Origin of the sequence: Kineococcus rugosus (genome assembly GCF_050871975.1) — a bacterium.
In the GTDB taxonomy this organism is placed as follows: Bacteria; Actinomycetota; Actinomycetes; order Actinomycetales; family Kineococcaceae; genus Kineococcus.
The window spans coordinates 56,980-114,650 of record NZ_JBJLSJ010000012.1 but is presented as its reverse complement, the minus strand read 5'-3'; the positions used below and the strand labels follow the sequence as shown (position 1 = coordinate 114,650).

Below are 57,671 nucleotides of genomic sequence, written 5' to 3'. Positions count from 1 at the left end.
GCGCGCCCGGCGATGGAGGACACCAGCAGGTACCCCTGCCCGAACTCGGTGATGACCTGGCTCAGGGGGCCCTTGTGCAGCAGCCGCGAGGCGGACACGGCCAGGGTGGTCAGGCCCGAGACGGTCGCGGCGAGCTTGTCCGCGTCGGCGCGCTCGAGGTCGGCGCGCATGGTCATCAGGAGCCCGTCGGAGGAGACCCCGATGGCCTGCTCCACCCCGGGGGTCTGGGCGACGAAGCGCTCGAGCAGGAAGTTGACGTCCTGCGCGTTCTGGCTGACGGTGCTGACGCTCACGGTCACTCGCTCTCGGGGGTGGAGGGGCTGGTGCTGTCGCGGCGGGCGCGCGCCACGCCGTTCTGGAGGCCGGACAGGCCGCGGCGGACCTGCTCGGCGCTGCGGGACGTGGACGCGGTGTCCGCGGACCCGTCGCCGGTGTCGGGCAGCTGCGCGCCGCGGACCCGGGTGGGGACGGCGGGCAGGTCCGCGGGGACCGCGGCGACCTGCGGGCCGGTGCCGGCCTCGGCGGTGCGGCCCAGGTCGCGACCCAGGTCGGCGAGCTGGGCGCCGCGGACGCGGGGGGCGCCGGCGGGACGGGCGGCCGGCACCTGCGGGGCCAGCGGGGCCACGGCCTGGACCGGGACCACGGGGGCCGCGGGGGCCACCGGCTCGGCGACCGGGGCCACCGGGGCGACCGGGGCGACCGGCGCCGCGGGGGCCGGCTCGGCGACCGCCTCCGCGGGGGCCGGGGCGCCGACGAGGGCGAGCTCGGGAGCGGACTGCACCGGCACGACCGGGGCGGCGACCGGCGCCGCCGCGGGGGCGGCCGCCGGGCGGGCGCCGAGGACGACCATCGAGGCGGGCAGCACGACGGAGGCGACGACCCCGACGGGGGCGGCGGCCGAGCCACCGCGGCTCAGCGCGACCGACAGGGACCAGCGCGACGCGAGCAGACCCACGACGTGGTGCCCGAGCAGGCGGGAGTCGGGGCGGGAGTCGGCCGCACCGGCGATGCGGCCGTTGGCCAGCGCGATCTCGGCCTCGTCCATGCCGACGCCGAAGTCGGTGACGGTCAGGGCGTAGCCGCCGTCGACGGTCGGCGCGCCGGTGACGACGACGCGGGTGGTGCTGGGCGAGAACGCGGTCGCGTTCTCCAGCAGCTCGGCCAGCAGGTGGGTGACGTCGGCCGCGGCGCTGCCGTGCAGGGTGGCGTCGACGAGCTCGGTCAGGTCGACGCGCGGGTAGTCCTCGATCTCGGCGAGGGCGGCGCGCACGACACCGGCGACGGGCACCGGGCGGGACTTGGTGCGGGTCTGCTCCGCGCCGGCCAGGACGAGCATCGACTCGGCGTTGCGGCGCACGCGGGTGGACAGGTGGTCCAGGCGGAACAGCTTCTCCAGGACCTGCGGGTCGCGCTCGGAGCGCTCCAGCTCGGCGAGGAAGGCCAGGGTGCGGGTGAGCAGGTTCTGGTTGCGGCGGCCGAGGTTGACGAGCATCTCGGCGGCGGCGATCTCGTTGCGGCGCTGCTCGACGGCGAGGTCGAGGGCGCTGTCCTGGACGTGGTTGAACGCGACCGCGAGGGCGGCGAGCTCGTCCTTCGTCTGGACCTCGAAGGCCGGCAGCGTCGGCGGGGTGGCGTCGGCGGCCATGTCGCGGATCTCGCCGATGGCCGCGGGCAGGCGCTCGGCGGCGACCTCCTCGGCGCGGGCGGTCAGGGCCCGCAGCGGCAGCAGCACGGTGCGGACGAGGGCCACGACCATGAGGGCCACGAGCACGACGGCCAGGACCGAGAAGACGACGATGAACAGCTGCGCGGTCTCGGCGACGCGGGTCGCGCGGGCCTGGGCGGCCTCGCTGCGGGTGGTGACCGACTCCTCCAGGCCGTCCATCAGGGTCAGGATCTGCTGGTAGACGGGGAACCCGCCCTCGTCCAGGTGGACCTGGGCGTCGGCGGCGCGGCCGTCGCGGAAGGCGATGACGGCGCGGTTGTCGAAGTCGATGAACTGGTCCCACAGGCCGATGAGCTCTTCGTTGACGGCCTTCTCCCGCTCGGTCATCAGCGCGGTGGGCGCGCTCTTGAGGGAGGCGACGAGCGCGGCGCGGGTGCTGGTGTACCCGACGCGGTTGACGTTGTCGTCGGCCAGGGCCGCCTCGACGCCGATGCGGTAGGTGTCCAGCGCGTAGCCGGTCTGCCAGCCGATGATGTCGGCGTCGAAGTACTTCTGCTCGTCGACGTAGTGGACGAGCTCGGTGGCGTCCTGGGACTGCTGCAGGGCCGAGGCCTGCGCGCGGTTCCCGATGAACGCGACGGCGCCCATGACGAGCGTGAGCGCCAGGATCACCCCGAAGGCGATGGCGAAGCGTGCGCCCACTCGGACGCGACGCAACAGGAAGGTCATGCGGACTCCTCTTCCGACGTGCGCACCCGGTGCGAGTCGCACGGGGCAGTCAGCGGTGACGTGCTGCCGGAGGTGTCCGGCGTCGGTAGAGGTGTCGTCGGGTCGTGCGGTGGCCGTGAGCGGCCGAAAGCGTGGTCCTCGGTACCGGAAAGAGCCCGAGGGGGTCCGGAGGGGTCGCGGGAGGGCTCAGCGGTCCCAGAGCAGCGCGGCGAGCTCGGAGGCGACGGCCCGCGGGGCGGGCTCGCCGGTCGTCATGGTCACGACCGACAGCGTCACGTGGCCGTTCTCGTCGGCCTGCACGCGCACGCCGTGCCCGACCGCGCCGAGCACGAGGTTGAAGCCGGGCCGGCCCGCGGCGACCTGCGCGACGGCGGCCACCGACGCCCGCAGGCACCCGCGCGGGTCGACGTCCTCCAGCGGCACCGACGCGGCGGTGAACGTCGTGGTCAGCTCGGTCAGGACGTCGCGCTCGTGCTGGGCGTGACCCTCGAGCCGAGAGGCGACGGCCTGCCGGCGCTCCCAGATCGACTGGCTCATCGGTACCCCTCCCCGGGTTCGGCGGGGTGACCGGTCGTCCCCCCGTCCTGACTCTCGGCACGCGGGGGGCGTTCCTTCAGCCGGTTCGGCCGATCGGGTGGCCTCAGCCGATGGCGCGCTTGAGGCGGCGGCGCTCGCGCTCGGACAGCCCGCCCCAGATGCCGAACCGCTCGTCGTTGCCGAGGGCGTACTCCAGGCACTCCTGGCGGACCTCGCAGGACTGGCAGACGCGCTTGGCCTCGCGGGTGGAGCCGCCCTTCTCGGGGAAGAACGCCTCGGGGTCGGTCTGCGCGCACAGCGCGAGCTCCTGCCAGCCCGGGTCCTCGGGGGTGAGGCCGGACAGCCCGGTCGGGACCTCGGCCGGCCCACCGGTCAGGTCGACGAGCGCGAGCTCGGGCCGGTCCCCGGGCGAGGGGGTGCCGGCGGGGTCGTCGAGCTGGTCGAGCTGGTCGAGCTGGTCGAGCTGGTCGAACTGGTCGAACTGGACGATCCGGACGATCTGGTCGACGTCGTCACGCATGGTGGCCCCCACAGCCTCGATCCCGTCACTCCTCGTATCGTGCCAGTCACCGTGCGACCACCACTGGTGGAATTACACGCGTGTCGTCCCCCAGAGTCAAGCCCAGCGTGGTATTCGCGCTGCTCACGCGGTGACTCCGACCACATCCGTCACACGGACCTCACGGCCGCCACCCCCGCACCCGGGGGGACACCCCCGGAGACAGGGGATGATGAGGCGCGTGAACGACGTGAGCAGACCCCTGCAGATCACCGCCCTCGCCGGCGGTGTGGGCGGCGCACGGTTCCTGCGCGGCCTGCTGGCGCACCTGGCCGCCTCCCCCGACCCCGCCCGGCGCGAGGCCGCCGTCACCGTCGTGGTCAACACCGCCGACGACGTGACGATGCACGGCCTGCGCATCTGCCCCGACCTCGACTCGGTCATGTACACCCTCGGCGGCGGGATCGACGAGACCCGCGGCTGGGGCCGGGAGCGGGAGACCTCCGGGGTCGCCGACGAGCTGGCCGCCTACGGCGCCGAGCCGTCCTGGTTCACCCTCGGCGACAAGGACATCGCCACCCACCTCGTGCGCACCCGCATGCTCGCCGAGGGCGCCACCCTCTCGGAGGTCACCGCCCACCTGTGCGAGCGCTGGCGGCCCGGGGCGCGGCTGCTGCCCATGACCGACGACGTCGTGGAGACCCACGTCGACCTCGCCGGGGACGACGGCGCCGTCCGCCGCGTGCACTTCCAGGAGTGGTGGGTCCGGCTGCACGCCGCGGTCCCCGCCCTGGCCATCGAGCCCGTCGGGGCCGCCGCGGCCCGCCCCGCGCCCGGGGTGCTGGAGGCCGTCCGCGACGCCGACGTCGTCGTCCTGCCCCCCAGCAACCCCGTCGTGTCCATCGGCACGATCCTGCGGGTGCCGGGCCTGCGCGAGGCCCTGGTCTCCACCGCCGCCCCCGTCGTGGGAGTCTCCCCCGTCATCGGCGGCGCCCCCGTGCGCGGCATGGCCGACGCCTGCCTGGCCGCCCTCGGCGTCCCCACCACCGCCGCGGCCGTCGCCGGGCTCTACGCCGACTTCCTCGACGGCTGGCTCGTCGCGGCCGAGGACGAACCGCCCGTCCGGGCCGGGCTGACCGTCCGCGGGCGGCCGCTGCTCATGAGCTCCCCGCAGGCCACCGCCGACCTCGCCGGGGCCGCGCTGGACCTGGCCCTGGACCTCACCGGTGAGGACCGCGCCGCGTGAACGCCGCCCACAACGCCCCGCCCCTGCAGATCGTCGGCCTCGGCGGGGTCGGGGAGGTCCGCGCCGGCGACGACGTCGCCGGCGCCGTCGTCGACGCCCTGCACGCCCAGCGCGCCACCCTCAACGACGGCGACGTCATCGCCGTCTCCAGCAAGGTCGTCTCCAAGGCCGCTGGGCTCACCGCGCCCGCCGCCGACCGCGAGGAGGTCGTGCTGCGGCAGTCCCGCCGGCTCGTCGCCGCCCGCCGCACCCCCACCGGCGCCACCACCCGCATCGTCGAGGCGGCCGCCGGGCCCGTCATGGCCGCCGCGGGCGTCGACGCCTCCAACGTCGAGGGCGACGTCGTCCTCACGCTGCCCGCCGACCCCGACGCCGCCGCCCGCGACCTGCGCGAGCGGCTGCACGAGCTCACCGGCGCCGTGGTCGGGGTCGTGCTGACCGACACCGCGGGCCGCGCCTGGCGGACGGGCCAGACCGACTTCGCCCTCGGCGTCGCCGGCCTCGACGCGCTCGACGACCTGCGCGGCACCGTCGACGCCCAGGGCCGCGACCTGTCCGTCACCGCCCGCGCCGTCGCCGACGAGATCGCCGCCGCCGCCGACCTGGTCAAGGGCAAGACCAACGGCGTGCCCGCCGCCCTGTTCCGCGGCCTCACCGACCTCGTGCTGCCCCGCGACCAGGACGGCCCCGGGGCGCGCTCGCTGGTCCGCGACGCCGCCGGCGACTGGTTCCGCCTCGGGCACGTCGAGGCCGTGCGCGCCGCCCTCGGCGCCGGCGGGGTCGAACCGCCGCCGCTGCTGCCGGGCACCCTGACCGACCGGCTGGGACGGGCCGCCGAGGTCGCCCTCGCCGCGGGCCCCGTGCTCGACGGGCGGGTCAGCGCCCGGGGCCCGGAGCTGCACCTGGGGGCCGGGGACGACTTCTCCCTCGGGGTGCTGACGCAGCGGGTCCTGGCGGCGCTGTGGACCGAGGACCTCGTGGGCCTGGCGCAGCGGGGCCCCGACGGCGTCGTGGTGCGGGTCGTCGAACGGCCCCGCTGATGTGGGTCGACCTGTCCCGCCCCGTGCACGAGGGGATGGCGGTCTTCCCCGGCGACCCGGGGTTCAGCGCGCAGGAACTGCCCGGGGACGGGTTCCGCGTCACGCGGCTGACGCTGGGCAGCCACACCGGCACCCACGTCGACGCCCCCGCCCACGTCGACCCGGCCGGGCCCACCCTCGACGAGCTGCCCCTGCACCTGTTCGCCGGGCCCGCCGTCGTCCTCGACGTGCGGGCGGCGCGCGCGGTCGGGCCCGACCTGCTGGGCGGGGACCTCGCACCCGTCGTGCTGCTGCGCACCGGGTCCGGCGACGCGCACCTCACCGTCGAGGGCGCCCGGGCGCTGCGCGCGGCCGGGGTCCGCACCGTCGGCATCGACACCGCGAGCGTCGACGCCCCCGGCACCCTCGCCGCGCACCGGGTCCTGCTGGGCCCGCGCGAGGACCCCGGGGTCGTCGTGGAGAACCTCACCGGGCTGGGCGCGCTGCCGCCCCGGGTGGAGTTCTTCGCGTTCGGGTGGGCGCTGACCGGCGGCGACGGGTCGCCGGTGCGGGCGGTCGCGCGGGTCTGACCCCGTCCCGCTCACGGCGGTCGCGGGCGCCGCCCGCGATCAGGCGGCGGGCCCCCGCAGCCGGGCGCGCAGCTCGTCGTCCGACGGCTCGACCAGGTGCGACCCGTCGGGCCAGACGATGGTGGGGATGCGCCGGGCGCCGCCCTGCAGCCGGCGCACCAGCTCGGTGGCCGCCGGGTCGGTCTCGACGTCCACGTAGCGGTGGGCCGTGCCCTCCGCCTCCAGCAGCGCCCGGCTGCGCCGCACGTCCGGGCACCAGTCCGCGCCGTACACCACCAGCTCGGCCCCGGTCCCCGCACCGTCCGCCGCGGGTCCAGCATCGACGGGTTCCACGACAGCTCCTCGGGTCGGCTCGGCCGGTGGACGTCCACGCCACCGCCGGCCCCAGTCTCCTCCACGCCCCCGGCGGAGCGCGGGCACCGCCGCCGGGTCGCGCGCGGCCGGCCGGCCGGTAGCGTCCGGGCGCGTGCACTCCTACCGCCCCCGCGACGGCCACCGCCTCGCGCACGACCCGCTGAACTCCATCGTGGCCCCGCGCCCCATCGGCTGGGTCTCGACCGTGGCGGCCGACGGGACGCGGAACCTGGCGCCGTACAGCTTCTTCAACCTGTTCAACTACCGCCCGCCCGTCGTCGGGTTCTCCAGCACCGGCCGCAAGGACAGCGTGCGCAACGCCGAGGCGACCGGGGAGTTCGTCTGGAACCTCGCGACCCGCTCCCTGGCCGCGCCGATGAACGAGACGTCGGCGCCGGTGGGACCGGAGGTCGACGAGTTCGCCCTCGCCGGTCTGACGCCGGAACCCTCGACCCTCGTGCGGCCGCCGCGCGTGGCCCAGAGCCCCGTCGCCTTCGAGTGCCGGGTGACGGGCGTCCAGGAGCTCACCGACGTCAAGGGGCGGGGCGTCGGCGCGTGGCTCGTGCTCGGTGAGGTCGTCCAGGTCCACCTCGAGGAGTCCCTCGTCGTGGACGGCGTCTTCGACACCCTCGCCGCCGACCCGCTCCTGCGCGGGGGCGGGCCCGCCGACTACTTCACGATCAGCGAGGAGCAGCGGCTGCGGATGGCGCGGCCGGAGGCGCGGTAGGCCGGTCCCGGCCGCGGGAGCCGGTGAGCCCCGTCAGCGGGCGACCCGGCGTCCCCGGGCGGCGGGGACGGCCACGTTCGGCGTGTGCGTCGGCAGCGTCATCCGCGGGCCCCGGCGCGGCCGCGTCGCCCCGGCGAGGGCCAGCAGCTGCTGGACCCGGAACCGGTGCCCGCGGTAGCACTCGACGACCTCGGCGCAGCCGGCGTCGTCGAGGACCTCCCCCGTCAGGGCGTGGGAGACGTTCTTCGCGACGTGGTAGTCGCCGAAGCTGAAGGCGTCGGCGTGGCCGTGGGCGCGCTGGCGGACCTCCGCCGACGTCCACACCCCGACGCCGGGCAGGGACCGCAGCGCCCGGTCGGCGTCGGCCTCGGGCAGCGTCAGGGTCCGTTCCAGCCCGGCGGCGCGGGGCGCGGCGAGGATCGTCACCCTGCGGCGGCGCAGCTCCACCCCGGCCTGCAGCCACTCCCAGGACGGGATGCGGGTCCACTGCTGCGGTGTCGGCGGCAGCAGCAGACCGGCCGGGCCGGGGGCCGGTTCGCCGAAGCGCCGCACCAGCCGGCGCCACGCCGCGAACGCCTCGACGGCGGTGACGACCTGCTCCAGCGCCGAGGCGGACAGCGCCTCGAACACGGCCCGGTTGCGGCCGACGCGCCAGTGGGGGTGGGCGCGCCAGGCGTCGACGAGCGCGGGGTGCTCGGGCCGGGGCGCGAAGTCGGCCCAGGTGTCGTCGGCCGCGCCGAGGAGGTCGGGCACCCCGTCCAGCGCCCAGGCCGCGCCCGGCCCCCACGCCTGCGCGTGCACGCACGCGTCCGCCGGCCGGGCCCGCACCCGCAGCGTCACCGGGCCCAGGGGGGTGCGGGTGGCGCGCCACACGGACCCGTCCTCGTCCTGGCGCCAGGTGGGGTCGCCCGCGCCGCGCCGCAGCGACCGCAGCATCGTGGTGACGGGGACGGGGCGGCCGGGGGCCCAGCGCAGCTCCCCGTCGGGTCGGTGCGGGTCCCCTCCGGTCACGCGTCCACGGTAAGGGCGGGCGCGGCCTGCTCGGGCCGGTTCGCCGGGCGCCGGGTGGCGAGGTAGGACCCGGCCAGGACGAGGGCGAACCCGCCGAGGGTGGCCGCGGTGATCCGCTCGCCGAGGACGAGCGCGCCGGCGACGACCGCGACGACCGGGTTGACGTAGACGATCGCGGTGGCCCGCACCGGGCCGAGCTCGCCGACGAGGGCGAACAGCAGCAGGAACGCCCCGGCGGTGCAGACGACGGCGAGGGTGGCCACGGCGGCGAGCACGGGCGCGGAGGGTGCCGCGGCGGGCAGCCCGGGCCCGAGCAGGACGATCGGCACGTAGACCAGCGCGGACAGGACGAGGCTGGCCAGCACGACGGCGGGGCCGGGCAGGTCGGACAGGTGCCGGACGAGGACGGCGGGACCGACGGCGTAGCCGACGACGACGACGGCGAGCTCGGCGACCGCGCCGGCCTGCCCGGGCCCGAGGTCGAACCCGACGAGGGCGGCGACCCCGAGGGTCCCCAGCCCCAGGCCGGCCCACCCGGCGGCGCCGAGGCGCTCGGCGCGGCCGGCGAGGAGGGCGACGAGGACGCCGACGGCGGGGACGGCGCTGATGACGACGGCGGTGGTGGAGCTGTCCAGCTCCTGCTCGGCGCGGGCCAGGAACAGCCAGGGGGCGACGATCTCGAAGCCGGTGTAGGCGGCCAGCGCCGGCCAGCGGCGCAGCAGGGCGGGCAGCGCGGCCCGGACCTCCCGGCGCGCGAGCGCGACCGGGGCGAGGACGAGGGCGGCGAGCGCGGTGCGGGCCAGGACGAGCGTGGAGGGCGCGAGCTCCTCCCCGGCGACCTTGATGAGCAGGTAGGGGATGCCCCACGCGAGGCTGAGGGCGGCGAAGAGCAGGGTGGCGCGGCGGGTCACGCCCCGATGGTGCCTGGCCCGCGACCGTTCAGTCCATCTAGAGTTCTCTGATGACTCTCGACAGCGGGGACTTCACGATCGACCTGCGGCGGCTCCGCCTGCTGCGGGAGGTCGAGCGCCGCGGCACGGTCGCGGCCACCGCCTCCGCGCTGCACCTGACGCCCTCGGCGGTCTCGCAGCAGCTGGCCGGGCTGGCCCGCGACCTGGGCGTCCCGCTGCTGGAGCGGCAGGGCCGGGGGGTGCGGCTCACCGGGCAGGCCCGGGTGCTGCTCACCCACGCCGACGCCGTCGCGGCCCAGCTGGAGGAGGCGCGCGCCGACCTGCTCGCCTTCGACGCCGGGGTGGTCGGCGAGGTGCGGATCGGGACCCTGGCCAGCGCGGTGTTCGCCGTCGTCGCCCCGGCGCTGCGCCGGTTGCGGGCCGAGCGGCCCGGGTTGCGGCTGCTCGTGCGCGAGCGCGAGCCGGTGGTGGCGGTCGCGGGACTGGACAGCGGCGAGCTCGACGTCGTCGTCACCGTCGACCACCCGGCGGGTCCGCGCCGCGACGACGCCCGCTACCACCGGGTGGAGCTGCTGACCGACGTCATGGACGTGCTGCTGCCCGCCGACCACCCGCTCGCCGGCCGGGCGGAGGTGGAGCTGGGCGAGCTGGCCCGCGAGGTGTGGGTGGCCGCGGCGGCCGACGACGCCTGCACCCAGATCACCACGGGGGCCTGCGCGGCGGCGGGCTTCGCCCCGGACGTCCGCCACCACACCGCGGAGCACGACGCCCTGGCCGCGCTCGTCGCGGCCGGGGCGGGGGTGGCGCTGGTCCCCCGGCTGGCGCACCCGCTGCGGCCCGGCGGGCTGAGCGTCGTCCCCCTGGCGGGCCGACCCCCGGCGCGGTCGATCTACGCGGCGACCCGCGCCGGGCGCGGGACGGACGCGCCGACCGCGGCGGTGCTGGAGGAGCTGCGGCGGGTGGCCGCCGAGCGGCCCGACGGCACCCCCTGACAGCCCGTGACGGCCCGCCCGCGCTCAGCCCGCGAGGGGCTCGGCGCGGACCCCGAGGCCGGACAGGACACCGGTCCCGTCCTCCACGGCCAGCAGCGCGAGCAGGACGTGCACGGTGTCGACGTGGTCGTCGCCGCGGGCGGTGGCCTGGGCGAAGGTGGCCTCGAGCACCGCCCGGGCGTGGGCGTCGAACGGGATGAGGGCCGGGACGTCGGGCGAGGCCGGCGGCAGCGAGGCGCGGGCGATCCGGCGGGCCTCCCCCGGGTCGACGCCCTGGTCGGCGACCGCGCGCGCCGCGGCGCCCTCGTCGTCGGCCAGCAGGGCCAGCAGCAGGTGCGGGACGCCGATCGCGGCGTGCGAGTGCTGCCGGGCGACCTCCTGGGAGCCCACGACGACGGCGCGCGCGGCGTCGGTGAACCGGCTGAAGCCCTGGCTGGGGTCGAGGGGCCCGGGGGCGGCGGGGGTGTCGGGGTCCCGGGTGACGAACCGCTTCTGCGCGGCCTGCCGGGTCACGCCCATGCTGGCGCCGATCCGGGTCCAGGAGGCGCCGGAGCGGCGGGCCTGGTCGACGAAGTGGCCGATGAGCGCGTCGGCCACCTCCCCGAGGTGGTCGCCGAGGACGACGGCGTCGCTGAGACGGTCCAGCGGGGCGTCGTGGCGCTCGGCGATCGAGCGGATGAGGTCGTCGAGGCGGACGAGCTGGGTCGAGTCGGTCATGTGTCAACCATGCGTTGACACTGGCTCGGCGTCAACCGGTGGTTGACATCAGGTGGGCGGCGGGTCAGCGGCCGACCGGGACCACCCCGTGCAGGTGGCACGCCGCCCGGTGCGGGCCGCTGGGGACCTCCTGGAGCGCGGGGTCCACGGTCGGGCAGGGCTCGAACGCCTGCGGGCAGCGCGTGCGGAACCGGCACCCCGACGGCACCCGCGCGGCCGACGGGACGTCCCCGGTCAGCACGATCCGCTCCCGGGTGCGCTCGCGCGCCGGGTCCGGCACCGGCACCGCCGACAGCAGCGCCCGCGTGTAGGGGTGCTGCGGGTCCGCGGTGAGCTCGGCCGCCGGGGCCACCTCCACGACCCGCCCCAGGTACATGACGGCGATCCGGTCGGACAGGTGCCGGACGGCGGCCAGGTCGTGCGAGACGAACAGCAGCGTCAGCCCCAGCTCGCGCTGCAGCGACCGCAGCAGGTTCAGCACCTGCGCCTGGACGCTGACGTCCAGGGAGGCGATGGCCTCGTCGCACACGACGAAGTCGGGTTCACCGGCCAGCGCCCGCGCGATCCCGGCGCGCTGGCGCTGGCCGCCGGAGAACTCGTGCGGGTACCGGGAGGCGACCGAGGGGTCCAGCCCGACGAGCTCGAGCAGCTCGGCGACCCGCTGCGGTCGCGACCCGGCGCGCAGCCCGTGGACCTGCAGCGGTTCGGCGACGGTCTGCCCGATCGTCATCCGCGGGTCCAGGCTCGCGTAGGGGTCCTGGAACACCACGACCGCGCGCCGCCGCAGCGCCCGCAGCGCCCGCGACGACATGGCGGTCACGTCGGCGCCGTCGAACTCCACGGTGCCGCCGGTGGGTTCCACCAGCCGCAGCAGGGCGTTGCCCAGCGTCGACTTCCCGCAGCCGGACTCCCCCACCAGCCCCAGCGTCTCCCCGCGCAACACGTCGAGGTCGACGCCGTCGACGGCGCGCACGGCGCCGGCCGGTCCGCGGCGCAGCCCCTTCGAGCGGACCGGGAAGTGCACCTGCAGGTCGCGGGCCCGCACCAGCACGTCGCTCACCGCGCACCCCCCGCGCAGAACGTCGCGGCCCGGTGGGTCCCGCCCACGGCCACCAGCGGCGGCTGCTCGGTCGCGCACCGGGCGTCCCGGACGGGGCAGCGCGGGTGGAACACGCACCCCGGCGGCAGGTCCGTCGGCGGCGGCGGCGTCCCGGCGATCGCCACCAGGTCGGACCCGGGTTCGTGCAGCGACGGCAGCGACCCCAGCAGCCCCCGCGTGTACGGGTGGGTGGGGGCCTGGAACACCTCGTCGACGGAACCGTCCTCCACGCAGCGGCCGCCGTACACGACCAGGACCCGGTCGGCGGTCCCGGCGACGACACCGAGGTCGTGGGTGATCCACACGACCCCGGTGCCGTGCTCGGCCTGCAACCGGGCGACGAGGTCGAGGATCTGCGCCTGGACGGTGACGTCGAGCGCGGTCGTCGCCTCGTCGGCGATGAGCAGCTGCGGCGACCCGGCGAGCGCGATGGCGATGACGACGCGCTGGCGCATCCCCCCGGACAGCTCGTGCGGGTACTTCGACAGCACCCCGCGCGGGTCGGGCAGCCCGACGTCGGCGAGCAGTTCGGCGGCCCGTTCCCGCGCCGCCCGCTTCGAGCCGACCGCGCGGTGCGCGAGCAGCCCCTCGGTGACCTGCCGGCCGATCGTCAGGACCGGGTTCAGCGACGTCATGGGGTCCTGGAACACCGTGCCGATCCCGTTGCCGCGCACCGTGCGCAGTTCGGCCTCCGACATCGCGACGAGGTCGCGGCCGGCGAAGCGGGCGGTCCCCCTGACGCGGGCGTGCCCGGGCAGCAACCCCAGCAGCGCCAGGGCGGACACGCTCTTGCCGCTGCCGGACTCCCCCACGACGGCGACGGTCTCCCCCGCGGCCACCGTGTAGCTCAGCCCGTTGACGATGTGCGCGGTCCCCCGGGCGGTGTCCATCGACACCCGCAGGTCGTCGACCTCCAGCACGTTCACGGTTTCCTCCTCCGTCCGGCCGGGTTCCGCTTCCCCGCCTGCAGCGCGCTGCGCTGCTGCGGGTCCAGCACGTCGCGCAGCCCGTCGCCGAGCAGGTTGAACGCCAGCACGAGCAGGACGATCGCCAGGCCGGGGAACACCGCGATCCACCAGGCGAGGTCGATGTAGCCGCGTCCCTCGGACAGCATCCGGCCCCAGCTGGGGTCCGGCGGCTGGGTCCCCAGCCCGATGAACGACAGCGCGGCCTCGGCGAGGACCGCGAACGCCAGGCTCACCGACGTCTGCACGATGATCGGCGGCGCCGCGTTCGGCAGGACGTGCCGGAACAGCAGCCGCCGGTTCGAGGCGCCGATGGACCGCGAGGCCCGGACGTACACGGTCTCGCGCACCCCCAGCACGGCCGAGCGGGTGACCCGGGCGAACACCGGCGTGTACGTGATGCCGATCGCGATCATCGCGTTCGTGGTGCCCGGCCCGAGGATCGCGATGACCGCGATCGCCAGCAGCATCGCCGGGAACGCGAACAGCACGTCCATCAGCCGCATGAGGACGGTGTCGACCCAGCGGCCGTAGAACCCGGCGAACAACCCGACGAGGACCCCGGCGACCAGGGAGAAACCCACCGCGACCGCCCCGACCTGCAGCGACACCTTCGCGCCCAGCACCACCCGGGACAGGACGTCGCGGCCGAGGTCGTCGGTGCCGAACCAGTGCCCGGGGCCGGGGGCCTGCAACCGGGCCTGCACGTCGACCTCGTTGGCCCCGGTGGGGGCGAGCTGGTCGTCGAGCAGCGCGACGACGACCACGACGAGCAGCACGACCGCGCCGAACAGCGCCGGCGGGGACGACAGCAGCAGCTTCAGGCCGTCGAGGAACCCGTTGCTGCGCGGGCGCACGGACACGCCGCCGGCCGCCGCGGCCGGGGCGCTCACGAGCCGATCCTCGGGTCGAGCTTGGAGTACAGGAGGTCCACCACCAGGTTCAGGACGAGGAACACGAACGCGAACAGCAGCACCGCGCCCTGCAGGACCGGGTAGTCCCGCGCCTGCACCGCCTGCAGGGCCAGCTGCCCCAGCCCCGGCCAGGCGAACACGATCTCCACGACGACGACCCCGGACAGCAGGTACGCCAGCTGCACGCCCGTCACCGTCACCAGCGGCAGCAGCGCGTTGCGCAGGACGTGCCAGTTCAGCACGGCCCGCGGCCCGAGCCCCTTGGCCCGCGCGGTGCGGACGTGCTCGGCCGACAGCGCCTCCAGGACGCTGGAGCGGGTGAACCGGGTGAGGACGCTCCCGGACACCAGCCCGGTCGTGACGGCGGGCAGCACCAGGGACCGGGCCCACCCCGCCGGGTCCTCGCCGAACGGGACGTACCCGCTGGCCGGGAACCAGCCGAGGGTCCCGGCGAAGACGAGGATGAGCATGATGCCCATCCAGAACTCCGGGACGGAGATCCCGATCTGGGACAGGACCGTGCCGGCCCCGTCGAGGAACGAGCGGGGCCGCAGCGCCGACGCGGTGCCCAGCGGCACCGCGATGAGCAGCGCCACCAGGATCGAGGCCGCGGCCAGCGACGCGGTCGCGGGCAGCCGTTCCAGGATGAGCACCGTCACCGGGTCCCCCGAGCGGAAGCTCACCCCCAGGTCACCGGTGACCGCGTTCCCGATCCAGGAGAGGAACTGCGTCACGACGGGCTGGTCGAGCCCGGCGCGCTCGCGCAGCGCGTCGTACGTCGACTGGTCGAACCGGGTGCCCAGCGCGAGCCGGATCGGGTCCCCCGGGACCAGGTGCACCAGGGCGAACGTCGCGACGGCGACCCCGAGCAGGACGACGACGGCCTGCAGGGTGCGGCGCACCGCCACGCCCGTCACGACGGCAGCGCCACGGTGTCGAAGTTCACCGCCCTGTCGGCCCGCACCTCGTACCCGGTGATCCCGGGTTCCCAGACCTGCACGACGTCGGGGTTGTAGAGGTACAGGTACGAGACGTCGTCGACGATCTGCTTCGCCGCCTGGTCGTACAGCGACTTGCGGGTGGCCCGGTCGGGCTCCACGGCGGCGCGGTCGAGCAGGTCGTCGGTGACGAGGCTGGAGTACCCCTGGTAGTTGTTCGGGCCGCCGGTGCGGTGCTGCTCCTCGTAGAAGTCGGCGGGGTCGAGGTTCGCGAGCCACCCGAGCATGAACGCGTCGAAGTCGCCGCGGCCCTGCCGGTCCAGCCACGTCGCGAGGTCCTCGGTCTGGATCTCGACCTGCACCCCGATCGCCTCGAGCTGGCTGGCGATGACCTGCGCGGCCGTGACCGTCTCGGGGTACTCGGAGGTGACCATGAGGCCCATCGTGAGCGGGGTGGTGACCCCGGCCTGCTGCAGCAGCTGCTTCGCCTGGTCGACGTCGGTCTCGAAGGGCGCGTACTCGTAGTACCACTCGCTGTCCTGCGGGATCGCCGTCTGGTTCACCCGGGCGGTGTCGAACCGCGCGGCCTCGGTGATGGCCTCGCGGTCCAGGGCGAACGCGATCGCCCGCCGGACCTCCACCCGGTCGAACGGCGCCTTCGCGCAGTTCATCGCCAGGTACCAGTAGTCGACGCTGGCGACCTGCCCGAGTTCCACGGCGTCGTCCTCGGCGAGCGCGGCGACCCGCTGCGGCGGGACGTTGTCGGTCCACTGCACCTGGTCGGTCGTCAGCCCGGTCAGCGCGGCGGCCGGTTCGGTGATGAACCGGAACGTCACCCCCTCCAGCGCGGGCGCCTGCCCCCAGTAGCCGTCGAAGCGCTCCAGGGAGATCTCGCTGGGCGAGGACCCCTGGAGGGTGAACGGCCCGGTGCCCACGGCCTTCGTCGCCAGGGACGCCTCGTCGACGCCCTCGGGGACGATCGCCACCCCCTTGAACCCGCCGAGGCGGGACAGCAGGTTCGGCGTCGGCCTGGACAGCGTCAAGACGACGTGCGTGTCGTCGGGGGCGCTGACGCCGGTGACGGTGGCGAACTTCGCGGAGTTCGCGAGCTCCTGGTCGATGATGCGGCGGTAGGAGAACACGACGTCGGCGGCCGTGAACGGCTTGCCGTCGTGGAACGTGACGCCCTCGGCGAGGGTGAACGTCCACGTCAGGCCGTCGGGGCTGGTCTCCCAGGACGTCGCCAGCGAGGGCTGCATCGACAGGTCGTCGGCGGAGGGGACGACGAGGGTGTCGTAGACGTTCTCCAGCACCTGGAAGCTCGCGTACGCGGTCGTCTTGTGCGGGTCGAGCTGGTCGGGCACGGCGCTGATCGCGGCGACGAACGCGCCGCCGCCCCCGGCCGAGCCCTCGTCCCCGGTGCCGGTGTCGACCCCCTCCCCGGCGCTGCACCCGGCCGCCACGACGAGCGGGGAGGCGGCGAGGGACGTGAGGACAGCTCTGCGGCGCATGGCGATCAGCTCCGGTCGGTCGAGGTCGAGGACGCGTGCCGACGGCTCACCCTGCCGAGAACGGCCCGGCGGCGCCATCCCCTCCGTCGGCGCGTCGCGCTTCGTGACCAGTTCGACACCTGACGGCGATCGAGGGACCGGAGGGTCTCAGCGGGTGCGGCGGACCTCGGCGCGGTGCCCGGCGAGGGCCGCGAACGCCAGCACGAGGTCCGAGACCGTCAGCAGCACGCGCGACCCCAGCACCACGACCGCCGCCGCCCCCGAACCGGTCGCGAGGGCGACCACCGCGCCCAGGACGAGCTCGCGGGCCCCGGCGCCCGCGGGGGCCAGGACGACCAGGAACCCCACCAGCCACGCCACGGCGTACCCGCCGACGGCCAGGGCCAGGGTCGGGCCCGCCGACCAGTCCGACCCGACGGCGCGGGTGAGCACGAAGACCTGCAGGCCCACGGCCACCCACGACGCCATCGCCCAGCCCGCCGAGGCGAGCAGCCCGGCGACCGTGACGCGGTGCTCCAGGGGTTCCTGCCGGGCCAGCCGCAGCAGCACCCGCAGCAGCGGGTTGAGGACCCGCGGGACGAGCAGCACCAGCAGCAGCGGCGCGAGCCAGCGCAACCAGCTCGTCCACTCCCACCCGGTGATCCGCTGCCCCTGCAGGGCCAGCGGCAGGACGCCGGTGACCAGCAGCCCGGCCGTCGTCATCGACACCAGCAGCGCCACGGCCAGCGCCGACCCCGTCCGGCGGCGGGGGACGCCGTGGTCCTTGGCCAGCTCGGCCTGCGCGACGAACTGGAACACCGTGCCGGGGATGTACCGGCCGAGCTGGCCGACGAAGAACACCCGGGCCGCCGCGCCCGCCGGCAGCGGCGACCCGAGGTCGGCGAGCACCGCCCGCCACGACGCCCCGGACAGCGCGACGTTGGCCAGGGACAGCAGCAGCGCCAGCAGCACCGCGCCCGCGTCGAGCCGGGACCAGGCGTCGGCGATGGCGGCGCGGTCGCGCACGACGTAGGCGACCGCCAGCGCGAGCGCCACGAGGAGGAAACCGGCCCGCAGGACGGGCGAGCGCAGGACGGCGAGGACCCGGGAGAGCACTCAGCGCCGCACGAACGTCAGCAGGACGAACGTGTAGTCCAGCCCGGTCCGCTTCCAGTGCACCGGCCGCTCGGGGTGGGCCAGCACCTCGTCGGTGAGCTCCCCCACGAGGTCGAGGCCGACCCGGGCGGCCAGCGCGACGAGGTCGCGCAGGTCGGCGGGCGAGAAGATCTTCACCGGGGCGCCGTAGGCGGTGACGCCCGTCGTGTCCGGCGGGTCCTGGTCGTAGTCGGTGGACAGCGCCAGCACCCCGCCGGGCCGCAGGACCCGGGCGGTCTCGGTGAGGAACCCCGCGATCGGCACCCCGTGCTCGATGACGGACATGCACGTCACGGCGTCCAGCGAGCCGTCGGGCAGGCCGGTGTCGGTGACGTCCCCGCGGCGGAACTCCACCCCGTCGCGGTGCACCGTGGAGCCGAACTCCAGGTTGATGCCTGCCAGCGAGCCCCTCTGGCGGCCCAGGCCGTACAGCCGCAGCCAGGGCAGGACCGGGGAGTACCGCGCGGACCCGGCGTCCAGGACGCGGGCGGTGCGCGACCCGTCGTCGGCCAGCGTCAGGACGGCGGCGACGGCGCCGAGGGCGTCCCAGTTCTTCGGGGCGTCCGGGTGCGCGGGCAGCCGCAGCCGCGCGGTCTGCGCGACGGCGTCGGCGACCTCGGCGGCGTCGTGCAGGACACCGGTGCGGGGCACGCCGGAGGGGACGGGGCGGGCGGCGGGGGCGGCCCCCAGCCGCCGCTGCGCGAGCTGCTCACCGACGCGGCGCTGCACGCCGACCCGGGCCCACAGGGCGTGCTCGGCACCGCGCTTGGCGACGGCCAGCAGCCGGCCACCGGGTGGGGCGGCGGCCGTCCCGCCGGCCGCGGCCTCGTCGACGGCCGCGAGGTAGGCGTCCCAGGGCGCCTCCAGGTCGGGGGCCTCGACGTTGTCCCGCAACGTCTTCAGCCCACCGTCGCCGAGGCTGAGGACGGCCCGGGCCAGCGCGGCGGGGCTGCCGGGCTCCACGAGGAGCCCGTCGACGCCGTCGCGGACCTGCGCCGGGAACGACCCGACGCGGGTCGCCACCACCGGCAGGCCGTGGGCGAAGGCGAGGACGGCGTTCTGGGAGGCCGTGCCGGACCGGTAGGGCAGGACGACGGCGTCGTGGGCGGCCATCAGCGCGGGGATCTCCGCGGCCGGGACGTACCCCTCGCGCAGCTCCACGTGGCCGCGCATCCCGGGGGCGGAGGCGAGCTCGCGGACGCGGCGGCCCGCGGCCCCCCACAGCTCGCCGGCGATGGTCAGGCGGGCGTCGAAACCGCGCTGGTGGACCTCGGCGAGGGCCTCCAGCAGCAGGTCCAGGCCCTTGTACTCGCGGACCACGCCGAGGCTGAGCAGCCGGACGCCGCCGTCGCGCGGGACCCGGGACCCCGGTTCGCCCTCCAGGCGGGGACCGCCGGGCAGGTGCGGGGGCAGGTCGGCCTGCACGACGCGGCGGGCGCCGTGCGCGTGGGCCAGCGCGGCCTGGCCGTCGGAGTGCACGACGACCCCGTCGACGGCGGCGAACAGCCGGTCCACGAGGAGCTCGTCACCGGGGTTCGGCTCGTGGGGCAGGACGTTGTGCGCGACGACGACCGTGCGGGCGCTGGAGCGGGCCGAGCGCATCGCGGCCAGGACCGTGAGCAGCGCCGGGACCTGCAGGGGCACCACGTGGGCCAGGACGACGAGGTCGGCCTGCGCGATCCGGCGGCCGGTGCGCCACCACGACGCCGGGGACGACCACGACAGCGGCCGCACGGTCGGGGTGAACTCGGGGACCTCGGGGGCGGGGTCGGGCAGCTGCACCTCCCCCGGGTACAGCAGCTCGGGGTACAGCTTGTGCCAGGACACGAGCTTCACCTCGGCGCCGGGGTCCTGCGCCAGGTGGCGGGCCAGCTCGGTGGTGTGGACCGCGATCCCGCCCTTGCTGGGGTGCGCCGGGCCCAGCACCACGACCCTGCGTCGGGTCACGCGCTGTCCCGCGAGCGCACCACGAGGTCGGCCAGCAGGGCGACGGCGCCCACCAGCAACCCGGAGACCAGCAGCAGCACGGTGTTCGCCGGGAAGTAGAACGGGTGGCGCACCATGTCGACGACCCCCTTGAGGAAGCCGATGCCGAACAGCCCCAGCGCCAGCGGCATGAGGACCCGCAGCGGCTCGAAGTACATGATCATCCGCAGCACCTGGAGGATGTACCGGTAGGCGTCCTTGGTGAAGTGGAACTTCGACTTCCCCGCCCGCTTGGCGTACGCCGTCGGCACGTACTTGATGTCGTGCTGGTTGCACAGGAACGACAGCGTGATCGTCGTGACGCAGGAGAACCCCGCGGGCAGCAGCCGCAGGTACGGAAGCGACACCGACTTGCGGAACGCGCGCAGGCCGGAGTTCAGGTCGGGGATGCGCTGGCGGGCCAGGACCTCGGCGACCTTGCGGATCACGAACTTCGCGGGGACCCGCAGCGCCTTGTGCGACCCCTCCTCGGTCGTGCGGGCGCCGACGACCTGGTCGTAGGAGTCGTCCTCCAGCAGCACCCGCACCAGCTCGGGGATGCGCTCGTTCTCGTACGACATGTCCGCGTCGGTCCACACGACGATCTCGCCGCGGGCCATCTGGGTGCCGATGCGCCGGACCGTGCCGGAGCCGCCGTTGCGCCGGAACGCCACGACCCGCAGGTGCGGGTACTCGTGCTCGACCGAGCGCAGCACCTTCAGGGTGTCGTCGGTGGAGCAGTCGTCGACGGCGAGCAGCTCGTACGGCATGCCGTCGTCGTCCATCACCTTGGTGATGCGCTGGATCTCCAGCAGGACGTGCGCCTCCTCGTTGTAGCAGGGCAGCACGATCGTGGCGACGGGGGCTGGTCCGCTCAGGGGCTGGACCTCATCTTCGACAGGCATGGCGCGCTGAGCTTACCCACCGGCGGGGCCGGTCCCGGGGAGCGAACGCGACCGGGCACCGCGGCGCGGCGGGCGGGGGTGGGGGCTCAGGGGGCGGCGGGCGCCGGGCCGGTCACGACGCGCACGTCGATGCGCTGCACGCCGTCGGGGCGCTCCTCCAGGACCCGCTCGTCCTCGGTGGTGCGCAGCAGCACGACCGTGCGGGGGTCGGCGACCCCGAGCCGGGTGAGCACGTCGACGGGGTCGGTGTCGCCGCCGGCGGCGACGAGGACGGGGTTGCCGCCGGCGTCGCGGACCCGCTGCGCGGCCCGGTCCACGGCCGAGCGCAGCGCGGCCCAGTACTCCGCCGTCCCGGCCCGCCCCTGCGCGGTGGGCACGACGACCGAGGCGGCGGGGACGCCGCAGCTGCCGCGCAGGACCTGCGGCCACTCGTTGCGGGAGCGGGGGTCGACGGCGAGGGCGACGTCACCGGGCGCGAAGCTCGCGCAGACCCGCGCGACGGCGGTGGGCTGGCCGACCTCGGTGCGCTGGGCCGCCACCGGCAGCGTCGCGGCGGCGGCGGGCACGACGAGCAGCACCACGGCCAGCGCGACCCGCAGGCCGGTGAGGCGCTGGGCGGCGTAGCGGTCCACGACCCAGCGGCAGGCCGCGACGGCGAGGACCACGACGGCGGGCAGCGCGACGACGACGAACCGGCGGTCGGCCCACGGGTGGTCGGGGGTGATGCCGGGGCGGTACAGCGTCAGCAGGGTCGCGCCGAGCGCGACGACGTACGGCGCCGTCCACACCGGCAGCGGGCCGCGCCCCTGGACGCCGCGGACCAGCCGCGGCAGCGGCGCGACGGCCGCGGCCCCGGCGAGCAGCACCGCGGGCCAGCCCAGGTACCAGGCGATCCAGTCGACCGAGTGCTCGGCGTAGGTGCGGCCGCCGTCGACGGTGAGCCCCTGGGCCAGCTGCAGCCCGGCGACGAGCTTGCTGCCGGAGTCCTCGGGGTCCTGCCGCACGACCAGCCACAGCGGGCGGCTGGCCAGCGCGAGGAGGACGACGGCGAGCGCGGCGGCCAGGACGGGCCCGAGCCGGTCGGAGACCAGCCACCGGCGCCGGGCCAGGACCCCGGCGCGGGCCAGGCGGGCGACCACGACGCTCAGCCCGGCGAGCAGCACCAGACCGGCGACCAGCGGCAGCAGCGACCCGGCGATGGTCCCCAGGTAGGGCCGGGAGGTGGCCAGCGCGGCGAGGACGGCGAGCGCGGAGCTGAGGGCGGTGGCGGTGAGCAGGGCGCGGGCGCCGGGGTGGCGGACGACGAGCAGGACGGCCAGGACGGGCACCAGGACGGCGACCTCGCGCAGGAAGTCGATGCGGACGAACCCGCAGGCGCCGACGAGCAGGCCGGCGCCGCCGCCGAGGCGGGCGGCGGTGCGGCCGGTGGCGGGGACGAGCGCGACGAGCAGCGACGCGGCGCCGACGAGGACGAGCAGCGCGGGCGGCTCGGAGTAGGTGGAGCGGTTGGCGTGCAGGACGGGCTGGGCGATCGCGAGGACCGCGGCGGCCAGCGGGGCCCAGCGGGGCCCGACGAGGCGGGCGGTGAGGCCGGCGACGGCGAGGACGCCGAACCCGCCGAGGACCGCGGGCACCAGGAACATCCCGGTCCAGCCGCCGGCCCAGTCCCCGAAGGAGTACAGGGCGGGGGCGCCGAGCAGGAACTGCGGGACGACGTGGTCGCCGACCTCGTAGAAGGCGGGCGAGGCGAGGGTGAGGTTCGGGTCGGCGAGGGCGGCGGCCCCGCCGAGGGCGTCGAGGGAGGGGTCGACGGGCAGCCCGTGGTGGGTGGCGAGGTGGTGGGCGTAGTTGGCGACCGACCCGGCGTCGCGGCGCAGGACGACGTGCTCGGCGCGGGTGAGGGCGGCCCACGCGCCGGCGGCGACGGCGATCGCGGCGCTGCCCGCGGCGGGCCACCAGCCGGCGGCGACGACGGGGGTGCCCCAGGCGAGGCGGCCGGCGAGGGCGGCGACGACGACGGCGACGGGGACGGCCACGGCCGGGGTCCACAGGTCGACGAGCACCAGGGGGACGGCGACCGCGGTGACGGCGGCGACCGCGGCGGCGAGGACCACGGGGACCCTCGTCAGGAGTACCCCTGCGGCGGACGTCCCGGTGCTGCTCACGCCGGGAGAACCTACAGTGACGCCGTGCTCCCCGTGTTGCGTCGGCTGCTGGACGACGACCCCACCGCCCCTCGCCTCACCTGGTACGCGAGCGACTACGCGAGCAGCGGTGAGCGGGTGGAGCTGTCGGCCCGGGTGCTGGCGACGTGGGTGTCGAAGACGGCGAACCTGCTGGAGGAGGAGTTCGAGGTGGGCCCGGGGTCGGTCGTGGCGATCGACCTCCCGACCCACTGGCGGACCCCGGTGTTCCAGCTCGCGGCGTGGTCGACGGGGGCGGCGGTGCGCACGGGCGCGGACCGGTCCGCGGACGTGCTGGTCTCCAGCTCGGTGGAGGCGCTGGAGCGCGACGGGTCGGTGGAGCGCGTCGCGGTGTCGCTGGCCCCGCTGGCGGTGGGCTTCGGCGCGCCGGTGCCGGCGGGGGTCCTGGACTACGCGCGGGTCGTCACCGGGTACGGCGACACCCACTCCCCCCTGCAGGCCCCCGGCCCGGAGGACCCGGCGCTGGAACTGCCGGACGGTTCGGCGCTGTCCCACGCCGCGCTGGCGGCCGCGGCGGCGCGGGCCGGGGAGGGCTGGCCGGTGGGGGTGCGGCTGCTCACCGACACCGCGCCGGGCGACGTGGTGCGCGGGCCGCTGGCGGCGTGGGCGCGCACGGGGTCGGTGGTGCTGACCCCGGACGTGGCGCTGCTGCCCGAGCGGGTCGTGGCCGCCGAGCGCACCACCGCCGTCCTCACCGGGTAGTGCGCCGGGCCGCGCACGTCCTGGTCCTGCTGGTCGCCACGGTCGTCGCGACGGGGCTCCTGGGCCGGCTCGGGCTGCCGTCGCCGGCGTTGTTCGCGGGGCTGGCCGCCGGTCTGGCCGACGCCCTGGTGAGCCGGCGCCCGGTGACGCTGCCGGCGCGGGCGGGCACGGCGGGGCAGGCGGTCGTCGGGGTCACCATCGGCACGCTCGTGCAGCTGTCGACGCTGTCGGCGCTGGGCGCGCACTGGCTGCCGGTGCTGGCCGTCACGGTCGGGACGCTGGCGCTGAGCCTGGGGACGGGCTGGCTGCTGGGCCGGCACCGGGACGTGGACGCGGTGACGGGTGCGTTCGCGCTGGTCGCGGGCGGGGCCAGCGGGCTGGTCGCCATCGCGCGCCAACTCGGGGCGGACGAGCGGGTCGTGGCGGTCGTGCAGTACGTGCGGGTCCTGCTGGTCGTGCTGTCGCTGCCGGTGGTCCTGAACGTGGTGTTCGGCGTGCGGACCGCCCCGGCGGCGGGCCCGGCGGACGACTGGCCCGCGGGGATCGCGCTGGTCGTGGTGTGCGGGGTGGCGGGGCCGTGGCTGGGCCGGTGGGCGCGCCTGCCCGCGCACACCCTGCTGGGCCCGCTGCTGCTGGCCGCGCTGGCCTCGCTGACGGGCCTGAGCGGCGGGGCGGGGGTCCCCGGCCCGGTCCAGGAGGTGGCGTACGCCCTCATCGGGTTGCAGATCGGGTTGCGGTTCACCCGCTCCAGCCTGGTGACGGTGGCGCGGGTGCTGCCGGCGGCGCTGGGGCTGATCGTGGCCGGGGTGCTGGGCAGCGCCGGCCTGGGGGTGGCGCTGTCGCGGGTGACGGGTCTGCCGCTGCTGGACACCTACCTGGCGACCACGCCGGGCGGGTTGTACGCGGTGCTGGCCGCGGCCGTCGGCGCCGGTGCGGACGCGACGTTCGTGCTGGCGGTGCAGGTGCTGCGGCTGCTGGTGATGCTGCTGGCCGCCCCGGTGCTGGCGAGGGCGCTCTCCCGGGGCCGGTGACCGCCACCTGTAGGGTTCGGCGCAGGGGGGATCAGCGATGACCGTGCACGGGATCAGCGTCACCGTCTTCGTGGTGCTCGCGGTCGCGGGTTCCGCCCTGTGCCTGCTCTCGTTCGTCGTCGACGGGTTGTTCGAGGCGCTCGACCTGGACCTCGCCGGGGGTTTCCTGTCCCTGACGTCGCTGACGGGCGGGATCGCGCTGTTCGGCCTGGCGGCCACCCTCGCGCAGCTGTCGTTCGGCTGGACGACGGTGCAGGCCAGCGGTTTCGGCGCCGTGGTCGGCGCCGCGACGATGGCCGGGGTCGGGGCGCTGGTGCGGACGCTGCGCCGGGAGGGACCCGAGGTGCGCGAGAGCATCGTGGGCGCGCGCGGGTACGTGACGACCCCCGCGGCGAACCCGGGTTCCTTCGGCGAGGTGAACCTGCTGCTGCACGGCACGACCGTGAAGCGCAGCGCCGTCAGCGACGTCGCCCTGGTCCGCGGAGCCGCCGTCGAGGTCGTCGCGCAGGTCTCCGCGACGGCCGTGCGGGTCGCGCCCCTGCCCTGAGCCGTTCCACCGCACCACCTACGAGAGGACACCCCGTGGAGTTCGTGACGCCCGCCGTCATCCTCGTCGCCGCCGCCGTGGTCGTCGTGCTGCTGCTGGCCGTCGCGGTCGTGCGGCGCTACCGCATCGCCGGCCCGAGCGAGGCGTTCATCATCACCGGCAAGAAGGGCCAGCCGGTCACGAACCCCGAGACGGGGAAGGTCTCCACCGACCTGTCCGGGCAGAAGGTCGTCATGGGCGGGGGGATCTTCGTCCTGCCGTTCGTGCAGCAGGCGTACACGCTGTCGCTGGCCTCGCGGCGGATCTCGGTGCAGATCCGCGGGGCGGTGTCCGCCAAGGGCATCCGGCTGAACCTCGACGGCGTCGCCATCATCAAGGTCGGCGGCACCGAGGACTCGGTGCGCGCCGCGGCGCAGCGGTTCCTGCACCAGCAGGACGAGATCGAGTCCTTCACCCAGGAGGTGCTCGCGGGGTCGCTGCGGTCCATCGTCGGCACCCTGACGGTCGACGAGATCATCCGCGACCGCGCCGCGTTCGCCTCCCGGGTCGCCGAGGAGGCCGAGACGTCGCTGACGAACCAGGGCCTGGTGCTGGACACGTTCCAGATCCAGGACGTCACCGACGACGTGAACTACCTGCGGGACCTGGGCCGGCCCGAGGCCGCGGTCGCCGCGCAGAACGCCGCGATCGCCGAGGCGAACTCGCAGCAGGAGTCCCAGCAGGCCGAGGCCCGCGCGCAGGAGAAGATCTCCGCCGCCCAGCGCGACCTGTCGCTGCGGCAGGCCGAGTTCAAGGCCGAGACCGACACCGCCCAGGCCCGCGCCGCGGCCGCCGGCGTCCTGGCCAAGGCGGCCCGCGACCAGGAGGTCCTCGTCGAGCAGGAACGCGTCGCGCAGCGCCAGGCCGCCCTGACCGAGCGCCAGCTCGACACCGAGGTCCGCAAGCCGGCCGACGCGCGCCGGTACGACGCCGAGCAGCAGGCGCAGGCCCGCCGGAACTCGGAGATCTTCGAGGCGGAGGCGAAGAAGGCGTCCGACATCGCCAACGCCGAGGCCGACGCCCGCCGGGTGGAGCTGTCCGCGACGGCGGAGTCGAACCGCATCAAGCTCGCCGCCGAGGCCGACGCCCAGCGGGTGCGGCTGGCCGGCCAGGCCGAGCTGGACCGCCGGACCGCGCTGGCGACGGCGACCCGGCTGGAGGGTGAGGCCGAGGCGGCCGCCACCCGGGCCCGCGGTGAGGCCGAGGCCGAGACGATGCGGCTGCGCGCGGAGGCGTTCGAGCAGTACGGCGAGGCCGCGGTCGCGCAGATGGTCGTCGACGTGCTGCCCCGGGTGGCGCACGAGCTGGCCGCGCCGATGTCGGCGATCAGCGACCTCACGGTCATCTCCACCGACGGCGCCTCGCAGCTGTCGCGGCAGGTCGGCACGAACCTCACCGAGACCCTGGAGATCGTGAAGCGGACGACGGGGCTGGACGTGCAGGAGCTGCTGGCCAACCTCACCGGCCGGACGCCCGCCCCGGCCCCGGCCCCCGCCCCCGCCCGGCCGGCGGGCCCGGCGGGCCCGGTGGTCCCCGGGGAACCGGTCGGCTGATTGAACCGGTCGCGCGGGGGTAGGTCCCCCGCGTGACCTCCACCACCTCAGCGCCGCCCAGCCCGGGCCTGCGGCGCGCCATCAGCGGCAAGCTGCTCTTCCTGTTCATCCTCGGCGACGTGCTCGGGGCGGGCATCTACGCCCTCGTCGGCAAGCTCGCCGGGCAGGTGGGCGGGGCGATCTGGGTGCCGCTGCTGGTGGCCCTGGTCCTGGCGCTGCTGACGGCGTCGTCGTACGCCGAGCTCGTCACGAAGTACCCCAAGGCCGGCGGGGCGGCCGTGTTCGCCCAGCGCGCGTTCGGCCGCCCGATCGTCTCCTTCCTCGTCGGGTTCTCCATGCTGGCCGCCGGCGTGACGAGCGTGGCGGGGCTGGCGCTGGCGTTCTCCGGGGACTACCTCGGCGCCCTCGTCGACGTGCCGCCGCTGCCGGCCGCGCTGGTGTTCCTCACCCTGGTCGCCCTGCTCAACGCGCGCGGCATCAAGGACTCGCTGCGCGCGAACGTGGTGATGACCGTCGTGGAGGTCGGCGGGCTGCTGCTGATCGTGGCGCTGGCGGCCGTCGTGCTCGGCCGCGGCGACGGCTCGCCGGGGCGGGTGCTGGAGTTCTCCCCCGACCAGTCGCCGGTCGCGGGGATCCTCGCCGCGGCGGTCCTGGCGTTCTACTCCTTCGTCGGGTTCGAGACGTCGGCGAACGTCGCCGAGGAGGCGGTCGACCCGGCCCGCACGTACCCGCGGGCGCTGTTCGGCGGGCTGGCCGTCGCCGGGGTGGTCTACGTCCTCGTCGGGCTGGCCGTGTCCACCGCCGTCGCCCCCGCGCAGATCGCCGGGTCCGACGGCCCGCTGCTGGAGGTCGTCCGCGTCGCCGACGTCGGCCTGCCCGGCTGGGTGTACTCCCTCGTCGCGCTGATCGCCGTCGCCAACGGCGCCCTGCTCACCGCCATCATGTGCAGCCGCCTGACCTACGGGATGGCCACCGAGGGGCTGCTGCCGCCGGTGCTGGCCCGGGTGCTGCCCGGCCGCCGCACGCCGTGGGTCGCGATCGTCGTCACGACGCTGGTGTCGATGGCGCTGGTGGTCAGCGGCGACCTCGAGACGCTCGCCGCGACCGTCGTCCTGCTGCTGCTCGTCGTGTTCATCAGCACCAACGTCGCGGTGCTGGTGCTGCGCCGCGACGCCGTCGAGCACCGGCACTTCCGCGCCCCCACCGCGCTGCCGGTGCTGGGGGTCGTGGCCTGCGTGGGGCTGCTCACCCAGCAGGAGGCCGGGGTGTGGCTGCGCGCGGCGATCCTGCTGGCGGTGGGCGCGGTGCTGTTCCTCCTCACCCGGCGGGCGTCCCGGGCGACGCCGCAGCCAGCCGCCCCGCACCGCTGACCGTCACCGGGTGCTCGGCCGCCGTCACGAACGCCGACTCCCCCTGCGTCAGCTCCAGCGACCCCGCCGCCGAGGTGAGCCGCACCCGGCCCTCCAGGACCAGGACCGACCGCGGCACCGCGCGCTCCCAGGTGCTCTCGGCCCGCACCGCCAGGACGGTCAGCGCGAAGTCCGGCAGCGGGCAGAACACCTGCTCGTCCGCCGAGACCACCCGGGGCTCCAGCAGCGGCGGCGGCAGCTCGCGGAAGTCCAGGACGTCCAGCAGCTCGGGGACGTCGACGTGCTTGGGGGTCAGCCCGCCGCGCAGCACGTTGTCCGAGCTGGCCATGAGCTCGACGCCCGTGCCGCTCAGGTAGGCGTGGACGTTGCCGGCGGGCAGGTACAGCGCCTCCCCCGGCGCCAGGCGCACCTGGTTCAGCAGGACCGAGACGAGGACCCCGGGGTCGCCGGGGTGGTGCCCGGCGAGCTCGGCGACGCACTGCGCGGAGGGGTCGTCCAGCGGGGCGCACGCCCGCGCGACCGCCTCGACCAGCGGGGCGACCGCCTCGCCGGGCGCGGTCAGCAGCAGCCGCGTCGCCTCCCGCAGCGCGTCCGGCCCGGCCAGGGCGGCGAGCAGGCGGTCGAACAGGTCGCGCGCGGCCGCCGGCAGCGCCGGCAGCTCCAGCCCCGCCAGCAGCTCCCGCGCCGCGGCGGGCGAGCGGAAGCCGGCCATCGCGGCGAACGGCTCCAGCGCGAACAGCAGCTCGGGCTTGTGCGAGGTGTCCTTGTACAGCCGGTGCGGGGCGTCCAGCGGGACCCCCGCGGCCTCCTCCTCGGCGAACCGGCGCGCGGCCGTCCCGGCGTCCGGGTGGGCCTGCAGCGACAGCGGCGCGGCCGCGGCGAGGACCTTCAGCAGGAACCCCAGCCGGTCCCCCGGGGCGGCGCCCTCGCCCAGGAACTCCCGCGGCGAGGCCGCGACGAGGTCGTCCAGGCGGGCCCCGTCGGCCAGCGACGGCGCCGAGGGGTGCGCACCGATCCACACCTCCGCCTGCGGGCGGCCGTCCGGTTCGCGGCCGAGCAGCCGCGGGATCGACGTCGTCGACCCCCACGCGTAGGGCTGAACGGTGTTCGTCAGTCTCAGCACACGGCCGAGGCTACGGGGTGGGCGCTGGGTAGGGTCGGGCCCATGAGCGTTCTCGTGACGGGCGGTGCCGGCTACATCGGGTCCCACGTGGTGCGGCTGCTGCAGCAGCGCGGCACCGACGTCGTGGTGGTCGACGACCTGTCCAACGGCCGCCCCGAGCGCGTCGGCGACGCCCCCGTCGTCCAGGTCGACCTGGCCACCGACGCCGCCGTCCCGGCCCTCACCGCGGCCGTCGCCGAGCACGGCGTCGAGGCCGTGATCCACTTCGCGGCCCGCAAGCAGGTCGGGCAGTCCGTCGCCGAACCCGCCCGCTACTGGTCGCAGAACGTCGGCGGCACCGCGAACCTGCTGCTGGCCATGGAGGCCGGCAAGGTCGACCGGCTCGTGTTCTCCTCCTCCGCGGCCACCTACGGCGCCCCCGGCTCGGCCGTCGTGCGCGAGGACGGCCCGGCCGAGCCCATCAACCCCTACGGCCAGACCAAGCTCGTCGGGGAGTGGATGACCCGGGCCGCCGGGCGCGCGTGGGGCCTGCGGTCGGCCAACCTGCGCTACTTCAACGTCGCCGGCGCCGGGTGGGACGACCTGGGCGACACGGCCGTCATGAACCTCATCCCCATCGTGTTCTCCGCGCTCGACGCCCAGCAGGCGCCCGCCGTCTTCGGCGACGACTACCCGACCCCGGACGGGTCCTGCATCCGCGACTACGTGCACGTCCTGGACCTGGCCCAGGCCCACCTCGCGGCCCTGGACCACCTGGCCACCGACGACCGCCCCCACGACACGTTCAACGTGGGCACCGGCCGGGGCGCCTCCGTCTTCGAGGTCCTCGCCGAGGTCCGCGCCGTCACCGGCGTCGACGTCGAGCCCGTCGTCCACGCCCGCCGCGCCGGGGACCCCCCGCAGCTGGTCGCCGACGTCGAGCGCATCACCACCACCCTGGGCTGGCGGGCCACCCGGGACCTGCACGAGATCGTCACCAGCGCCTGGAGCGCCTGGCACCGCTGACCGCTCACCGCCTCGGCGCGGTCGGGCGCCGACCGGCGCGCTTGCTAGGGTCGAGCCCTGTGATCGACGCCCTCGGGAACCCCTCCTCCGTCCTCCTGCTCGGGGGCACGTCCGACATCGGCCTCGCGATCGTGGAGCGCCTCAGCCCCGAGCGCCCCGTCCGGGTCACCCTGGCCGCGCGGCCGGGGCCGCGGCGCGAGGAGGCCGTCGACCGGCTGCACCGGCGCGGGCACGAGGTGCGCACCGTGGACTTCGAGGCCACCGACCTCGCCTCGCACGCCGGGGTCGTGGCGGAGGCGTTCGCGGCCGGGGACGTCGACGTGACCGTCCTGGCCTTCGGGGTGCTCGGCGACAACGAGGTGTCCTGGCAGGACGCCGACGCCGCGGTGCAGGTCGCGACGGTCAACTACACCGCCCCGGTCAACCTCGGGGTGCACCTCGCGGACCGCCTCAAGGTGCAGGGCCACGGCGTGCTGGTGGCGCTGTCGAGCGTCGCCGGGGAACGCGCCCGCCGCTCCAACTTCGTCTACGGCTCCTCCAAGGCCGGCTTCGACGCCTTCTTCACGGGCCTGCGCGAGGCGCTGCGCCCCAGCGGGGTGCGGGTCGTCGTCGTGCGTCCCGGCTTCGTCACGACGAAGATGACCCAGGGGCTGGACAAGGCCCCGCTGTCCGTGTCCGCAGAGCAGGTCGCCGAGGTGGCCGTCGACGCCGTCCGCAGCGGCAAGGAGACCGTGTGGGCCCCCGAGCCCATGCGGTGGGTGATGTCGGCGCTGCGCCACGTGCCGGCGCCCGTCTTCCGCAAGCTGCCCCTCTGAGGTCCGGCAGCGCCCTGAACCGCACCGGGAACCGCACCGAGAACAGCGAGGTCACCCTGTCGAGCACGCACGCCCGACCCGCCAGGGCCGTGGTCCCCGCCGCCCGGCACCGCCCGGGCCAGGTCGCGCCGCGACCGGCCCGCCGGCTGCCGGACCTGCTCGTGGGCCTCGGTGCCGTCGTCGCGGGGGTCGTCGTGTTCTCCTGGCGGCTGGGCACCCCCAGCCCCTGGCGCGACGAGGCCGTCACCATCGCGGTGGCCTCGCGCACGACCGAGCAGATCTGGGCGCTCGTGCAGGACGTCGACCTCGTCCACGCCCCGTTCTACTTCCTGGCCCACGCCCTGTTCGGCGCCGACGTCGACATCGTGCAGGCCCGCGCGATCTCCGTGGTCGCCGCCGCCCTGACCGCCCCGCTGCTGCACGGGGTGGGGCGCCGCCTGGCCGCCGGGGCCGTCGGGCCGGGCACCGCCCGCTGGGTGGGCGCCACCGCGGCCGCGCTGTTCATCTCGATGCCGTTCGTCAGCCGGTACGCCCAGGAGGCCCGGCCGTACGCCCTCGCGACGCTGGTGGCCACGCTCGGGACGTACCTGCTGGTCCGCGCCTCCACGGCGCCGGCGGCCCGCCGGCGGGCCTGGCTGACCGGGTACGCCGCCTCCGTCCCGCTGCTCGTCGCGCTGAACACCGTCGCGGTCCTCGTCCTCGTCGCGCACGCCGGCTGGGCGCTGGCCGCCGGCCGCCGCACCTTCCGGCGCAGCGCGGTCGCCGCCGTGGCCGGGCTGGTGGTCTCGGTCCCGCTGCTGCTGGCCCAGGACGCCCAGAGCGGGCAGGTCGCGTTCCTGCAGCGCCCCACCGTCGCCGAGCTCGGCGGGCACGTCGTCTTCGCCCTGGGGTCCTCGGCGGTCGCGGTCGTGGTGGCCGCGCTGGTCGCGGTCGTGGCGGTGTGGCGGGCGCGGGCCCGCCGGCTCGTCCTCGTCGGGCTGCTGTGGGGCGTCCTGCCGTGGCCGCTGCTGTGGACGATCTCGCAGGTCACGCCGTTCTGGACGACGCGCTACCTCGTCTTCGTCGCCCCCGGGACGTGCCTGCTGCTGGCCTCGGTCGTCACGGTGGCGCTGCGCCGGCGGCTCGCGCCGGCCCTGGCCGTGGCCCTGGTCGCCGTGGTGGGCGTGACGGGCGTGCACATGCAGTTCGTCTTCCGCTCCCCCACCATCGGGCACGCCGAGGACCTCAAGGGCACGGCCGCCTACGTCGCCGCGCACGCCCGCGCCGGCGACGGGCTGCTGTTCCTGCCCGACGGCGAGTACCGCTACCGGGTCCTGACCCAGCTGTACCCGGAGGCCTTCGAGCGGCTCGACGACCTCGCCCTGGAGCGGTCGGCCACCGAGTCGTCGACGCTGGTGGGGACCACCGTCGACGCGACCCGGCTGTGGCGGCAGCTGGCGGGCGTGGACCGGGTCTGGGTCATCGGCGGGGTCGGTCCCGTGGTGACGAAGACGCCCGCCGACCGCGAGACGAAGCGGCTGCTGAACGAGGGCTACCAGCTGGTCTCGACCGAGGAGAAGCGGGCGTTCAGCGTCCGGCTGTACGTCCGGGCCGACCCCGCGCCGAACCCCACCGGTCCCACCGGTCCCTGACGCCGCACCCGTCACGGCATTTACAACCCTTGCACTGATCCCCTACGTTCCGTCACGAATCACCCCGACGGACGGAGCGCACCACCCCATGCCCTCGCCCACCCCCCTGTCCCGACGCGCTGCCCTCGCCGGGGCCGGCGGGGCGCTGGTCGCGCTGGCCGTCCCCGCCCCCGCGCACGCCGCGAGCGCCGGTGGTGTCCGTTCCCTGCCCCTGGGGGGCCGCTCGCTGCTGTCCGGGACCGCGTCCGGGGCCACGGCCGGCGACGCCGCCGTCACCACCAGCGCGGTGCGCGTCGACGGCGGCAGCATGCTCGGCGTGACGTTCGGGCCCGGGGCGGCCCCGGCGTCGGTGGCGCTGCGCGTCACCCGCGCCGGCGCGGCCCCCGGCGGGTGGGTCGAGCTGACCCTGGAGGACGACGCGCCGGTCCGGGCCACCGACCCCGTCTGGACCGGCGACCTGGGCCCCGGCGCGGTCGTCGAGGTGCGGCTGCCGCGGTCGGCGGCCGGTGGCGCCGACCTGGTCGTCGTGGACCCGGGGGCGGGCACCCGCACCGCCCGGCCGCTGGCCGCCGGGGACGGGCCGGCGATCCGCTCGCGCGCGCAGTGGGGCGCCGACGAGTCGCTGCGGCGCGCCGAGCCGGAGTACGCCGACACCGTCCGGGCCGCGATCGTGCACCACACCGCCGACGGCGGCCGGTACTCCGAGGCCGAGGTGCCCGCCGTCATCCGCGGCATGTACCGGTACCACACGCAGACCCTGGGCTGGAGCGACCTGGGCTACAACGTCGTCGTCGACCGCTTCGGCGGGATCTGGGAGGGCCGCGCCGGCGGGACCGACCGCCCCGTGGTCGGTGCGCACGCCGGGGGCCTGAACACCGGCACGTTCGGCGTCTCGATGATGGGCGACTTCACCTCCGTGGCCCCCACCGAGGCCACCCTGCGGGCCGTCGCCGAGGTCATCGCGTGGAAGTTCGCGCTGCACGGCCTCGACGCGCGCGGCCGCGCGCACCTCACCTCCTCCGGCGGCGGCACCTCCCGCTGGGCCGCGGGGACCCCCGTGGAGATCGCCGCGATCAGCGCTCACCGCGACGTGGGGTTCACCGCCTGCCCCGGGAACGTCGGGTACACCCGGATGGACGACCTGCGCGGCCGCGTCGCCGCGCTCCTCGCCGCGACGCCGCGGACGGCGGCGGCCTCCCCGATCTCCCGCAAGCACGCCGAGGTCGGCGGCGCCGGGCTGCTGGGCGCCGCGACGGGCCCCGAGGGCGACGCCCTGCGCGGCGGCCGGTTCCGGCACTACGAGCACGGCTCCATCTACCACCAGCCGGGCGTGGGCACCCACGTCGTGCGCGGGTCGCACCGCGCCAAGTACGCCGCGCTGGGCTGGGAGTGGTCACCGCTGGGCTTCCCCGTGGCGGACACGACGGACCTGCCCGGCGGCGCCGGCAGCTTCACGCACTTCGAGCACGGCTCGATCTACCGCCGCGCCGGCGCCGACCCGCACGTCGTGCGCGGCGCCATCCGCGGCGCCTGGTCGAGCCAGGGGTGGGAGAACTCGCGGTTCGGGTTCCCCGTCTCGGACGAGTACGACGTCCCCGGTGGGCGGGCGTCCGACTTCGAAGGTGGTCAGCTCCGGTGGAACGCCTCCACCGGGAAGGTCCGGGAGGTCTGGTGAAGCGTCTGTTCCCCCTCGTCCTGGCCGGTGCGGGCCTGCTCGGGCTGGCCGTCCCCGCCGCCGCCTCGGCCGCCCCAGCGGCCCCACCGGCCCTGCGGTCCACCGTCGCGCTGCCGGCCGCGGTCGACGACCTCGCCGACTACGAGGGCGCGACGACGTGCGCACCCGTCCAGCCCGGCACCGAGCGGTTCCGGCAGCTGCTGCTCGCGGCGTACGGGGACCAGACCATCGGCACCCACCGCGCCTGCCCCGCCGACGGGGACGTGAACTCCGAGCACCACGAGGGCCGGGCGCTGGACTGGATGCTCGACGCCGCCGACCCGGCCGACGCCGCCACCGCCGCCGCGTTCCTGGACTGGCTGCTGGCCGACGACGCCGAGAACGCCCGCCGCCTCGGCGTCATGTACGTCATCTGGGACGGGCAGGTCTGGAAGTCCTACCGGGCCGCGCAGGGCTGGCAGCCGTACACCGGCCCCAACCCGCACACCGACCACGTCCACCTGTCGCTCTCGCACCGCGGCGCGGCCGCCGAGACGTCCTGGTGGACCGGGGAGGTCCGGCCCGTGGAGGCCCACTGGGTCGCCCTCGGCGGGGACGACTCCGCCCTCGGCGACCCCGTCTCGGGCAGCTACGCCTACCGGGGCGCGACGGCGCGCAACTACGAGAACGGCACCATCCTGTGGACCGAGGGCACCCGGGCGCGGGCGGTGTCCGGGGCCATCGGGGCGGCGTACTTCGGCGACGGCCTCGTCGACGTCCTCGGCTTCCCGGTCACCGACGAGGTCGGCGTCCGGGGCGGGCGCGCGAACCACTTCGAGGACGGCTCGGTGTACTGGAGCGCCGCGACCGGCGCCCACGAGGTGCACGGCGCGATCCGCGCGACCTGGGCCTCGCTGGGCTGGGAGACGTCGGCGCTGGGCTTCCCGACCAGCGACGAGCACTCCGCCGGCGGGCAGCGGCGCTCGGACTTCGAGGGCGGGTACGTGACGTGGACGGCGGCGGGCGGGACCACGGTCCACCTCACCTGACCCCTCCCCCGCCGGGGCCCGCCCGCCGCTCACCCGTCCGGCTCAAGCTCCGGGCCGGTCCTGCCGAGAAGTGGCCGTGCCCACCACGCCGGTCATCTCCCGCGGCAGCCGCACGGCGGCCACCGCGCCGTTCGCCCACGAGTCCCCCGCCGACCACCTGCACCTGCTGCGCCGCGCGACGTGGGGCCCGACCCCGGAGTCGCTGGCCGAGGTCGCGCGGCTGGGGACGGCGGCGTGGATCGACCGGCAGCTGAACCCGGGGGCGATCGCGGACCCGGGGATCGACGCGCTCGCCGCGCGGATGCCGTTCTACTTCCGCAGCGCGCAGGACCTCATCAGCCGCGGGTACGCGTACACGGAGTGGAACGCGATGCTGGCGACGGGGCGGCTGGCCCTGGCCCGGCAGATCTGGTCCAACCGGCAGCTGTTCGAGGTCGTCGTCGACGTCTTCAACAACGTCCTGAACGTGACGTGCCCGAGCTCGGAGGTGTGGGGCAGCCGGCAGGAGTACGACCGCGAGGTGATCCGCCGCCACGCCTTCGGCTCCTTCGGGGACATGCTGGTCGCCTCGGCGCGGCACCAGGCGATGCTGGTGTACCTGGACAACGCCAGCTCCACCGCGGCGCAGCCGAACGAGAACTACGGCCGGGAGCTGCTGGAGCTGCACACGATCGGCGTGGAGGCCGGGTACTCCGAGGCGGACGTGAAGAACTCGGCGCGGCTGCTGACGGGCCTGACGATCGCGCAGGACGGCGCGGCGGTCTTCGACGCGGGCCGGCACGACGGCGGCGCCCGGTCGATCTTCGGCTTCCAGGTGCCGGGGCACCACCCGGCCGACGGGGGCCGCTGGATCGACGCGTACCTGCGCTGGCTGGCCGTGCACCCGCTGACCGCGCGCCGGTTGTCGGCGAAGCTGGCGACCCGGTTCGTGTCCGACACCCCGCCGGCGTCGCTGGTCGACGCGATGGCCCGCACCTGGGTCGACACCGGCGGGCAGGTCGTGCCGGTCCTGCGCACGCTGTTCGACTCGGCCGCGTTCTGGGCGTCGGCGGGCCAGAAGGTCCGCACGCCGCAGGAGGACTACGTCGCGACGCTGCGCACGCTGGGCACCGGCATGGAGGCCAGCGGCATCGAGGGCATCACGAAGATCTACTGGCACGTCCTGGACCAGGGGCACGCGCCGATGGCGTGGGGCGCGCCCAACGGCTACCCCGACGTCGCCTCCGCGTGGACCTCCCCCAGCGGGACGCTGTCGCGCTGGAACCGGCACATGGACTTCGCGGCCGGCTGGTACCCGAAGGAGCTGGCCTTCGTGCCCGCGGCGAAGCTGCTGCCGAGCATCCCGTCCACGTGGGGCGGGCTCGTCGACGCCCTGGGCGTGCGCCTGACCGGCAGCAGGCTGACGGCCGACGAGAAGGCCGGGCTGCTGCTGTACGCGGGCCGGTCCGAGGGCGCGCCGTGCTCGGCGGCCGACCGCTGGGTGCAGAACGCCCTCCCGTTCCTCGTCGCGCTGACGCTCGACGGCCCGACCTTCACCATCCGCTGAGGAGAGACGTGACGACGACACACGACCACGCCGGCTGCGCCGAGGGGTCCCGCCTGCTCTCGCGCCGGTCGGTCCTGCGCGCGGCGCTGGCCGCCGCGGCGGCCGGGGTGACGACGTACGCCGTGGGCGACGTCTCGACCCAGGTGTCCTTCGCGGGCACGGGCTGGAACGGCGAGACCCTGGTGGTGCTGAGCCTGCACGGCGGGTTCGACGGGCTGTCGGCCGTCGTGCCCGGCGGCGACGGCAGCTACTACGCGGCCCGCCCGTCGATCGCGGTGCCGCGCTCGACGCTGCTGGGCCTGGACCAGATGTTCGGGCTGCACCCGGCGATGGCCCCGCTGATGCCGTTCTGGCGCAACGGGACGTTCGGCGTGGTGCACGCGGTCGGCCAGTCCGACCCGACCCGTTCGCACTTCGCGGCGATGGAGCGGATGGAGCTGGCCGCGCCGGGCAGCTCGCTGCGCACGGGCTGGATCGACCGCACGATCGGGTCGCTGGGCACGGGGTCGGTGCTGGGCGCGGTGGGGATCTCCCACCAGACGCCGCGCGCGTTCGCCGGGCCGAACCAGGAGACGACGATGACGTCCCTGAGCGACTTCAACCTCATCGGTCCCGGCGACGACCGCGCGAAGTGGCACGCGGCGCTGCGCCGCATGCACACCGGTGCCCGGCCCGAGGTGGGGCAGCCGGCGACGACGCTGCTGACGGCGATGGAGGACGTGGCCCGGCTCCCGGGCGTGGGGAGCACCCCGGCGAACGGGGCCGCCTACCCGGACACCGACCTGGGCCGGGCGCTGGCGCAGGCGGCGGTCCTGAAGAAGTCCGGGGCGCCGGTGCAGGTCATCGCGCTCGACTACGGCGACTGGGACATGCACGCCGGGATGGGCCGGGTCGACGGGGGCTGGATGCGGGACAAGCTGACGGAGCTGGCGGGCGCGCTGGCGGCCTTCGCGACGGACCTGGGGCCGGCGTTCGCGTCGACGACGCTGGCGACGCTGTCGGAGTTCGGCCGCCGGGTGCAGGAGAACGCCTCCGGCGGTCTGGACCACGGTCACGGCAACGCGGTGCTGCTGCTGGGCGGCGGGGTCGTGGGTGGCCGGGTGCACGGGGTGTGGCCGGGTCTGGGTGCGGACCGGCTCGTCGACGGCGACCTGGCCGGGACGACGGACTACCGGTCGGTGATCGGGGAGGTCCTGCAGAAGCGGTGCGGGGCGGGGTCGCTGTCGGCGATCTTCCCCGGCTTCAGCGGCGGCCACCTGGGGGTCGTCCGCGCGCGGTGACCGTCACTCAGCGTGATCTCCATGAACGCTGAACCGTTCCTGACAGAGCCCTCCGAGCCCCCTGCGGGCCGGGGGGCTCTCGTCGTCCGGACGGGCGCGGATCCCCGGGACCGGGCTTCAGATCTGGGACGGGAGCGCCGATTGTGACGTAGAGTGAACGAGTGACCACAGAGGTGTTACCGAGTCGTGCACTCGGGCACCTTGTACACCACTGGCATCGTCCCCTACTTTGCGTGACGGAACGAGCACAGCCCGGTAGCGACACGCTCAAGGTCCCGAGACGAAGCGCCGATGTGGAGGCCGAGCGTTCACCCGTGTGGGTGTGACCCACGCACAGTGAGCAGCGCCCCCGCGAGAGAGGAACGAGCCCGATGCGGTCCGTCCAGACCCCCCTGTCCCGACGCACGCTCCTCTCGGGCGCCCTCGGCACCGGCGTCACCGGCGTCGCCCTCCTGAGCGGCACGGCCCCCGCGAGCGCCGCCTCCAGCGCCCTGGCCCCCGCCGGCCTCCAGGTCACCGGCTCCACCCGCGCCTTCGCCCTCGGGGACCAGCGCAGCGCGTCCCTGCTGTCCACCGGCGACCTCACCACCGTCAGCGTCGACGTCGACGGCGGCCACATGGTCGGCGTCACCTTCCCCTCCGGCGCCGGCACCGACACGATCTCCGTGCGCGTGCGCACCGCCGGCCGCGACTGGACCGAGTGGCGCGACCTGCCCCTCAACGACTCCGAGCCCGACCCCGACACCGCCGAGGGCCGCAGCTCCGTCACCGCCGCCTCCGACCCCCTGTGGGTCGGCGCCCTCGGCAGCGGCGCCACCGTCCAGGTCCGCCTCCCGCGCGCCGACGTCCACGACGCCCACCTGCAGCTCGTCGACGCCGGCGAGAGCACCAGCCTGGCCCGCAGCACGCTGTCCTCCCCACAGACCCAGGGGACCAAGGCCTCCCCCCGGGTCCTGCCCCAGCCCGCCATCCGCACCCGCGCCCAGTGGGGCGCCGACGAGTCCCTGCGCAAGGGCGGCGCCGGCTACAGCGACACCATCAAGGCCGTCGTCGTCCACCACACCGCCGACGGCGGCACCTACAGCCAGGCCGAGGTCCCCTCGGTGATCCGCGGCATGTACCGGTACCACACCGTCTCCCTGGGCTGGTCCGACCTCGGGTACAACTTCGTCGTCGACCGCTTCGGCGGGATCTGGGAGGGCCGCGCCGGCGGCATCACCAAGGCCGTCGTCGGCGCCCACGCCGGCGGGTTCAACGCCGACACCTTCGGCGTCTCCATGATGGGCGACTTCACCTCCGTCGCCCCCACCGCGGCCTGCCTCGAAGCCGTCGCCCAGGTCGTCGCGTGGAAGCTGTCCCTGTACGGCCTGCCCGCCGACGGCGCCGCGTACCTCACCTCCGCCGGCGGCGGCACCGCCCGCTACGCCGCGGGGACCACCGTGAAGCTGCGCACCGTCAACGCCCACCGCGACGTCGGGTTCACCGCGTGCCCCGGCAACGTCGGGTTCACCCGCATGGACACCATCCGCGCCCGCGTCGCCCAGCTCCTCGGCGGTGCCACCACCACCGCCATCGACGCCAAGTACGCCGCCATCGGCGGAGCCGCGGCCCTCGGCGGCCCCACCACGCCCGAGAACGACACCCCCGGGGGCACCGGCTCGTACCGCTTCTACTCCGGCGGCGCGATCTACTGGTCCAGGGCCACCGGCGCGCACGCCGTCCGCGGCGCCATCCTGCAGCGCTGGGGGCAGCTCGGCTGGGAGAAGGGCATGGGTTTCCCCACCACCGACGACTCCCCCGCCAAGGGCGGTTTCTACACCCACTTCCAGGGCGGTTCCATCTACTGGTCCCCGGCCACCGGGGCCCGCGAGGTGCGCGGCGCGATCCGGGAGAAGTGGGCCTCCATGGGCTGGGAGGGCGGGCCCGCCGGGTTCCCCGTCACCGGCGACGGCGTCGCCCGCGGCGGCTGGTTCACCCACTTCCAGGGCGGCTCCATCTACTACTCCGCCGCCACCGGGGCGCACTGGGTCGCCGGCGCCATCCGCGACCGCTGGGCCGCGCTCGGCTGGGAGAACGGCCTGGGTTTCCCCACGATCGACGACACCCGCACCCCCAACGGCAAGGGCTGGTACAACCACTTCCAGAAGGGGTCGATCTACTGGTCCCCCTCGACCGGCGCGCACGCCGTCACCGGCGGGTTCCGGGACACCTGGGCCTCCCTGGGCTGGGAGAACTCCTTCCTCGGTTTCCCCACGAAGGACGAGTACTCCGTCGACGGCGGCACCCGCATCGAGTTCGAGGGCGGCGTCCTCACCTGGGCGAGGGCCACGAACAAGATCACCGTGAAGAAGAAGTGACGTGACCCGGCGACCGCGGTGGCGGACCCTGCTCGCGGCGACCGCCGCGGCCGGGGCCCTGCTCGCCGGCACCACCGCGGCCGCCGCAGCCCCCCGCACCCCGGCGGGGCTGCCCGCCGAGGCCGAACCCCTCGCCGCCCGCTACCAGCCCCCCACCACCTGCGGCGCACCGCAACCCGGGACCCTCGCCGTCGCGCAGCTGATCCGCGACGCCTACGGCCGGCAGACCATCGGCACCGCCCGGGACTGCCCCGCCACCGGCGTCCCCGTCTCCGAGCACTCCGACGGCCGGGCCCTGGACTGGATGCTGAACGCCGCCGACCCCGCCCAGGCCGCGCTCGCCCGGGAGTTCCTCACCTGGCTGCTCGCCGACGACGCCCGCGCCGCCCGCCGCCTCGGCGTCATGTACGTCATCTGGGACCGGCAGGTGTGGAAGGCGTACGCCCCCAGCGCCGGGTGGCAGCCCTACACCGGCCCGAACCCGCACACCGACCACGTCCACCTCTCCCTGACGTTCTCCGGCGCCGCCCGCGAGACGTCCTGGTGGACCGGGACCACCGACCCCCTGCGCGGGCACTGGATCGCCCTCGGCGCCGAGCGGTCCGTCCTCGGCGGCGACGTCGGCGGGGCCCGGACGACGAACTCCGCGGGCGTCGCCCGCAAGGACTTCCACTACGGCAGCGTCTACTCCTCCCCCACCACCCCGGTGCGGGAGGTCCACGGCGCGATCCGCGGCCGGTTCGACGCCCTCGGCGGGGTCGGCACCCTCGGCGTCCCCCTCACCGACGAGCTGCGCACCCCGCGCCGCCCCGGCGCGTACAACCACTTCCAGCACGGGTCGGTCTACTGGTCGCCCGCCACCGGCGCGCACGCCGTCCGCGGCGCCATCCGCGACCGGTGGGCCGCGCTCGGCTGGGAGAACGGCATCGGGTTCCCCACCACCGGCGACACCCGGACCCCCGTCGCCCCCGGCTACTACACCCACTTCGAGGGCGGCTCGGTGTACTGGTCGCCCGCCACCGGCGCGCACGCCGTCCGCGGCGCGATCCGCGATGCGTGGGCCCGGCAGGGCTGGGAGAACGGCCGCCTCGGTTTCCCCACCACCGACGAGTTCAGCGTCCCCGGCGGCCTGCGCCTGGAGTTCCAGGGCGGCTCCATCACCTGGGACGCGGCCCGCCGCACCACTTCGACCACGTACCGCTAGTTCCACCGCTGAGTCCCACCCTGGAGGAAACCGTGCGCCGACGAATCTCCCGAGCCGTGGCCGTCACCGCCGCCGCGCTGGCCGCGGGAACCCTCACCGCCCTGCCCGCGCAGGCCGCCGAGGTCCGTCCCGCGGTCGGCGGCGCCTTCGCGTTCGCCGGGCACGGCTTCGGCCACGGCATCGGCATGTCGCAGTGGGGCGCGCAGTCGCGGGCCCTGGGCGGGCAGTCGCACCGCACGATCCTCGACTTCTACTACCCCGGCACGACCGTCGGCAGGCAGGCCGACCGCGTCCTGCGCGTCGGGCTGACCGCGTTCGCCAACGCCGCCGTCGCCGTCTACGCCCCCACCGCCGGGCAGCTCACGATCTCCTCCAGCGCCCAGAAGCTCGGCCCCGGGCAGCGCCTCGTGGTCGCCCCCGCCGGCGGCGGGCTCAGCGGCGCCGTCGACGGCGGCTGGAACGAGACCTGGGGCGGGACCGTCACCGTCAGCGGCCCCGACGGGGTCCTGCTGCAGAAGGGCGACGGGACGTTCGTCCGCTACGACGGGACCATCCGCATCGTCACCGGCCCCAAGCTGACCGTCGTCAACGACGTCCCGCTGGAGACGTACCTGCGCGGTGTCGTCCCCGCCGAGTCCCCCGCCTCCTTCCACCCCGAGGCGCTCGAGGCCCAGTCCGTGGCCGCCCGCAGCTACGCCATGTCGGTGCTGAGGCCGCAGGCGCAGACCGACATCTGCGACACCACGGCGTGCCAGGTGTACCGCGGTGCGGAGCTGCGCGACCGGAACGGCGTCACCACCTGGACGACCCCGGCCTCGACGAACGCCGCGATCGCCGCCACCGCCGGAGAGATCCGCTCCTACGAGGGCCAGGTCGCCTTCACCCAGTTCTCCTCCTCCAACGGCGGGTGGACCGTCGCCGGGTCCAAGCCGTACCTCCAGGCCCGCGAGGACCCGTTCTCCGGCCCCGGCGCCGCCGCCGGCGGCAGCGTCGCCGCCTGGACCGCCACCGTCCCCGCGACCGCCTTCGACGCCGGGTGCGCCCCCGGCGGGCGCGCCACCACCCTCGTCCTCACCGACCGCGACGGCCGCGGCGACTACGGCGGCCGCGTCACCCGCGCGAACCTGGTCTGCACCAACGGCACCGTCGCGGTGACCGGGACGAAGATCCGCCAGCTCGGCGGCCTGCGCTCGGACTGGTTCTCCATCGCCAGCGCCGTGCGCCAGCGGTACGACGCCCTCGGCGGGGCCGCGTCCCTGGGCCCGGCCACCAGCGCCGAGCTCGGCACCCCCGACGGCCGCGGCGCCTACCAGCACTTCGCGGGCGGCTCGATCTACGCCTCCGCCGCCGGCGCCCACGACGTCCGCGGCGCGATCCGCACCGAGTGGGCCCGCCTGGGCTGGGAAAACGGCCTCGGGTTCCCCACCACCGGTGACACCCGCACCCCCGGGGGCACCGGGTTCTACAACCACTTCCAGAACGGGTCGGTCTACTGGTCCCCCGCCACCGGCGCGCACGCCGTCCGCGGCGCGATCCTGGCCGAGTGGGCCCGCACCGGCTGGGAGACCGGCCTCGGCTTCCCCACCACCTCCGACGCCCGCACCCCCAACGGGCAGGGGTACTACACCCACTTCCAGAACGGGTCGATCTACTGGTCCCCCGCCACCGGTGCCCGCCTCACCCGCGGCGCGATCCGCGCCGAGTGGGCCCGCCTCGGCTGGGAGAACGGCCTCGGCTTCCCCGTGACCGGCGACACCGCCCTGGCGAACGGCCGCGGCTGGTTCAACCGCTTCCAGGGCGGGTCGATCTACTGGGGCCCCACGACGGGGGCGCACGCCGTGCGCGGCGCCGTGTACGACGCGTGGGCCGCCCAGGGCTGGGAGAACGGCAGCCTCGGGATGCCCACCGGCGACGAGCGCTGGAACGGCTCGACGCTGACGCAGACGTTCCAGGGCGGGACGCTGACGTTCAGCTCGGTCACCGGGAGGGTCGCGCGCGGCTGAGGTGCACGCGGGTGCCGGCTCCACCGCCCTCGGCACCCGGCTCGGGCCGCCGTGACCTCTCACGAGTGGGTGGGTGGGTGGGTGGGTGGAGCCGGCAGCTACGCGCACGTCCCCGGGTCGTCCACCGGGCTCCAGCGGGTCGTGGGGTTCCTCCGGCGGGCTCCTGCCCGGGGAACCCCTCGACGCGGTGCGGTCCTGCGGTGGTGCCGCACGCTCCACCCGGCCGACGGGGCTGACGCCGCGACGGCGATGAGTCCTGGACCGCCCGGTGGTCGGACAGCCATGAGACGCGTCGTGAGCTGGGTGTTGCGGGTGGCGCTGGCGGTGGTGTTCGTCGCGGCGGGGGCGGGCAAGCTCGCCGGGGACGCCGCCGCGGTGTCGATGTTCGAGGAGCTCGGTGGTCAGTGGCTGCGGTTCTTCGTGGGGGCCTGCGAGGTCGCGGGAGGGGTGGGGCTGCTCGTGCCGAAGCTGCACCGCGCGGCCGCGGCGGGCCTGGCCCTGCTGATGGTGGGGGCGACGATCGCCAACGTCGCGGTGCTGGGGTTCAGCCCCGTCGTGACGATGGCGCTGCTGCTGGCGGCCGTCGCGGTGCTGTGGCTCAGGCCCGCACCGCGGGTGCGGCCCGCCGGGCGACCGGCAGCGCGAGCAGCGTGACGAGCACCAGCAGCGACAGCGGCCGGGTCTGCGCCGCGACCGGCCCCCACTGCAGCACCGGCAGCAGCCACGGGACCCCGGCGAGCACGGCGAGGGGCCGCCACCGCCCCCACCCGACGAGCGCGGCCGCGGCGATCGGCGCGGCCAGCGCGTGGTGCGACCACGTCACGGGCGAGACCAGGCAGGTCACCAGCGAGACGAGCAGGCCGAAGCGCACCCGGTCCCCGCGGTCCAGCCAGTCCCCCCGGTGCGCCACCAGGGGCACCAGCGCCACCAGCGGCACCGCGAGCACGAGCGCCGGGGCGGTGGGCAGCCCGGCGTGGGCGAAGGCACCCGCCAGGGAGTTGTTGGTGGTCGTGCCGGGGGCGGCGACGCGGGCGGAGTCCCACAGCAGCCCGCCGAAGTACGACACCGCCGAGCCGGGCGCGAGCAGCGCCCCGGCCCCGGTCGCCACCAGGCCCACCACGACGACGGCCGCCGCGAACCACCACCGCGCGCGCCGGTTCACGCCCGCGGCGACGACCAGCGCCGGGGTCACCTTCACCGCGCCGGCGAGGCCGGCGAGCACCGCGCCGCCGCGGCCGCCGTACAGGCAGCCGACGACGAGCCCGACGACCACGAGGGGGCTGACCTGCCCCAGCACCAGCGCCTCCCGGAACGGGTCGCTGAGCAGCACCAGCGCGGTGCCCACCCCCGCGAGGGCGGGGGCGCCGGGTGCGACGGCGCGGAACACCTTCCAGCAGGCCCAGGCGGTGACCGCGAGCAGCACCGCGTCCCACAGCACGAGGTCGACGGCGGCGGGCAGCAGGAGCAGCGGGACGAACAGGACCGCCGCGAACGGCGGGTAGACGAACCAGTGGCCGCGGTAGGTCTCGCGCAGGTAGAGGTCGCGGCCGGCGAGGAGGTCGCGGGCGCCGTCGCGGTAGACGGCCAGGTCGTACCCCCGCTGCCACGGCTCCTGCCCGAGGCCGGACAGGACGACCGCGACGGTCAGCAGGACCCCGGCCAGCGCCGGGAGCAGGAACCTGCGGTCACGCACGGGAGGTCGAGCGGTCCGGGAACACGAACGTGCGGAACGTCCAGAACCGGAACACCATGGCGATCGCCATCCCGACGACGTTGCCGGAGAGGTTGTCCACCAGGGGCGAGGTCCACCCGAACCCGTAGTGGGTGATCGTCAGGCACAGCAGCTGCAGCCCGGCGGCGAGGGCGGAGAACAGGAAGAACAGGGCGTACTCGCGGCCCGGGTGCTCGCTGCGGCGCTCGCGCCAGGTGTAGTACCGGGACCCGAGGAACGCGATGAAGATGGCGACGACGCTGGAGACGACCTTCGCCCACGCCGACCCGACGCCGGAGAACAGCAGGACGTTGAACACCAAGAGGTCGGCGAGGTAGGCGATGCCGCCGGAGACGAGGAAGCGGACGACCTCGCCGAAGCGCTGGTGCTGCGTGACGGCGCGGATCACAGCCACACCGCCAGCAGCAGCGAGGCGCACCAGGTGAGGGCCAGGACGAGCAGCACCCGGTCGTGCAGGGCGATCTCCTCGGGTTCCTCGGCGTCGCCCTTGTCGACGTCGACGGCGTACCGCATGACGGCCAGGATGAACGGGACGACCGAGATCGCCGCCAGGTTCGTGCCGGCCTGCGGGACGAGGACCTCCACGGCCCACAGCGCGTAGGTGGTGACGACGACGGTCGCGGCGAGCGTCCACACGAACCGCAGGTAGGTGGTCGTGTACTTGCGCACGACGCGCCGGACGGCCTCGCCGGTGAGCTCGCCGCGGCGGGCCTCGCCGTAGCGCTTCCCGGCGGCCATGAACAGCGACCCGAACGCGGTGGTCAGCAGGAACCAGCCGGACAGCGGGATGTCGCCGGCGGTGCCACCGGCCAGCATGCGCAGCAGGAAGCCCGAGGCGACGCACGCCAGTTCCAGGACCGGTTCGTGCTTGACGCCGAAGCAGTACGCGAGCTGGATGAGGAAGTAGACGCCCAGGACGGTGCCCAGCGCGGGCTGCCAGGCCAGGCCGCCGCCGACGGCGAGGAGGGCGAGGACGACGGCGAGCACGACGGCGGTGCGCACCGACAGCTCCCCGGCCGCGATGGGCCGGAACCGCTTGCGCGGGTGCGCCCGGTCGGCGTCGACGTCCTTGGCGTCGTTGATCAGGTAGATGGAGCTGGAGACGAGGCAGAACAGGGCGAACGCGACGGCGACGCCGGTGAGGGTGTCGAGGCCGACCTGCGACCCGGCCGGGACGACGGGGGCCAGGACGAGGACGTTCTTCACCCACTGGCGCGGGCGCATCGCCCGCAGCCACGCCGGCAGCCGCGACGCCCGGGCCGCCGGGGAGGCCGACGGCGTGGCGGGGTCGGTGGTCGTCACGAGGCGATCCGGCGCACGGCCGCGGCCGTCGCCGCGCCGAGCAGGGCACCGGCCGTCACGTCCGTCGGGTAGTGCACGCCGAGGACGAGGCGGGAGGTGAGCATCGCGGGGACCAGCGGCCAGGTGGGGACGGGCAGCAGCGGCGCGAAGGCGACGGCGGCGGCGGTCGTCGACGTCGCGTGCGAGCTCGGCATGCTCCACCGGCTGGGGGTGCCGACGCGGACCTCGACGTGGTGGTCCAGGGGCCGGTGCCGGCGCGCGACCCGCTTGAGGACGACGGAGGCGCCGTGGGCGGCGACGACCGAGGCGGTGGCCAGCGCCCACTCGCGGCGGCGGCGGCGGTCCAGCAGGTACCCGGCGGCCCCGATCCCGATCCACGCCGCGGCGTGCTCGCCGGCGTGCGAGAGGCCGGTGGCGACCTGCTGGGCGCCGGGGAAGACGACCCCGCGCTGGACGGCCTGCAGGAGGCGCAGGTCCGCCGCGGCCAGCGAATCCTTGACGTTCACAGTCCTCCTGCCGGGAGCAGCACGATGTCGGAGACGGCCATGTCCCACGTCGTGGAGACGGGCCAGGTGGGCAGCCCCCGCGCCTCGGGGGGCTCGGTGCCGCGGTCGAAGCGGAACAGGTCCCCGGCGACGGGCACCGGGGCGGCGTCGCGGTCGCGGTGGGTGAAGTTGAGCTCCAGCAGCCGGCGCGCGGTGGGCGAGGCGTCGGCCTCGACCTCGTCGATCATCGGCTGCACGCGGGCGGGGTCGGCGAAGTAGTCGACGACGCAGTCGCAGACGTACGCCAGGTGCCCGATCTCGCCGGGCGAGGTGACGTGCTGCGGGCCGCCGCGCTCGCGCAGGACGGCCTGCACGTCGGTGGCGATCTGGGTGTAGCGGGACGGCTCGGCCCAGTTCGTCTGGATGGGGGCGATGGGCCAGGGGGTGCCGGCGCGCAGGTTCGCGCCGGTGCTGGCCACGACGAGGACGACGGCGGCGAGCCCGGCGCCGAGGCCGACGGGCCGCAGCTCCACGTCGCGGAACAGCAGGCCGAGGGTGGCGACGGCCGTGACCGTGGACAGCGCGATGAGCACCGCGTAGTACCAGTGGTACGGCGGGACCCCCAGGATCGACAGCGCCGCGTAGTGCGCGACCCCGGCGACCCCGGTCACCAGCCACGGCCACAGCCGGGGCCCGTCCTCGCGCGCCGCGCGCCGGCCCGTCCAGGCGGTGGCCGCCAGGACGCACCAGCCGAGCCCGCCGAGGACGACGGGCAGGAACGCCAGGACCGCGACGAGGCCGTAGACCTCCACGTACATCTGGGCGCCGTTGGTGACGTCGTACTGCCCCCACTTGGCCTGCAGGGTCTTGATGACGACGGTGTCGGGGACGGCCGAGCCGAGGGCGTACCAGCTCCACACCACCCACGGCAGGACCACGACGAGGGCCGCGGGCACCGCGAGGAACACGCGGCGCAGGACCGCGGGGGTGAGCAGGGTGACGACGGCGATGACGACCCCGGCGTCCATGCGGGTCAGGAACACCGCCCCGGCGACCAGGCCGAACAGCACCGGCCGGCCCGCGACCGCGGTCAGCAGCAGCAGCGAGACCAGCAGGACCAGGAACGCCGACTCCAGGCCCACCGAGCTCAGCAGCAGCGGGTTCACCCCGATCGCGACGGCGGCGGCGGGGCCGACCCAGGCGGGCAGCCGGGTGCGGCGCGCCGACGACGTGAGCGACAGCGTGAGGCCGACCGCGATCGCGACGTGCAGGATCCCCAGCGCCAGCACGGGCCGGCGCACGACGGCGGTGACCGCCGCCAGCAGCAGCACCCACAGCGGGGAGGTCGCGGTGTTCGAGGGGACGTCGGACAGCAGGCCCCACGTCCCGTGCAGCGCGACGTTCCGCGCGTAGGCCAGGGTGATGTAGGCGTCGTCGACGAGCGCGGTGCGCACGAGCAGGAAGGTGGCCGCGGCGAGCACGCCGACCGCGGCGGCGGGCACGAGGTGCCGGGTGCGGTTCACGCCTGGCCGCGCATCCGGGCGACGACGTGGTGGGCGGTGTCGTCGGCGACGATCCGGCCCTGCTCCAGGAGCACCCCCCGGGTGCAGAGGTTCGCGACCATGTCGAGGTCGTGGCTGACGATGACCAGGGTGCGGCCCTCGGCGCGCAGCTCCTCGATCCGGGCCAGGCACTTCTTCTGGAACGGCTCGTCACCGACGGACAGGATCTCGTCGATGAGGAAGACCTCGGGGTCGGTATGGACGGCCACCGCGAACGCCAGGCGCAGGAACATCCCCGAGGAGTAGAACTTCACCTCGGTGTCGATGAACCGCTCGATCTCGCTGAAGGCGACGATGTCGTCGAAGCGGGCGGTGATCGTGGCCTCGTCCATGCCGAGGATCGCGCCGTTGAGGAACACGTTCTCGCGGCCGGTCAGGTCGGGGTGGAACCCGGCGCCGACCTCGATGAGCCCGGCGATGCGGCCGCGGACGCCGATGGTGCCCTGATCGGGGCGCATGACCCCGGAGATGAGCTTCAGCAGGGTCGACTTGCCCGACCCGTTGAACCCGAGCAGGGCCAGCGACTCGCCCTGGTGGACGGTGAGGTCGATGCCGTGCAGGGCGCGGAAGGTGTCCGAGATGGGCCTCTTGCGGATCTTCGCCATGGCCAGCTCCTTGAGGGAGCGGTTGTGGCGCAGGGTGAAGTCCTTGACGAGGCCGTGGACCTCGATGGCGGTGGCGGTGGTGGTGCCGGGGACGTTGGTCACGGTCATCACAGCTCCTGCGCGAAACGGCCCTCGATGCGGCGGAACACGGCCTGCCCGGCGGCCAGCAGCGCACCGGCGATGAGCAGGGCCCACAGCCCCGACCACAGCAGGTGCGGCGGCAGCACGACGGCGGCGCCGGCGTCCCGGACATCGCCGGTGGGGTACCAGAAGGCCCAGTGGAACAGCTCGACGGCGGCCGTGATCGGGTTCAGCTGGTACAGCGTCATGAACCACGAGTCCGGCCCGCCGACGGCGTCGGCGACCTTGCGCCAGTCGTACAGGACCGGGGAGGTCCACGTCACGACCATCAGCAGCAGGTCGACGATGTTCTCGAAGTCGCGGTACAGGACGTTGATCGCCCCGAACAGCAGCCCGAGGCCCACGGCGAGGACCGCGACGATGGCGAACCCGAGCACCCCGGCCAGCACCTGCACCGGCCCGGGCCGCCAGCCGGTGGCGAAGCACGCCAGCAGCAGCACGACGAGCTGGGGCAGGAAGTGGATCGCCGCCACCCACGCCGAGGAGACCGCGAACAGCTCCCGGGGCAGGAAGATCTTCTTGATGAGGGGCGCGTTGCCCACCACCGAGCGCGTCGCGTTGCCGAACGCCTCGGTGTAGAAGTTGATGACGACGATGCCGGAGAACAGGTAGACCGCGAAGTTGGGGACGCTCTCGTTGAGCTTGAGGAACTCCCCCATCGCGAAGTAGAAGACGGCGAACTGCACGCCGGGCTTCACGTAGGACCACAGCAGACCCATGACGGACCCGCGGTACCGGACCCGCATCTCCTTGCGGACGAGGAGCTTGAGCAGGTACCGGTACCGGACGACGTCCAGCAGCCCCGAGCCGTGGCCCGGGGCCACCAGGGGCGCTGTCGTGGTGGAGGTGGCCAAGGTCAGTTCTTCTCCACCGGTTCGGACAGGTCGACGCCGAAGGTCTTCGCCCACGCCTGCATAGAGGTGATCTCCGGCAGGGCGGCCTTGTAGGCGGCCCGCAGCTGCGGCCACGAGGTGAGCATCCGGCGGTGCAGGTCGGCGGACTCGGCGAGCAGCGAGCGGAACTTCTTCGCGTCGCGGCGGTACCAGACCGCGCCCTTGCCGTCGGCCATCGAGACGACGGCCGAGTCGTACAGGGACAGCTCCCACCACTTGCCGTCGGCGGCCGCGAGCGTCGCGTCCGGGCGCTCGGTGGCCTCGGGCTTGACCGGCTTGAGCTGGCGCAGCGCGGCCTGCGCGGCCCACGGCAGCAGCGTGGCCCGCTTCGGCGGCCTCGGCTCCTTGCCCTTGTGGGCGGGCTTGCCCCGCTTGGGCGTCGGGAACGCGTCCGGCTCGGCCTCGACCTGCGCGTCGGGGTGCTCGGCGCGGGCGGCGCGGATCGCCGGCAGCGTCGTGGCGAGCGTCTCGTGCAGGTGGCCCGGGCCCCGCAGGAGGTCGGACAGCGCGCGGTTGCGCAGGGTCTGCGCGTAGTACTGCATCGAGATGAGGTGCTTGACGTCGGTGTAGCTGCTCTCGCGGAACAACCGGCCGCCGCGCTCGTACGGCGAGTACAGCAGCGCCACCAGGAAGCGGTTGCGCTCGTGGTAGTACGCCTGCCAGTCGATCGTGTCGTCCTTGTCGTTCCACGACACGTGCCACACGCACGCCCCGGGCAGCGACACCGTGGAGTAGCCGTGCTCCATGGCCCGCAGGCCGTACTCGGCGTCGTCCCACTTGATGAACGCCGGCAGCGCCAGCCCGATCTCCTGGACGACCTCGACGGGGATGAGGCACATCCACCAGCCGTTGTAGTCGGTGTCGACGCGGCGGTGCATCCACGGCGTCTGGCGCAGGTTCGAGGCCGCCAGGTTGTGGCCGTGGTACAGGCCGCGGGCCGGGCCCCAGAAGAACCGGTACAGGTTCACGGACTCGCCCAGGGTGTGCAGCACCGAGCGGTCGTACATGTCGAACATGTGCCCGCCGACGAGGGTCGGCTTGCGGCAGGCGTCGCCGAACTGCACGGCGCGCACGATGCCCTCGGGCTCGATGTTCACGTCGTCGTCCAGCAGCAGGACGTACTTGCTGCGCTGCCCGCGGACCGCCTCGAACATGCCGCGGGCGAAACCGCCCGAGCCGCCCAGGTTGGCCTGCTCGATGATGCGCAGCTTCGGGCCGAGGGCGGCGGCGACCTCGTCGAAGCCGTCCTCGTCGCGGACCCGCTGGGTGCCCTGGTCGACGATGACGATCTCGTCGAGGACCTCCAGCACGGACGCGTCGGAGGCCAGCGCGTTCAGCGTCTTCACGCAGTAGTCGGGGCGGTTCATCGTCGTGACGCCGATGGACGCCTTCCCGGCGGGCCGGTCGGCGACCGGGGCGCTCCAGGCGGCCTCGACGAGGGTGAGGGCCTCGCCCCCGCCGGCGACGTCGATCCAGTACCAGCCGCCGTCGGCGAAGGGGGCCAGGGTCAGTTCCTCGGACAGCCGCGCCTGGCCGTCCACCCGCCACGACGTGACGCGCTGGCGCGAGCCGCGGGCGTTGGACTTGAACAGGGTGACGGTGCCGGACCCGCTGAAGGAGCCGTCGAAGCGGACCTTCTCGGCGCGGGTCCACTTGCGCCAGTAGCTGGCCGGGAACGCGTTGAAGTAGGAGCCCAGGGAGTAGCGCTTGCCGGCCGGGACGGTCAGGCTGCGGCGGTCCCCGGCGGCCTCGGTGTCGGACTCCCCGGCCCCGGTGTTGACGAACTCCACGGAGTCCGACTCCGCCGAGGCGTACCCCTCGGACTGGGAGAAGTCGACGTACAGCGGCAGCACGTCGATGTCGGCCTTGGAGGGGAAGACGATGCGGTGGACCTCGCGCCACACCCCGTCGTCGGGGGCCAGGCCCGTCGACCCCTCGAGCTGCAGCTCGTCGCCGTGCGTCACCGTGCTCATGCGTCCACCCCACCGGCCACGAGGGCCGCGCCGTCCTTGAAGTGCGGCGTCAGCTTGTTGTCGACCATCGACAGCGCCGCACCGATCGCCATGTGCATGTCGAGGTACTTGTAGGTGCCCAGGCGCCCGCCGAACAGGACGCCCTGCTCGCGCGAGGCGAGGTCGCGGTAGGCCAGCAGCTTCTGCCGGTCCTCGGGGGTGTTCACCGGGTAGTACGGCTCGTCCCCGGCCACCGCGAAGCGGGAGAACTCCCGCATGATCACGGTCTTGTCCTTCGGGTAGTCCCGCTCCGGGTGGAAGTGCCGGAACTCGTGGATCCGGGTGTAGGGGACGTCCTCGTCGGCGTAGTTCATGACCGGCGCGCCCTGGAAGTCGCCGACCGGCAGGACCTCCTGCTCGAAGTCGAGCGTGCGCCAGGACAGCTCGCCCTCGGCGTTGCCGAAGTAGGTGTCGACCGGGCCGGTGTAGACGACGGGGACGTTCCCCTCGACGTTGCCCTTGCGGACCGGCTGGGCCGGGTCGAAGAAGTCGGTGCCCAGCCGGACCTCGATGTTCGGGTGGTCGGCCAGGCGCTCCAGCCACGCGGTGTACCCGTCGACGGGCAGACCCTCGTACTTGTCGTTGAAGTACCGGTTGTCGTAGTTGTACCGGACCGGCAGGCGGGTGACCGTGGCCCCGGGCAGGTTGCGCGGGTCGGTCTGCCACTGCTTGGCGGTGTAGCCCTTGAAGAAGGCCTCGTACAGCGGGCGCCCGATGAGGGAGATCGCCTTGTCCTCGAAGTTCTCCGCGGTCGCGGTGTCCATCTCGCCGGCCTGCTCGGCCACGAGGGCGCGGGCGGCGTCGGGACCGAGGGCCTTGCCGAAGTACTGGTTGATCGTGTGCAGGTTCACCGGCATCGAGTAGACGCCGCCCCGGTAGGTCGAGAACACGCGGTGCACGTACGGCGTGAACCGCGTGAACCGGTTGACGTGGTCCCACACGCGCTCGTTGGAGGTGTGGAACAGGTGCGCGCCGTAGCGGTGCACCTCGATGCCGGTCTCGGGTTCGGCCTCGGAGTAGGCGTTGCCGCCGATGTGGTCGCGGCGGTCGATCACCAGGACCTTCAGGCCCAGGTCCTCCGCGCACTGGCGGGCGACGGTGAGCCCGAAGAAGCCCGATCCGACGACGACGAGGTCTGCGTTCACTGCTCGGTCACCCTCGTTCGCTCCGTCTCTCGGTCCGTGTCGTGGGCAGCGCTGTGCTCGGGCATGGTGGCGTCAGCGTAGCCGTCCTGCCGGGCCGACCGGCTCAACGACTCGGCGCGGGGCGGGCGGGGCGCACCGACCGCAGGCGGCGGCGGGCGGGTTCCTCCACGAACCTCCACAGGACCCACCCCAGACCGATCGCGACGACCGGCAGGTTCGGCACGAGGAAGCCCGTCCACGGCCCGCCCGGCGCGATCTGCGGGACCTCCTTCTGGAACGTCCAGAAGACCTCGTACACCGGGACGTGGACCAGGTACACGCTGTAGGAGATCCGGCCCCCCAGCACGACCGCCGGCCGGGACAGGAACGCCGACGGCCCCCGCTCGGTCAGCGCGAGCGCCCCCACGAGCAGCGGGAACAGCACCGCGACGACGGCGTACCGGTCGTAGGGGCGCCCGGCGGCCCAGCCGACGACCAGGACGCACTCGAGCACCAGCAGCCACGCGACGCCCGGCGCCCAGCGGGCCGCGCGGGCCGAGCTGACGGCCCCCGCCTGCAGCCGGCGCACCGCCAGGCACACCAGCGCCCCGGCGCCGAAGCAGGTGAGGATGCGCGACAGCCAGCTGTAGTCCCAGTAGATCTCGCCGGTCTGGTAGCTGCGCAGGGCCGCCGGGGCCATCAGCGCGACCGCCCCGAGCAGCAGCACCCACCACGGCAGCCGGCGGAGCCGGTGCAGCACGAGGGCCAGGACGGGGAAGACGGCGTAGGCGGCCATCTCGGCCGACACCGACCACGTCGCGCCCACGAAGCTGGCCCCGTCGAAGTCGGGGCGGTGCCACAGCTGGACCAGCAGCAGCTGCTCGACCCACGCCCACGGGCCCAGGTCGGGCTGCACGCCCTGGTAGGCGTAGAAGGCGGGGTCGATGCTGCGCCGCCACAGCAGCCACAGGCCGAACAGGACCACGACGACGGCGTAGGCGGGCCAGACGCGGCAGACGCGCGCCCACCAGAAGTCGACCCAGGCCCGCAGCCGGGGCCGGGACCCCATCTTCTCCAGGTAGGTCAGGGTGATCACGAACCCGGAGATCACGTAGAAGAGGTCGACCCCCAGGTGCCCGGAGTCCAGGACGGGGGTGAGGAAGGCCCGCACCCCGCCCCAGTCCGGCAGCGGCGTGAACTTCCAGTGGAACAGCAGGACCCAGACCGCGGCGACGATCCGCAGGCCCGTGATGGAGCGGACCTCCGGCAGCCGCCGGGCGGCGGCGGTGTCGGCGGGCGGCGTGGTGTCGGTGACGGCGGTCACGACTCCCCCCCTCGCGCGATGAGCGCGCGGTAGGCGACGGTGCGGATCCGCGTGGGCACGAACCGGTACCCGCCGCGGACGACGACGTTGCGGACGGCCTGGACGGAGGTGGTGAACCCCTCGCGGCGCAGGTGCCGCTGCAGGGTGAGCTCGGAGCGGAACAGCCGCAGGCCGCCGCGGCGCGCGTACGACCCGGCGTCGGGGATGGCGCCCACGCGGTACTTCACGAGCGGGTCGGGCAGGTTCTCCACCCGCGCCCCCGCCGCGATCATCCGCGCGAACAGCCAGTAGTCCTCCATGAGGTCCAGGTCGCGGTACCCCCCGGCCGCGGCCACCGCCGAGCGCCGGTACACGACGGTGGGGTGGTTGAAGGGGTCGTGGAACCGGGCGTAGCGGGCGATCTCGGCGGCCCCGGTGGGCGGGACGCGGCGGCCCACCACGTCGTCCTCGTCGGCGCCGATCTCCAGCAGCCCCGAGCCGACGAGGTCGGCCCCGGCGGCGATGAGCGGGAGCTGGCGGGCGAAGCGGCCCGGCAGGCTGACGTCGTCGGCGTCCATCCGCGCGACGACGTCGAAGCGGCACCGCCGCAGCCCCTCCTCCAGCGCGCGGGCCAGGCCCACGTTCGCGGGCAGCTCCAGGACGCGCACCCCCGGCCGCGCGCCGAGGTCGTCGAGGGCGCGCTGCAGGTCGGCCGGGACGGGCCCGTCGCGCACGACGAGCACCTCGTCGGGGCGCAGCTCCTGCTCGACGGTGACGCTGTCGACGGCGCGGCGCAGCTGGGCGACGTCGTCGCGGGCCCACACCGGCAGCAGGACGGAGAAGGGGGGCAGCCCGGTGGCCGGGCCGGCCGGGGTGAGCGGGGCGCGGCCGGCGGCGGCCTCGACGGCGCGGACGTCCTCGGAGACCTCGCCGAGCCCGGCGAGGACGGCCGCGGTGGGCTCGGGCCGGCCGGCGCCCTGCCGCACCCCGTCCACCAGCCCCCGCAGCAGCACCCCGCGGCGCTGCGAGCGGGCGATCGCGCGGGCCCAGCGGCGCACGGTCGCGCCGCCGTACAGGACGGTGTCGCGCGCGTCGAGGGGCCGGGACCGGGTGAACGTCCACAGCTTGTTGCGGACCTCCAGCACGAACCGCTCCCCCGGGTCGGCGTCGGCGCCGCCGAAGACCCTCGTCCGGTGCTCGACGACGCTGGCGCGGGAGGCGACGCCGCGCCGGTGGCGCAGCAGCCGGGTCGTGTACTCGAAGTCGTCGTTCCACAGGAAGAACGCCGCCTCGGGCAGGCCCTCCTCGCGCACGGCGCGCGCGTCCAGCAGCAGCGCCACGAAGCTCGCCGACCGCACCGGCACGCAGTCGGCCGCGCGGGCCGCGGCGCGCTCGGCGGCGCTCGCGCCGGGGCGCTCGCGCGGGGTGTTCATCGGGTGGTCGCGCCCGTCGGTCCACACCACGCGGCTCGCCACCAGCGCGGACCCGGTGCGCTGCAGCGCCCCCAGCGCCTCCTGCAGCGCCGTGGGGGTCGGCACGGTGTCGTCGTCCATGAGCCAGGCCGCGTCGGCGGCGTGCCGGTGCACGGCGCGGGCCAGGCCCGCCGCGAACCCCCCGGCGCCACCGGTGTTGCGGGGCAGGACGACCAGGTCCAGCGGCAGGTCACCGGCCGCGGCCCACTCCCGCACCGCGGCCGGGGACCCGTCGGAGCTGGCGTTGTCGACGACGACCACGAGGTCGGGGCGGCGGGTCTGCGCGGCGAGCGCGTCGAGCCCGGCGAGGAGCAGGTCGCGCCGGTCGTGGGCGACGACGACCGCGACGACGCGCTGGGGCACGCTCGGTTCGGGAGGCACCGCCACAGGGTGCCAGGTCACGGCACGGCCCCCTGCCCCACCACTTCCCACACGCCCACGGAGCCGCTGGTGAACACCCGGCGCAGACCGGGCACGGCGTCCAGGTCGGTCAGGCCCGGCGGGACGGCGTACCCGGGGACGCCGAAGAACTCCGCGTCGGCCGGCCGCAGCGGCAGCCCGGGGGCCAGGGAGTCCACGACGACCCACCCGACGCGGTGCTCGCGCAGCAGCGCGCGCACCTGCGGCGTCATGGCCCGCAGGTCGCGGGCCAGGACCCGCAGGTCCGGCTGGGAGGCCAGCGGCACGGCCGTCGTCGCCAGGACCGGCACCCCGTGCAGGACGTAGGCGTAGGTGGAGCCGTCGTTGCCGGAGTTCAGGACGCGCTCACCGGGGCGGACGTGCGCGGCGAGGAAGCGCCCGGCGGCGTCGTCGTCGGCGTCGACGCGCTCGTACTCGGGGGCGGCGTACCGCGCGCGCAGCGCCGCGACCTCGGTGGGCCCGGCGGCCAGGACCGTCCCGGCGAGCAGCGCCGCCCCCAGCGCGGCCGCGACGGCCGGCCGGGCCCGCGGGGCCGCCCAGGAGGCGACCCGGGCCAGGCCGACCCCGGCGAGCAGCCACGCCCACGGGCTGCCGTGGGCGACGACGCGGTAGTAGGAGTTCCACGCCGAGTCCCACACCAGGTCCACGCCGGGCCCGGTCACGCCGACGAGGTAGGCGACGGCCAGCGCCGACCACACCAGCCACGGCCCGAGGACGGCCGCGCCGGCGCGCCCGGCCAGCAGGGCGCCGAGGACGACGGCGGCGGCGAGCCACCACTGCGATCGGGTGGCGTCGGGGTCCAGCCCGCCCTGCAGCGGCAGGGTCAGGACGCGGTGCAGGGCGTCGGGCAGGGTCTGGACGGGGACGTCGCGCGCGAAGCGGGAGCTGGACCCGCCGCCGGCGGCGGCGGCGCGCAGCAGGGACGTGCCCACGAGCGCACCGGCCAGGACGGCGGCGCCGGCCAGCCCGGCCACCCAGCGCAGGTCGTGGCGCAGGTCGTGGCGCCGGTCGCGGCCGGTGCGGGCGAGGAGCAGGACGGTCCCGGCGCCCAGGACGCCGCCGCCGACGGTGAGGGCGG

Annotated in this window: 51 protein-coding genes (2 of these 51 only partly in view); 21 read left to right on the top strand and 30 right to left on the bottom strand. The window is 75.3% G+C overall.

Annotated features, from left to right (window positions below; genetic code table 11):
• From ACRYM6_RS09030 to ACRYM6_RS09015, 4 genes are all read right to left on the bottom strand, one after another.
• Positions 1-293 carry the 5' portion of a roadblock/LC7 domain-containing protein gene (locus ACRYM6_RS09030; protein ID WP_432542519.1) on the bottom strand. Its footprint begins 136 nt before the window's first position, so 293 of the gene's 429 nt are visible here — the first part of the coding sequence; the start codon lies at positions 291-293; the stop codon falls past the left edge of the window.
• 2 nt (positions 294-295) lie between these two features.
• Positions 296-2,395 (bottom strand): HAMP domain-containing protein, encoded by a 2,100-nt coding sequence (locus tag ACRYM6_RS09025; RefSeq protein WP_432542518.1) that lies wholly within the window; start codon positions 2,393-2,395, stop codon positions 296-298.
• 186 nt (positions 2,396-2,581) lie between these two features.
• Positions 2,582-2,932, bottom strand: coding sequence for a hypothetical protein (locus tag ACRYM6_RS09020; protein ID WP_432542517.1), 351 nt, complete (start codon positions 2,930-2,932; stop codon positions 2,582-2,584).
• A 103-nt stretch (positions 2,933-3,035) separates the two neighbouring features.
• Positions 3,036-3,275, bottom strand: a complete 240-nt coding sequence (locus ACRYM6_RS09015; RefSeq protein ID WP_432542541.1) for a WhiB family transcriptional regulator — start codon at positions 3,273-3,275, stop codon at positions 3,036-3,038.
• 418 nt (positions 3,276-3,693) lie between these two features.
• Between ACRYM6_RS09015 and cofD the strand changes: the two genes are divergently transcribed.
• Genes cofD through ACRYM6_RS09000 form a run of 3 tightly spaced genes read left to right on the top strand, consistent with a single transcriptional unit; the run spans position 3,694 to position 6,286 of the window.
• On the top strand, positions 3,694-4,677 hold the full coding sequence (gene cofD, locus ACRYM6_RS09010) for a 2-phospho-L-lactate transferase (RefSeq protein ID WP_432542540.1): 984 nt from the start codon (positions 3,694-3,696) through the stop codon (positions 4,675-4,677).
• Positions 4,674-5,717: a coenzyme F420-0:L-glutamate ligase gene (cofE, locus tag ACRYM6_RS09005; RefSeq protein WP_432542516.1), complete on the top strand. Its 1,044-nt coding sequence runs from the start codon at positions 4,674-4,676 to the stop codon at positions 5,715-5,717. The genes cofD and cofE overlap by 4 nt, the downstream gene beginning before the upstream one ends.
• Entirely contained in the window at positions 5,717-6,286 is a 570-nt protein-coding gene (locus tag ACRYM6_RS09000; RefSeq protein ID WP_432542515.1) for a cyclase family protein, read from the top strand. The genes cofE and ACRYM6_RS09000 overlap by 1 nt, the downstream gene beginning before the upstream one ends.
• A 39-nt stretch (positions 6,287-6,325) precedes the next feature.
• On the opposite strand, the gene ACRYM6_RS08995 is transcribed toward ACRYM6_RS09000, so the two are convergent.
• The gene (locus ACRYM6_RS08995) at positions 6,326-6,619 is read right to left on the bottom strand and encodes a glutaredoxin family protein (RefSeq protein ID WP_432542514.1); all 294 of its coding nucleotides are present in this window, start codon (positions 6,617-6,619) and stop codon (positions 6,326-6,328) included.
• A gap of 133 nt (positions 6,620-6,752) precedes the next feature.
• Here ACRYM6_RS08995 and ACRYM6_RS08990 point away from each other — a divergent pair, with 133 nt between their 5' ends.
• On the top strand, positions 6,753-7,367 hold the full coding sequence (locus ACRYM6_RS08990; protein ID WP_432542513.1) for a flavin reductase family protein: 615 nt from the start codon (positions 6,753-6,755) through the stop codon (positions 7,365-7,367).
• Positions 7,368-7,400: 33 nt separating this feature from the next.
• On the opposite strand, the gene ACRYM6_RS08985 is transcribed toward ACRYM6_RS08990, so the two are convergent.
• Entirely contained in the window at positions 7,401-8,303 is a 903-nt protein-coding gene (locus tag ACRYM6_RS08985; RefSeq protein WP_432542539.1) for a DNA-3-methyladenine glycosylase family protein, read from the bottom strand.
• 71 nt (positions 8,304-8,374) lie between these two features.
• Complete coding sequence (locus ACRYM6_RS08980) at positions 8,375-9,289, bottom strand: DMT family transporter (RefSeq protein WP_432542512.1); 915 nt, start codon at positions 9,287-9,289, stop codon at positions 8,375-8,377.
• Positions 9,290-9,339: 50 nt separating this feature from the next.
• Here ACRYM6_RS08980 and ACRYM6_RS08975 point away from each other — a divergent pair, with 50 nt between their 5' ends.
• Complete coding sequence (locus tag ACRYM6_RS08975; RefSeq protein WP_432542511.1) at positions 9,340-10,281, top strand: LysR family transcriptional regulator; 942 nt, start codon at positions 9,340-9,342, stop codon at positions 10,279-10,281.
• 24 nt (positions 10,282-10,305) lie between these two features.
• On the opposite strand, the gene ACRYM6_RS08970 is transcribed toward ACRYM6_RS08975, so the two are convergent.
• From ACRYM6_RS08970 to ACRYM6_RS08925, 10 genes are all read right to left on the bottom strand, one after another.
• On the bottom strand, positions 10,306-10,998 hold the full coding sequence (locus ACRYM6_RS08970) for a Clp protease N-terminal domain-containing protein (RefSeq protein WP_432542510.1): 693 nt from the start codon (positions 10,996-10,998) through the stop codon (positions 10,306-10,308).
• A gap of 64 nt (positions 10,999-11,062) precedes the next feature.
• Positions 11,063-12,076 (bottom strand): ABC transporter ATP-binding protein, encoded by a 1,014-nt coding sequence (locus ACRYM6_RS08965; RefSeq protein WP_432542538.1) that lies wholly within the window; start codon positions 12,074-12,076, stop codon positions 11,063-11,065.
• Positions 12,055-12,987, bottom strand: a complete 933-nt coding sequence (locus ACRYM6_RS08960) for an ABC transporter ATP-binding protein (RefSeq protein ID WP_432542537.1) — start codon at positions 12,985-12,987, stop codon at positions 12,055-12,057. Before ACRYM6_RS08960 ends, ACRYM6_RS08965 begins: the two co-directional genes overlap by 22 nt.
• Positions 12,988-13,019: 32 nt before the next feature.
• A complete protein-coding gene (locus ACRYM6_RS08955; protein WP_432542536.1) occupies positions 13,020-13,925 on the bottom strand; it encodes an ABC transporter permease in 906 nt (301 codons plus the stop codon).
• A 26-nt stretch (positions 13,926-13,951) separates the two neighbouring features.
• Positions 13,952-14,893 carry an ABC transporter permease gene (locus ACRYM6_RS08950; protein ID WP_432542509.1) on the bottom strand — a complete coding sequence of 314 codons (942 nt, stop codon included), beginning with the start codon at positions 14,891-14,893 and terminating at the stop codon, positions 13,952-13,954.
• Positions 14,890-16,425, bottom strand: a complete 1,536-nt coding sequence (locus tag ACRYM6_RS08945; RefSeq protein WP_432542508.1) for an ABC transporter substrate-binding protein — start codon at positions 16,423-16,425, stop codon at positions 14,890-14,892. Before ACRYM6_RS08945 ends, ACRYM6_RS08950 begins: the two co-directional genes overlap by 4 nt.
• A 147-nt stretch (positions 16,426-16,572) precedes the next feature.
• Entirely contained in the window at positions 16,573-17,520 is a 948-nt protein-coding gene (locus ACRYM6_RS08940; RefSeq protein WP_432542507.1) for a lysylphosphatidylglycerol synthase domain-containing protein, read from the bottom strand.
• On the bottom strand, positions 17,521-19,506 hold the full coding sequence (locus tag ACRYM6_RS08935; protein ID WP_432542506.1) for a glycosyltransferase: 1,986 nt from the start codon (positions 19,504-19,506) through the stop codon (positions 17,521-17,523). It abuts the gene before it with no gap.
• The gene (locus ACRYM6_RS08930; protein ID WP_432542505.1) at positions 19,503-20,429 is read right to left on the bottom strand and encodes a glycosyltransferase family 2 protein; all 927 of its coding nucleotides are present in this window, start codon (positions 20,427-20,429) and stop codon (positions 19,503-19,505) included. Before ACRYM6_RS08930 ends, ACRYM6_RS08935 begins: the two co-directional genes overlap by 4 nt.
• A gap of 86 nt (positions 20,430-20,515) precedes the next feature.
• On the bottom strand, positions 20,516-22,543 hold the full coding sequence (locus tag ACRYM6_RS08925; RefSeq protein WP_432542504.1) for a hypothetical protein: 2,028 nt from the start codon (positions 22,541-22,543) through the stop codon (positions 20,516-20,518).
• 75 nt (positions 22,544-22,618) lie between these two features.
• On the opposite strand from ACRYM6_RS08925, the gene ACRYM6_RS08920 reads away from it, so the two are divergent.
• Genes ACRYM6_RS08920 through ACRYM6_RS08900 form a run of 5 tightly spaced genes read left to right on the top strand, consistent with a single transcriptional unit; the run spans position 22,619 to position 27,875 of the window.
• Positions 22,619-23,335, top strand: coding sequence for a TIGR03089 family protein (locus ACRYM6_RS08920; RefSeq protein ID WP_432542503.1), 717 nt, complete (start codon positions 22,619-22,621; stop codon positions 23,333-23,335).
• Entirely contained in the window at positions 23,335-24,366 is a 1,032-nt protein-coding gene (locus tag ACRYM6_RS08915; RefSeq protein WP_432542502.1) for an AbrB family transcriptional regulator, read from the top strand. The genes ACRYM6_RS08920 and ACRYM6_RS08915 overlap by 1 nt, the downstream gene beginning before the upstream one ends.
• 37 nt (positions 24,367-24,403) lie before the next feature.
• Positions 24,404-24,913 carry a hypothetical protein gene (locus ACRYM6_RS08910; protein WP_432542501.1) on the top strand — a complete coding sequence of 170 codons (510 nt, stop codon included), beginning with the start codon at positions 24,404-24,406 and terminating at the stop codon, positions 24,911-24,913.
• Between the two features lie 44 nt (positions 24,914-24,957).
• Positions 24,958-26,505 carry a flotillin family protein gene (locus tag ACRYM6_RS08905; protein ID WP_432542535.1) on the top strand — a complete coding sequence of 516 codons (1,548 nt, stop codon included), beginning with the start codon at positions 24,958-24,960 and terminating at the stop codon, positions 26,503-26,505.
• Positions 26,506-26,537: 32 nt separating this feature from the next.
• On the top strand, positions 26,538-27,875 hold the full coding sequence (locus ACRYM6_RS08900; RefSeq protein ID WP_432542500.1) for an APC family permease: 1,338 nt from the start codon (positions 26,538-26,540) through the stop codon (positions 27,873-27,875).
• Here the strand turns inward: ACRYM6_RS08900 and manA are convergent.
• Positions 27,823-28,998 (bottom strand): mannose-6-phosphate isomerase, class I, encoded by a 1,176-nt coding sequence (gene manA, locus ACRYM6_RS08895; protein ID WP_432542499.1) that lies wholly within the window; start codon positions 28,996-28,998, stop codon positions 27,823-27,825. The two genes, ACRYM6_RS08900 and manA, sit on opposite strands and share 53 nt — an antisense overlap.
• Positions 28,999-29,040: 42 nt before the next feature.
• Between manA and galE the strand changes: the two genes are divergently transcribed.
• From galE to ACRYM6_RS08840, 11 genes are all read left to right on the top strand, one after another.
• Entirely contained in the window at positions 29,041-30,003 is a 963-nt protein-coding gene (galE, locus tag ACRYM6_RS08890) for a UDP-glucose 4-epimerase GalE (RefSeq protein WP_432542498.1), read from the top strand.
• 59 nt (positions 30,004-30,062) lie between these two features.
• The gene (locus ACRYM6_RS08885) at positions 30,063-30,818 is read left to right on the top strand and encodes a decaprenylphospho-beta-D-erythro-pentofuranosid-2-ulose 2-reductase (protein ID WP_432542497.1); all 756 of its coding nucleotides are present in this window, start codon (positions 30,063-30,065) and stop codon (positions 30,816-30,818) included.
• Between the two features lie 89 nt (positions 30,819-30,907).
• Positions 30,908-32,449 carry a glycosyltransferase family 39 protein gene (locus tag ACRYM6_RS08880; protein ID WP_432542496.1) on the top strand — a complete coding sequence of 514 codons (1,542 nt, stop codon included), beginning with the start codon at positions 30,908-30,910 and terminating at the stop codon, positions 32,447-32,449.
• A gap of 88 nt (positions 32,450-32,537) precedes the next feature.
• On the top strand, positions 32,538-34,124 hold the full coding sequence (locus ACRYM6_RS08875; RefSeq protein ID WP_432542495.1) for an N-acetylmuramoyl-L-alanine amidase: 1,587 nt from the start codon (positions 32,538-32,540) through the stop codon (positions 34,122-34,124).
• Positions 34,121-35,152, top strand: coding sequence for an LGFP repeat-containing protein (locus ACRYM6_RS08870; RefSeq protein ID WP_432542494.1), 1,032 nt, complete (start codon positions 34,121-34,123; stop codon positions 35,150-35,152). Before ACRYM6_RS08875 ends, ACRYM6_RS08870 begins: the two co-directional genes overlap by 4 nt.
• 76 nt (positions 35,153-35,228) lie before the next feature.
• Positions 35,229-36,698 (top strand): DUF1800 domain-containing protein, encoded by a 1,470-nt coding sequence (locus tag ACRYM6_RS08865; protein ID WP_432542493.1) that lies wholly within the window; start codon positions 35,229-35,231, stop codon positions 36,696-36,698.
• Positions 36,699-36,706: 8 nt separating this feature from the next.
• Entirely contained in the window at positions 36,707-37,978 is a 1,272-nt protein-coding gene (locus ACRYM6_RS08860) for a DUF1501 domain-containing protein (protein ID WP_432542492.1), read from the top strand.
• Positions 37,979-38,349: 371 nt separating this feature from the next.
• A complete protein-coding gene (locus ACRYM6_RS08855; RefSeq protein WP_432542491.1) occupies positions 38,350-40,335 on the top strand; it encodes an N-acetylmuramoyl-L-alanine amidase in 1,986 nt (661 codons plus the stop codon).
• A gap of 1 nt (position 40,336) precedes the next feature.
• Positions 40,337-41,539 (top strand): LGFP repeat-containing protein, encoded by a 1,203-nt coding sequence (locus ACRYM6_RS08850; protein WP_432542490.1) that lies wholly within the window; start codon positions 40,337-40,339, stop codon positions 41,537-41,539.
• Between the two features lie 32 nt (positions 41,540-41,571).
• Complete coding sequence (locus ACRYM6_RS08845) at positions 41,572-43,542, top strand: SpoIID/LytB domain-containing protein (protein ID WP_432542489.1); 1,971 nt, start codon at positions 41,572-41,574, stop codon at positions 43,540-43,542.
• A gap of 294 nt (positions 43,543-43,836) precedes the next feature.
• Positions 43,837-44,196 (top strand): DoxX family protein, encoded by a 360-nt coding sequence (locus ACRYM6_RS08840; RefSeq protein WP_432542488.1) that lies wholly within the window; start codon positions 43,837-43,839, stop codon positions 44,194-44,196.
• Here ACRYM6_RS08840 and ACRYM6_RS08835 read toward each other — a convergent pair.
• The 12 genes from ACRYM6_RS08835 to ACRYM6_RS08780 all read right to left on the bottom strand — a co-directional run.
• Positions 44,141-45,235, bottom strand: a complete 1,095-nt coding sequence (locus tag ACRYM6_RS08835; protein ID WP_432542487.1) for a glycosyltransferase 87 family protein — start codon at positions 45,233-45,235, stop codon at positions 44,141-44,143. The two genes, ACRYM6_RS08840 and ACRYM6_RS08835, sit on opposite strands and share 56 nt — an antisense overlap.
• Positions 45,228-45,662, bottom strand: a complete 435-nt coding sequence (locus ACRYM6_RS08830; RefSeq protein ID WP_432542486.1) for a GtrA family protein — start codon at positions 45,660-45,662, stop codon at positions 45,228-45,230. Before ACRYM6_RS08830 ends, ACRYM6_RS08835 begins: the two co-directional genes overlap by 8 nt.
• A complete protein-coding gene (locus ACRYM6_RS08825; protein ID WP_432542485.1) occupies positions 45,659-46,576 on the bottom strand; it encodes a decaprenyl-phosphate phosphoribosyltransferase in 918 nt (305 codons plus the stop codon). Before ACRYM6_RS08825 ends, ACRYM6_RS08830 begins: the two co-directional genes overlap by 4 nt.
• On the bottom strand, positions 46,573-47,082 hold the full coding sequence (locus ACRYM6_RS08820) for a phosphatase PAP2 family protein (protein WP_432542484.1): 510 nt from the start codon (positions 47,080-47,082) through the stop codon (positions 46,573-46,575). The genes ACRYM6_RS08825 and ACRYM6_RS08820 overlap by 4 nt, the downstream gene beginning before the upstream one ends.
• Positions 47,079-48,584, bottom strand: a complete 1,506-nt coding sequence (locus ACRYM6_RS08815) for a hypothetical protein (protein ID WP_432542483.1) — start codon at positions 48,582-48,584, stop codon at positions 47,079-47,081. The genes ACRYM6_RS08820 and ACRYM6_RS08815 overlap by 4 nt, the downstream gene beginning before the upstream one ends.
• Positions 48,581-49,336 carry an ABC transporter ATP-binding protein gene (locus ACRYM6_RS08810; RefSeq protein WP_432542482.1) on the bottom strand — a complete coding sequence of 252 codons (756 nt, stop codon included), beginning with the start codon at positions 49,334-49,336 and terminating at the stop codon, positions 48,581-48,583. Before ACRYM6_RS08810 ends, ACRYM6_RS08815 begins: the two co-directional genes overlap by 4 nt.
• Complete coding sequence (locus ACRYM6_RS08805) at positions 49,336-50,223, bottom strand: ABC transporter permease (RefSeq protein ID WP_432542481.1); 888 nt, start codon at positions 50,221-50,223, stop codon at positions 49,336-49,338. Before ACRYM6_RS08805 ends, ACRYM6_RS08810 begins: the two co-directional genes overlap by 1 nt.
• Before the next feature lie 2 nt (positions 50,224-50,225).
• Positions 50,226-52,235: a glycosyltransferase gene (locus tag ACRYM6_RS08800; RefSeq protein WP_432542480.1), complete on the bottom strand. Its 2,010-nt coding sequence runs from the start codon at positions 52,233-52,235 to the stop codon at positions 50,226-50,228.
• Complete coding sequence (gene glf / locus ACRYM6_RS08795) at positions 52,232-53,419, bottom strand: UDP-galactopyranose mutase (RefSeq protein WP_432542479.1); 1,188 nt, start codon at positions 53,417-53,419, stop codon at positions 52,232-52,234. Before glf ends, ACRYM6_RS08800 begins: the two co-directional genes overlap by 4 nt.
• A 103-nt stretch (positions 53,420-53,522) precedes the next feature.
• Positions 53,523-54,722 carry an acyltransferase family protein gene (locus ACRYM6_RS08790; RefSeq protein ID WP_432542478.1) on the bottom strand — a complete coding sequence of 400 codons (1,200 nt, stop codon included), beginning with the start codon at positions 54,720-54,722 and terminating at the stop codon, positions 53,523-53,525.
• Positions 54,719-56,554 (bottom strand): glycosyltransferase, encoded by a 1,836-nt coding sequence (locus ACRYM6_RS08785; protein WP_432542477.1) that lies wholly within the window; start codon positions 56,552-56,554, stop codon positions 54,719-54,721. Before ACRYM6_RS08785 ends, ACRYM6_RS08790 begins: the two co-directional genes overlap by 4 nt.
• A 17-nt stretch (positions 56,555-56,571) precedes the next feature.
• Positions 56,572-57,671: the 3' portion of a DUF6541 family protein gene (locus ACRYM6_RS08780; RefSeq protein ID WP_432542476.1), read on the bottom strand. 925 nt of this gene lie beyond the right edge of the window; the window shows 1,100 of its 2,025 coding nt (coding positions 926-2,025); its start codon lies beyond the right edge, outside the window — the gene reads right to left on this strand; its stop codon occupies positions 56,572-56,574.

What these genes read in the sequence shown, in the direction of transcription:
- ACRYM6_RS09025 (WP_432542518.1), bottom strand. Translation starts at nt 2,395, where the DNA reads ATGACCTTCCTGTTGCGTCGCGTCCGAGTGGGCGCACGCTTCGCCATC.
- ACRYM6_RS09020 (WP_432542517.1), bottom strand. Translation starts at nt 2,932, where the DNA reads ATGAGCCAGTCGATCTGGGAGCGCCGGCAGGCCGTCGCCTCTCGGCTC.
- ACRYM6_RS09000 (WP_432542515.1), top strand. Translation starts at nt 5,717, where the DNA reads ATGTGGGTCGACCTGTCCCGCCCCGTGCACGAGGGGATGGCGGTCTTC.
- ACRYM6_RS08985 (WP_432542539.1), bottom strand. Translation starts at nt 8,303, where the DNA reads ATGCTGCGGTCGCTGCGGCGCGGCGCGGGCGACCCCACCTGGCGCCAG.
- ACRYM6_RS08975 (WP_432542511.1), top strand. Translation starts at nt 9,340, where the DNA reads ATGACTCTCGACAGCGGGGACTTCACGATCGACCTGCGGCGGCTCCGC.
- ACRYM6_RS08970 (WP_432542510.1), bottom strand. Translation starts at nt 10,998, where the DNA reads ATGACCGACTCGACCCAGCTCGTCCGCCTCGACGACCTCATCCGCTCG.
- ACRYM6_RS08960 (WP_432542537.1), bottom strand. Translation starts at nt 12,987, where the DNA reads ATGGACACCGCCCGGGGGACCGCGCACATCGTCAACGGGCTGAGCTAC.
- ACRYM6_RS08945 (WP_432542508.1), bottom strand. Translation starts at nt 16,425, where the DNA reads ATGCGCCGCAGAGCTGTCCTCACGTCCCTCGCCGCCTCCCCGCTCGTC.
- ACRYM6_RS08930 (WP_432542505.1), bottom strand. Translation starts at nt 20,429, where the DNA reads ATGCCTGTCGAAGATGAGGTCCAGCCCCTGAGCGGACCAGCCCCCGTC.
- ACRYM6_RS08910 (WP_432542501.1), top strand. Translation starts at nt 24,404, where the DNA reads ATGACCGTGCACGGGATCAGCGTCACCGTCTTCGTGGTGCTCGCGGTC.
- galE (WP_432542498.1), top strand. Translation starts at nt 29,041, where the DNA reads ATGAGCGTTCTCGTGACGGGCGGTGCCGGCTACATCGGGTCCCACGTG.
- ACRYM6_RS08875 (WP_432542495.1), top strand. Translation starts at nt 32,538, where the DNA reads ATGCCCTCGCCCACCCCCCTGTCCCGACGCGCTGCCCTCGCCGGGGCC.
- ACRYM6_RS08855 (WP_432542491.1), top strand. Translation starts at nt 38,350, where the DNA reads ATGCGGTCCGTCCAGACCCCCCTGTCCCGACGCACGCTCCTCTCGGGC.
- ACRYM6_RS08810 (WP_432542482.1), bottom strand. Translation starts at nt 49,336, where the DNA reads ATGACCGTGACCAACGTCCCCGGCACCACCACCGCCACCGCCATCGAG.
- ACRYM6_RS08800 (WP_432542480.1), bottom strand. Translation starts at nt 52,235, where the DNA reads ATGAGCACGGTGACGCACGGCGACGAGCTGCAGCTCGAGGGGTCGACG.